The 47,845-nt window shown below is 70.3% G+C and carries 42 protein-coding genes and 2 pseudogenes (1 of these 44 cut by a window edge); 24 read left to right on the top strand and 20 right to left on the bottom strand.

What is annotated here, in order from left to right; all coding sequences use genetic code 11:
* Together J7E87_RS03750 and J7E87_RS03745 are read right to left on the bottom strand one after the other, a co-directional pair.
* The coding region (locus J7E87_RS03750) for an ATP-binding protein (protein ID WP_308312833.1) at nt 1-1,351 on the bottom strand (1,351 nt) is incomplete at its 3' end.
* Nucleotides 1,352-1,542: 191 nt separating this feature from the next.
* On the bottom strand, nt 1,543-3,339 hold the full coding sequence (locus tag J7E87_RS03745; RefSeq protein ID WP_215089794.1) for a S8 family serine peptidase: 1,797 nt from the start codon (nt 3,337-3,339) through the stop codon (nt 1,543-1,545).
* 529 nt (nt 3,340-3,868) lie between these two features.
* Between J7E87_RS03745 and J7E87_RS03740 the strand changes: the two genes are divergently transcribed.
* Nucleotides 3,869-4,654, top strand: a complete 786-nt coding sequence (locus J7E87_RS03740; protein ID WP_215089792.1) for a VOC family protein — start codon at nt 3,869-3,871, stop codon at nt 4,652-4,654.
* 133 nt (nt 4,655-4,787) lie between these two features.
* On the opposite strand, the gene J7E87_RS03735 is transcribed toward J7E87_RS03740, so the two are convergent.
* From J7E87_RS03735 to J7E87_RS03725, 3 genes are all read right to left on the bottom strand, one after another.
* Nucleotides 4,788-6,044, bottom strand: a complete 1,257-nt coding sequence (locus J7E87_RS03735; RefSeq protein WP_215089837.1) for an RNA polymerase sigma factor — start codon at nt 6,042-6,044, stop codon at nt 4,788-4,790.
* A gap of 6 nt (nt 6,045-6,050) precedes the next feature.
* A complete protein-coding gene (locus J7E87_RS03730) occupies nt 6,051-6,452 on the bottom strand; it encodes a YciI family protein (protein WP_215089790.1) in 402 nt (133 codons plus the stop codon).
* A gap of 198 nt (nt 6,453-6,650) precedes the next feature.
* On the bottom strand, nt 6,651-7,097 hold the full coding sequence (locus J7E87_RS03725; RefSeq protein ID WP_215089788.1) for an SRPBCC family protein: 447 nt from the start codon (nt 7,095-7,097) through the stop codon (nt 6,651-6,653).
* A gap of 189 nt (nt 7,098-7,286) precedes the next feature.
* On the opposite strand from J7E87_RS03725, the gene J7E87_RS03720 reads away from it, so the two are divergent.
* From J7E87_RS03720 to J7E87_RS03710, 3 genes are all read left to right on the top strand, one after another.
* Nucleotides 7,287-7,487, top strand: a complete 201-nt coding sequence (locus tag J7E87_RS03720) for a hypothetical protein (RefSeq protein WP_215089786.1) — start codon at nt 7,287-7,289, stop codon at nt 7,485-7,487.
* 66 nt (nt 7,488-7,553) lie between these two features.
* Nucleotides 7,554-8,489: a lytic polysaccharide monooxygenase gene (locus tag J7E87_RS03715; RefSeq protein ID WP_215089784.1), complete on the top strand. Its 936-nt coding sequence runs from the start codon at nt 7,554-7,556 to the stop codon at nt 8,487-8,489.
* Between the two features lie 74 nt (nt 8,490-8,563).
* Nucleotides 8,564-10,042 (top strand): AlkA N-terminal domain-containing protein, encoded by a 1,479-nt coding sequence (locus tag J7E87_RS03710; RefSeq protein WP_215089782.1) that lies wholly within the window; start codon nt 8,564-8,566, stop codon nt 10,040-10,042.
* 90 nt (nt 10,043-10,132) lie between these two features.
* On the opposite strand, the gene J7E87_RS03705 is transcribed toward J7E87_RS03710, so the two are convergent.
* Nucleotides 10,133-10,555, bottom strand: coding sequence for a DUF350 domain-containing protein (locus J7E87_RS03705; RefSeq protein ID WP_215089780.1), 423 nt, complete (start codon nt 10,553-10,555; stop codon nt 10,133-10,135).
* 199 nt (nt 10,556-10,754) lie between these two features.
* Here J7E87_RS03705 and J7E87_RS03700 point away from each other — a divergent pair, with 199 nt between their 5' ends.
* Genes J7E87_RS03700 through J7E87_RS03690 form a run of 3 tightly spaced genes read left to right on the top strand, consistent with a single transcriptional unit; the run spans nt 10,755 to nt 12,347 of the window.
* Nucleotides 10,755-11,291, top strand: coding sequence for a DoxX family protein (locus J7E87_RS03700; protein WP_215089778.1), 537 nt, complete (start codon nt 10,755-10,757; stop codon nt 11,289-11,291).
* Between the two features lie 59 nt (nt 11,292-11,350).
* Nucleotides 11,351-11,695: a GNAT family N-acetyltransferase gene (locus tag J7E87_RS03695; protein WP_251016872.1), complete on the top strand. Its 345-nt coding sequence runs from the start codon at nt 11,351-11,353 to the stop codon at nt 11,693-11,695.
* A 22-nt stretch (nt 11,696-11,717) separates the two neighbouring features.
* Nucleotides 11,718-12,347 carry an aspartate/glutamate racemase family protein gene (locus J7E87_RS03690; RefSeq protein ID WP_215089835.1) on the top strand — a complete coding sequence of 210 codons (630 nt, stop codon included), beginning with the start codon at nt 11,718-11,720 and terminating at the stop codon, nt 12,345-12,347.
* A gap of 285 nt (nt 12,348-12,632) precedes the next feature.
* Here the strand turns inward: J7E87_RS03690 and gndA are convergent, their stop codons facing one another.
* Complete coding sequence (gene gndA, locus J7E87_RS03685) at nt 12,633-14,075, bottom strand: NADP-dependent phosphogluconate dehydrogenase (protein ID WP_215089774.1); 1,443 nt, start codon at nt 14,073-14,075, stop codon at nt 12,633-12,635.
* Nucleotides 14,076-14,477: 402 nt separating this feature from the next.
* Here gndA and J7E87_RS03680 point away from each other — a divergent pair, with 402 nt between their 5' ends.
* The 6 genes and pseudogenes from J7E87_RS03680 to J7E87_RS03655 all read left to right on the top strand — a co-directional run bounded on the left by J7E87_RS03680 (nt 14,478) and on the right by J7E87_RS03655 (nt 20,508).
* The gene (locus J7E87_RS03680; RefSeq protein WP_215089772.1) at nt 14,478-15,239 is read left to right on the top strand and encodes a DeoR/GlpR family DNA-binding transcription regulator; all 762 of its coding nucleotides are present in this window, start codon (nt 14,478-14,480) and stop codon (nt 15,237-15,239) included.
* A 137-nt stretch (nt 15,240-15,376) separates the two neighbouring features.
* Nucleotides 15,377-16,735: a sugar ABC transporter substrate-binding protein gene (locus tag J7E87_RS03675; RefSeq protein ID WP_215089770.1), complete on the top strand. Its 1,359-nt coding sequence runs from the start codon at nt 15,377-15,379 to the stop codon at nt 16,733-16,735.
* Nucleotides 16,732-17,706 (top strand): annotated as a pseudogene (locus J7E87_RS03670) (carbohydrate ABC transporter permease). Before J7E87_RS03675 ends, J7E87_RS03670 begins: the two are co-directional and overlap by 4 nt.
* Nucleotides 17,703-18,611, top strand: coding sequence for a carbohydrate ABC transporter permease (locus J7E87_RS03665; RefSeq protein WP_215089768.1), 909 nt, complete (start codon nt 17,703-17,705; stop codon nt 18,609-18,611). The pseudogene J7E87_RS03670 and the gene J7E87_RS03665 overlap by 4 nt, the downstream one beginning before the upstream one ends.
* Nucleotides 18,608-19,600 carry a zinc-dependent alcohol dehydrogenase family protein gene (locus J7E87_RS03660; protein WP_215089766.1) on the top strand — a complete coding sequence of 331 codons (993 nt, stop codon included), beginning with the start codon at nt 18,608-18,610 and terminating at the stop codon, nt 19,598-19,600. The genes J7E87_RS03665 and J7E87_RS03660 overlap by 4 nt, the downstream gene beginning before the upstream one ends.
* Nucleotides 19,597-20,508 (top strand): carbohydrate kinase, encoded by a 912-nt coding sequence (locus J7E87_RS03655; RefSeq protein ID WP_215089764.1) that lies wholly within the window; start codon nt 19,597-19,599, stop codon nt 20,506-20,508. Before J7E87_RS03660 ends, J7E87_RS03655 begins: the two co-directional genes overlap by 4 nt.
* Nucleotides 20,509-20,609: 101 nt before the next feature.
* Here the strand turns inward: J7E87_RS03655 and J7E87_RS03650 are convergent, their stop codons facing one another.
* Nucleotides 20,610-21,194 (bottom strand): cysteine hydrolase family protein, encoded by a 585-nt coding sequence (locus tag J7E87_RS03650; RefSeq protein WP_215089762.1) that lies wholly within the window; start codon nt 21,192-21,194, stop codon nt 20,610-20,612.
* Between the two features lie 74 nt (nt 21,195-21,268).
* Between J7E87_RS03650 and J7E87_RS03645 the strand changes: the two genes are divergently transcribed.
* The 4 genes from J7E87_RS03645 (at nt 21,269) to J7E87_RS03630 (ending at nt 25,189) form a co-directional block, all read left to right on the top strand.
* Nucleotides 21,269-22,285, top strand: a complete 1,017-nt coding sequence (locus J7E87_RS03645; protein ID WP_215089760.1) for a GlxA family transcriptional regulator — start codon at nt 21,269-21,271, stop codon at nt 22,283-22,285.
* A 226-nt stretch (nt 22,286-22,511) separates the two neighbouring features.
* Nucleotides 22,512-23,525: an NADP-dependent oxidoreductase gene (locus J7E87_RS03640; protein ID WP_215089758.1), complete on the top strand. Its 1,014-nt coding sequence runs from the start codon at nt 22,512-22,514 to the stop codon at nt 23,523-23,525.
* Nucleotides 23,526-23,530: 5 nt separating this feature from the next.
* Nucleotides 23,531-24,319 carry an SDR family oxidoreductase gene (locus J7E87_RS03635; protein WP_215089756.1) on the top strand — a complete coding sequence of 263 codons (789 nt, stop codon included), beginning with the start codon at nt 23,531-23,533 and terminating at the stop codon, nt 24,317-24,319.
* A 303-nt stretch (nt 24,320-24,622) separates the two neighbouring features.
* Nucleotides 24,623-25,189 (top strand): GNAT family N-acetyltransferase, encoded by a 567-nt coding sequence (locus J7E87_RS03630; RefSeq protein ID WP_215089754.1) that lies wholly within the window; start codon nt 24,623-24,625, stop codon nt 25,187-25,189.
* A gap of 270 nt (nt 25,190-25,459) precedes the next feature.
* Here J7E87_RS03630 and J7E87_RS03625 read toward each other — a convergent pair whose 3' ends face one another.
* The 4 genes from J7E87_RS03625 to J7E87_RS03610 all read right to left on the bottom strand — a co-directional run bounded on the left by J7E87_RS03625 (nt 25,460) and on the right by J7E87_RS03610 (nt 30,094).
* Nucleotides 25,460-26,815: a GH1 family beta-glucosidase gene (locus J7E87_RS03625; protein WP_215089752.1), complete on the bottom strand. Its 1,356-nt coding sequence runs from the start codon at nt 26,813-26,815 to the stop codon at nt 25,460-25,462.
* Nucleotides 26,816-26,906: 91 nt separating this feature from the next.
* The gene (locus J7E87_RS03620) at nt 26,907-27,770 is read right to left on the bottom strand and encodes a carbohydrate ABC transporter permease (RefSeq protein ID WP_215089750.1); all 864 of its coding nucleotides are present in this window, start codon (nt 27,768-27,770) and stop codon (nt 26,907-26,909) included.
* Nucleotides 27,763-28,770: a carbohydrate ABC transporter permease gene (locus tag J7E87_RS03615; RefSeq protein ID WP_215089748.1), complete on the bottom strand. Its 1,008-nt coding sequence runs from the start codon at nt 28,768-28,770 to the stop codon at nt 27,763-27,765. The genes J7E87_RS03620 and J7E87_RS03615 overlap by 8 nt, the downstream gene beginning before the upstream one ends.
* A 10-nt stretch (nt 28,771-28,780) precedes the next feature.
* Entirely contained in the window at nt 28,781-30,094 is a 1,314-nt protein-coding gene (locus J7E87_RS03610) for an extracellular solute-binding protein (protein WP_215089746.1), read from the bottom strand.
* A 142-nt stretch (nt 30,095-30,236) separates the two neighbouring features.
* Between J7E87_RS03610 and J7E87_RS03605 the strand changes: the two genes are divergently transcribed.
* Nucleotides 30,237-31,547 carry an ROK family transcriptional regulator gene (locus J7E87_RS03605; RefSeq protein WP_215089744.1) on the top strand — a complete coding sequence of 437 codons (1,311 nt, stop codon included), beginning with the start codon at nt 30,237-30,239 and terminating at the stop codon, nt 31,545-31,547.
* A 76-nt stretch (nt 31,548-31,623) separates the two neighbouring features.
* On the top strand, nt 31,624-32,850 hold the full coding sequence (locus tag J7E87_RS03600; protein WP_215089742.1) for a transglycosylase family protein: 1,227 nt from the start codon (nt 31,624-31,626) through the stop codon (nt 32,848-32,850).
* On the opposite strand, the gene J7E87_RS03595 is transcribed toward J7E87_RS03600, so the two are convergent.
* Nucleotides 32,752-33,783: a DMT family transporter gene (locus tag J7E87_RS03595; protein ID WP_215089740.1), complete on the bottom strand. Its 1,032-nt coding sequence runs from the start codon at nt 33,781-33,783 to the stop codon at nt 32,752-32,754. The two genes, J7E87_RS03600 and J7E87_RS03595, sit on opposite strands and share 99 nt — an antisense overlap.
* 214 nt (nt 33,784-33,997) lie before the next feature.
* Here J7E87_RS03595 and J7E87_RS03590 point away from each other — a divergent pair, with 214 nt between their 5' ends.
* The 3 genes and pseudogenes from J7E87_RS03590 (at nt 33,998) to glgC (ending at nt 37,233) form a co-directional block, all read left to right on the top strand.
* A complete protein-coding gene (locus tag J7E87_RS03590; protein WP_215089833.1) occupies nt 33,998-34,687 on the top strand; it encodes a (2Fe-2S)-binding protein in 690 nt (229 codons plus the stop codon).
* Nucleotides 34,688-34,816: 129 nt separating this feature from the next.
* Nucleotides 34,817-35,980, top strand: coding sequence for a glycogen synthase (glgA, locus tag J7E87_RS03585; protein WP_215089738.1), 1,164 nt, complete (start codon nt 34,817-34,819; stop codon nt 35,978-35,980).
* 36 nt (nt 35,981-36,016) lie between these two features.
* Nucleotides 36,017-37,233: pseudogene (glgC, locus tag J7E87_RS03580) on the top strand (glucose-1-phosphate adenylyltransferase).
* A 40-nt stretch (nt 37,234-37,273) separates the two neighbouring features.
* Here glgC and J7E87_RS03575 read toward each other — a convergent pair.
* The 5 genes from J7E87_RS03575 to J7E87_RS03555 all read right to left on the bottom strand — a co-directional run bounded on the left by J7E87_RS03575 (nt 37,274) and on the right by J7E87_RS03555 (nt 42,999).
* Nucleotides 37,274-38,284: an ABC transporter permease gene (locus tag J7E87_RS03575; protein ID WP_374195129.1), complete on the bottom strand. Its 1,011-nt coding sequence runs from the start codon at nt 38,282-38,284 to the stop codon at nt 37,274-37,276.
* Between the two features lie 5 nt (nt 38,285-38,289).
* Nucleotides 38,290-39,252: an ABC transporter permease gene (locus J7E87_RS03570; RefSeq protein ID WP_215089734.1), complete on the bottom strand. Its 963-nt coding sequence runs from the start codon at nt 39,250-39,252 to the stop codon at nt 38,290-38,292.
* Nucleotides 39,245-40,756, bottom strand: coding sequence for a sugar ABC transporter ATP-binding protein (locus tag J7E87_RS03565; protein WP_215089732.1), 1,512 nt, complete (start codon nt 40,754-40,756; stop codon nt 39,245-39,247). The genes J7E87_RS03570 and J7E87_RS03565 overlap by 8 nt, the downstream gene beginning before the upstream one ends.
* Before the next feature lies 1 nt (nt 40,757).
* Nucleotides 40,758-41,849 carry an ABC transporter substrate-binding protein gene (locus tag J7E87_RS03560; RefSeq protein WP_215089730.1) on the bottom strand — a complete coding sequence of 364 codons (1,092 nt, stop codon included), beginning with the start codon at nt 41,847-41,849 and terminating at the stop codon, nt 40,758-40,760.
* Between the two features lie 124 nt (nt 41,850-41,973).
* On the bottom strand, nt 41,974-42,999 hold the full coding sequence (locus J7E87_RS03555; protein ID WP_215089728.1) for a LacI family DNA-binding transcriptional regulator: 1,026 nt from the start codon (nt 42,997-42,999) through the stop codon (nt 41,974-41,976).
* A 101-nt stretch (nt 43,000-43,100) separates the two neighbouring features.
* Between J7E87_RS03555 and J7E87_RS03550 the strand changes: the two genes are divergently transcribed.
* Both J7E87_RS03550 and J7E87_RS03545 read left to right on the top strand, forming a co-directional pair.
* Nucleotides 43,101-45,800, top strand: coding sequence for a PA14 domain-containing protein (locus J7E87_RS03550; RefSeq protein WP_215089726.1), 2,700 nt, complete (start codon nt 43,101-43,103; stop codon nt 45,798-45,800).
* 189 nt (nt 45,801-45,989) lie between these two features.
* The gene (locus J7E87_RS03545; protein ID WP_215089724.1) at nt 45,990-46,406 is read left to right on the top strand and encodes an ATP-binding protein; all 417 of its coding nucleotides are present in this window, start codon (nt 45,990-45,992) and stop codon (nt 46,404-46,406) included.
* A gap of 68 nt (nt 46,407-46,474) precedes the next feature.
* On the opposite strand, the gene J7E87_RS03540 is transcribed toward J7E87_RS03545, so the two are convergent.
* The gene (locus J7E87_RS03540; RefSeq protein ID WP_215089722.1) at nt 46,475-47,272 is read right to left on the bottom strand and encodes an endo alpha-1,4 polygalactosaminidase; all 798 of its coding nucleotides are present in this window, start codon (nt 47,270-47,272) and stop codon (nt 46,475-46,477) included.
* Nucleotides 47,269-47,845, bottom strand: the 3' portion of a protein-coding gene (locus tag J7E87_RS03535; protein ID WP_215089720.1) for a spherulation-specific family 4 protein. It continues 83 nt past the right edge of the window; 577 of the gene's 660 nt are visible here — the last part of the coding sequence; its start codon lies beyond the right edge, outside the window; it ends in the stop codon at nt 47,269-47,271. The genes J7E87_RS03540 and J7E87_RS03535 overlap by 4 nt, the downstream gene beginning before the upstream one ends.

Raw genomic sequence — 47,845 nt, 5'->3', positions numbered from 1 at the left:
GGGTGAGCCGCCGCGCGCCGTGCTGCACGGGCGTCGACTCGGCGGCGAGCAGGGCGAGTTCGGCGGCCAGCGCGCTGTTGCCGCGGCGCCGCGCGGTGTCGGCGGCCGCCGCGACCTGAGCGGCGAGCAGCTCGTCGGGAACGTCCGTGGCCAGCGCCCGGTGCCGTACTGCCTCGACGGGATCGTCCACGACAAGGGCGAGCGCCGCGTGACCGTCGCTGCGCTCGGCCCAGCAGGCGTCGTGCACCAGCGTGGAGGGCAGCACACCGGCGGTGAACGCGACCGTCCCGTCCTCCTTCAGGGAGATCAGATTCGCCCGCTCGGCGGCGGCGAGGTCGGCCTCGGCGGTGCGGCGGCCGGCGCGGCGGATCAGCGATGCCGTGGGGCGCAGCGCCAGCGCGGCCAGCAGCAGCGTGCCGCGAACGACGGGGGACGCGGCGCCGAGCAGCTGGCGGGCGAGATCGCGGGCGCGCCCGGAGAGGGACAGCGCCTCGGCGTGGTGCACGGGCGTCCGCGCGTCGGCGAGGGACCGGCCGACGGCGAGCGCGAGGCGCGGATTGCCGCCGCTGGCCTTGTGGATGCGGCCGGCCATCCGGGACGGCAGCCGGTGGTGAATGAGGAGTTCGGCGATCTCGTCGGCGTGCAGCGGCGGCACGAACAGGACATCGGCCTCGGACGGCACCCACAGTGGCTCGGGCCCCGCCGCGTCCGGCCGGGACCCGCTGGTGCGGGGTGCGTCGGGGCCGTACGCCGCCGGCGTCTCGACGGCGACCACCCGCAGCGCGGACGGGGCCAGATGCAGAGCGAAACGCAGCAGGTCGGCGCTGTCGGCGTCGATGCGCTGGACGCCGTCGACGACGAGCAGGACGGGACCACGCGCGGCGAGGGTCCGCAGGATCTGGGCGAGGGCCAGCCGCAGGGCGATCGGGTCCCAGCCGTGCTCGGGGATCGGCGCCTCACGGCACAGCATGGCGACGGCGGTCCGCTGCGGACCGGGCAGCCCTTCGAGAATGTCGAACCCGCCCGGAGCTCCGGCGCCGTCCGGGCCGGGGGGAGTTCCCGGGCCGCCGTGGGCTCCCGGCACGGGCCAGGACACGCTCGCCGACACGGACGCGACGAGGGCCGCGGCGGCAGCGCCGGGTATGTCGCGGTCCGCGGGGAGTGTGGGGAGCCAGAGCACCCTCTCGCCGCTGGACTCGGCGCGCGCGGCGACGGCCAGCGCGACCTCCGTCTTGCCGACCCCGGCAGGGCCGGTGAGCAGAGCGCGCCCACGGGTGTGCAGGACGCTGTCCAGCCGCGCGAGGAGCTCCCCTCGCCCGACCGTCGCGGGGCGGTACACCGCCGGTGTCACGTGCCCACCACCCCCTTCCGGACACGTCCGGGCCCCCTGCCCTGGGAGCAGAGCATACGAATCCGGCCGCCGCAGTCCAGGCCTTGTGTCCGGCATACGGACGCACGCTTACGTACAGGCGGCGGGGCGCGCCCCCGGCATATGCCGGGGACGCGCCCCTGACCAGCGATGACGCAGTTGTGCGGGGTGTTTTAGAAGGTGAGGCTCCAGTTGTCGATGTAGCCGGTGTCACCCGATGCCACATCGCGGACCTGAAGCTTCCAGGTGCCGTTGGCGACCTCGCTGGACGCGTCGACGGTGTACGTCGCGAGGACGTTGTCGGCGCTGTCCGAGCCGGAGGAGGTCTTCAGGTTGCGCACCGTCCCGTCCGGGGCGATCAGGTCGATGACCAGGTCGCCGCGCCAGGTGTGCTTGATGTCCACGTCGACCTTGAGGGCGGCGGGGGCGTTGCCGGTGCGGCCGGTGACGGCGATCGAGGAGGTCACGGTCGACAGGTCCGCGATCGTCACGTTCGTCGCGTTGCTGAACGTCGTGCCGCCGGGGGTGCCGGTGACGGCGTTCACGGTCTTCGTGGCGTCGGCGATACCGGTGCCGCAGCCGCCGGTGCAGGTGCCGGGCAGCGGCCGGGCGTTGGTCTTGATCGCGGACTCGATGTCGGCCGGGGTCAGCGCGGGCTTGGCCGATTCGAGCAGCGCGGCGAGCCCTGCGATGTGCGGGGCGGCCATCGAAGTGCCCTGGTAGGGCTTGTAGTTCTCCGCCGACTGGGTGGTGGCGCCGGAGTTCAGCGTGGAGAGGATGCCGTTCTCGGGGGTGGTGACGGTGCCGGGCGTGTCGGTGGCGCGGCGGGTCTCGCCGCCGGGCGCGGCGACATCGACGATGCTGCCGAAGTTCGAGTAGAACGAACGGTTGCCCTCACGGCTGGTGGACGCCACGTTGATGACGCTCGCGCAGTTGGCGGGCGTGAATCCGGAGGCGTTGGCGTTGCTGTTGCCGGCCGCGACGACGACGGTCGTACCGCGCGACACCGCGCCGTTGATGGCGTTCTGGTAGACGCTCGGGCAGGTGGAACTGGCGCCGCCGAGGCTCATGTTGATGACCTTGGCCGGATTCGGGTTCGCGGGAATGCCCGGGACGGTGCCGCCGGACGCCCAGGTGATGGCGTCGGCGATGTCGGCCGATGAGCCGCCGCACTTGCCGAGCACGCGGACCGGCTGGATCTTCGCGTTGTACGCGATGCCCGCAACGCCCTTGCTGTTGTGCGTCGTCGCCGCGATGGTGCCCGCGACATGCGTGCCGTGCCAGGAGGAGTTGCCGGCCTTGGAGCCGGCGCCGCACTCGCCGTCGGTGGCGTTCCAGTCGCCCTCGTCCTTGGCGTCGCTGTCGCGGCCGTTGCCGTCGCGGGCGTCCGCGGAGGTGGAGATGAAGTCGTAGCCGGAGACGACGCCTGCGGCCAGGTCCGTGTGGGCGGCGTAGCCGGTGTCGATGACGGCGACGGTGACGCCGCTGCCGGTGCTCTTGTCCCAGGCTCCGGGCACGTTCATACCGCCGGTGGCCTCGAACAGGTCCCACTGCTTGGTGTACTCGGTGTCGTTCGGGGTGACCGCCATCGCGTAGGCGCGGATGTCGGGCTCCACGGACGCGACCGAGGGGTCGGCCCGGAAGGCGTCCATGACCTCGGTGAGGTCCTTCTTGGACGCGTCGCCACCCAGGTCGACCAGGGCGGCGCCACCGGCGAGCCGGCGTTCGAACGACAGGCTCTCGCCGGTCTCGGCGCCCTTGGCCGTGGCGTCGCCGGCGGCGGCCTTGTTGGAACTGGCCTCGGCCGCCTTGGACTTGTAGGTGACGATGACCTTGTCGACCGGCGCGGTCGGCAGTGTGGTCATGGACTGCGAAGCCGGAGCGGGCTTCGGCGAGGGGTTTTGCGGGGTGGCGGCGAGTGCCACGGATGACGTGGCGGCGACTGCGGCGATCGTGGCGCTGGCGGCCACGACGGATATGAGTCTCCGTCTGGAACCGTTCAAGGTGTTCCCTTTCCACTGACGGCGCGGAGCGCGGGCGGCGGCGCGGCAATCGCGGTTCGCTGTGGGGGTGCGATCCGCGGTTCCCTGGGCTGGGTAGGCCCGCGCGCCGCCGCCGGCGCGACGGCCCCTGGTCAAGGGCCGTCACCGGCGGAGCCCACGATTTACATGCACCTGACACTGAAGTCAGAGGATGGAATCCGCCGGTGCGGCAGACAGTAGGGAACGCCGAGATGAACCCGATACGGGGAAAACCCTTGTCACCCCCGTGCGGGCTCCCGGCCGGGAGGCGGGGTGCGTGAGTCACGGGAGGCGGCGCGGGCCACCGGGAACTGACTGCCCATCGGTCAACTGGGTTGAAACCGGCACACTTCGCTCACCATCGGGTGCGGCCGGGTGTCGCGGCGCGCGAAACGGCGGATGTCAGTGGGGGCTGGCATGCTGAAGGGCGACTGACCACATCCGTCATCCACCGCGTACTCGCGGGAGGAGAGTTGCGATGCTGACCACCACATATGTCCCGAGCGCGCCGAACTGGCTCGACCTGGGAAGCCCGGACGTGGACACGGCCGCCGCCTTCTACGGCGACCTGTTCGGCTGGGAGCTGCAGACCATGGGACCTGAGGCCGGGGGGTACGGCTTCTTCCAGCTGGACGGGAAGACCGTGGCCGCGATCGGCCCGCTCACCGAGGAGGGCGCGACCTCCGCGTGGACGCCGTATTTCCTGACCGCCGACGCCGACGCCACCACCAAAGCCGTCGAGCAGGCGGGCGGCACGGTCCGCGCCCAGCCGATGGATGTCTTCACCGCGGGACGGCTGGCGGCGTACACCGATCCGACCGGCGCCGAATTCGCCGTCTGGCAGCCCGGCGACACCAAGGGCCTGGGCGCGGTCACCGATGTGAACACACTGTCCTGGACCGAGCTTTACACCACGGACGCGGCCGCCGCGAAGGACTTCTACCGCTCCGTGTTCTCGTGGGACTACGAGGACATGCCGTTCGCGGGGGCCACCTACACCGTCGTCTCCCCTTCGGGCGGCGGCCAGGACGCCACGCAGGGCGGCATCATGCAGCTCCCGCAGGAGAACCTGGACGCGGGCTCCCGCTCGGAGTGGCATCCGTACTTCGAAGTGGCCGACGTCGACGCCACCTTCGCCAAGGCGGCCGAGCGTGGTGCCACCACGCTCATCCCGCCGATGGAGGCGGAGGGCGTGGGCCGCATCGCGATGTTCCTGGACCCCTTCGGCGCCCCCCTGGCCATCATCCGAGGCAGCGGCGGCTGAGCTCCGCCAGCCCCGGCTGCCGCCGCCCGCGCCGGCTGACCGGTCACCCGGCGCGGGCCGACGGGTCCTGCGCGGGCTGACGCGTCGGCCTGCGCACGGCTGACGCGCCGGTCCGGCGGCGCCGTCCTGCGGCTCACCCGCCCGGCATGCCCAGCCGGGCGGCGCGCAGGGTGAGGTAGTGCCGCTCGGGGAGGCTCGTCGTACGGCTCGCGGCGATACGGAAGTTCTCAGCGGCGGCCTCCCGGTCACCGGCCATGTCGAGGAGATGGGCGCGTACGACATACAGCCGGTGGTGCCCCGCCAGCCGGCCGTCGCCCTCCAGTTCCTGAAGGATCCGCAGACCCGCCGCGGGTCCCTCGACCATCGCGGCGGCGACGGCGCGGTTGAGGGAGACGACGGGGCTGGCGGAAAGGCGCTCGAGCACGCCGTACAGCGCGAGGATCTGCGGCCAGTCGGTCTCCTCGACCGTCTTCGCTTCGTCGTGGCAGGCGGCCACCGCCGCCTGCACCTGGTACGGGCCGAGTGGACCCCTGGGCAGCGCCTCGGTGACGAGCGCGATGCCCTCGGCGATCGCTTCGGCGTCCCACAGGCTGCGGTCCTGCTCGGCGAGGGGGATCAGCTCACCGCCCGGACCGGACCGCGCCCTGCTCCGGGCGTGGTTGAGCAGCATCAGCGCCAGCAGCCCGGCCACCTCACTGTCCTTGGGGAGCTGTGCGTGCAGCGCCCTGGCCAGCCGGATCGCCTCCCGGGACAGCTCGACGCGCTGCAACTGCGGGCCGGAGCTGCTCGTATGACCCTCGTTGAAGATGAGATAGAGGACGTGCAGGACGGCGGCCAGGCGGCGCGGCCAGTCCTCTTCGCCCGGCATCCGGAAGGGCACTCCCGAGGACTTGATGCGCTGCTTGGCCCGGCTGATCCGCTGCGCCATCGTGGCGTCCGGCACCATGAAGGCGCTGGCGATCTCGGTGGTGCTGAGCCCGCCGACCGACCGCAGCGTGAGCGCGATGGCCGCACTCGGCGTCAGAGCGGGATGGCAGCACATGAACAGCAGGGTCAGGGTGTCGTCCTGCTCCACCGCGTCATCGTTGTCCGCCGGCGGCGCCGACTGCCGGTCGGCCGGCTCGCGCCGTGCCGCGAGGTCCTCGCGGCGCCGCCGAGCCTGCTCGCTGCGTACCTGCTCGGTCATCCGCCGGCTCGCGACCTGGATCAGCCAGCCCCGCGGATTGTGCGGCAGCCCTTCCTCCGTCCACTGCGTCGCCGCCGCCAGCAAAGCCTCCTGCACCGCGTCCTCGGCGGCGTCGAAGTCCCTGAAGCGCCGGGTGAGCACGCCGACGACCTGCGGCGCGAGTTCGCGCAGCAGGTCCGCGGCGGGTTCCCCGGGTCCGCTCAGAGCTCGCTACTCCTCAGTCGGCGCCGACATCACCTGGCGTACCTCGATCGGCATGTTCAGCGGGGCTCCGCCGGGGCCGGGGGCCGCCGACACGGACGCCGCGAGTTCGATCGCCCGCTCGGGGCTGTCACAGTCGACGATCCAGTACCCGGCGAGAAACTCCTTGGTCTCAGGGTAGGGGCCCTCGGTGACCACCGGGGCGGCCGATTCGGCTCCGGCCCGCACGATCTTGGCGGTCTCCGGACCGGCCAGACCCTGGCCGTCCACGAACTCCCCGTTGTCCACCAGTTTCTTGTTCGTGTCCCGCATGAACGCGATGTGCGCCTGGATCTCCTCGGGAGTCCAGGTGTCGATCGTCGGGAAGTCCGCGGTCCGCTCGCTGAACTGCATCAGCAGCATGTACTTCATGATCTGCTCCTTCGTCCTCCGTGGCGCCCTCGTCGGCGCTCTCACGGGTAGGTAGAAGCACGCACCGCGATTTCGACATCCTGCGCCAAGATTTTTTTCTCACCCGTGTTCCGGGCGTCGCACACCTCCAGGGTGCGCCGGGCGTACGTACACCCCGACGACGGTGAGGCAGGTGGGTCCACGGCTGCCGTGGGTCCCTCAGGATGCCTCGACTGCCGCCTTGATCCGTCGGCCGAACGCGTCGGCGTCCTTGCGTGCCGCGCTCAGGGCGAGGCCGACGAGCAGCTTGCCGACGCCGTGGCCTTCGAGCCGGTTGAAGATGCGGACACGGGTCTTGCCGCCGGGGGTCGACTCCAGGTCGTATCCGCCCTCGTCGGCCGTCACGAGGTTCTTCGAGATCTCCGTCCAGCGGATCTTGGTGGGCGGCACGAGTTCGGCGATCCGGAACTGCCGTTTGGTTTTCATTCCGGCGTCCTTGACCGTGCTCGTGAAGACGGTGCCGACCGCGGTCGGGCCCTCTGGTGTCTTCGCGATCTCCTGCACTCTGGGGCTGAACTTGGGATCGTTCTTTCCGTCGGCGAGGAAGGCGAAGACCTCCTCGACGGGGCGGTCGATCTCCACCGTTGCCTCGAACTGACCGGCCATGATTCCTCCAGTGATCTCGCGCCTGGCTGCGGCGTTCGCGCATCATCCCAGACAAGTCGGAAGAGTCCGGGCAGACCCGCGAACCGGTCAGGGGCCGTGCCGGCGCCCCCAGCGCCGCGTCGCTGGGAACCGGGCATTGCATGCGTCCGTCCGCGATCCGACAACGCGGTGAGGACGCCGCGTCGGACAATGTTCTCCGCGATCCCCGCCTGCTCACGGGCGGATCCGTACGCGGAGGAAGTGCTGTACGAACGTCGCGCCACGAACCACCACACGGTGGCCAGGATCAGCACCGCGAGCAGGGCGATCGAAGCGCTGCGCACGCTCCACGGCGGCGCGGCCCAGTGGAGATCACCGTCTGCTGAGGCGTCGTCGGTCGGCCCGCGGTGAACGCTCGGGCGGGCGAAGCCGTAATACACGGCAGGCTGTTGAGCCCATCAAGGAGGTCTGCTGCGGATGACTGCCCATCGAACTGCCGCCGCCGCTGCGCTGGCCGGTGTCGTACCGCTGCTGCTCACGGCCGTGACTGCCGGGACCGCGCAGGCGCACGGGGCGCCGACCGATCCCGTCAGCCGGGTGGCCGCATGCGGTCCCGAGGGTGCCCAGCGGGCGTCGGCCGCCTGCCGGGCCGCCGTTGCCGCGAACGGGGGATCGGCGTTCGACCAGTGGGACAATCTGCGTGTGGCCGACGTACGGGGCAGAGACCGCGAGGTCGTCCCGGACGGCCGGCTGTGCAGCGCGGGTCTCGAGGCGTACAGGGGCCTGGACATCGCCCGCGCGGACTGGCCGGCGACGACCCTGAAGGCCGGCGCGCGGTTCACCCTCGCCTACCGGACGACGATCCCGCACGAGGGAACGTTCGACCTGTATCTCACCAAGGAGGGCTACGACCCGGCCGCGCCGCTGCGGTGGGCCGATCTGTCGGCGAAGCCCTTCGCCACGGCCACCGATCCGGAGGTCGCGGGCGGTGCGTACCGGATCTCCGGTCGGCTCCCGGCCGGACTGACGGGCCGTCATGTGCTCTACACGGTGTGGCGGAACTCGAGCACGCCGGACACCTACTATTCGTGCTCCGACGTGGTGCTTGCGGGCGACAAGGAGCGGGGCGGCGAGCCTGTCGCGGAGCAGCCGGGCTCTGAACCCTCTGCCGAGCCACCCTCTGACCCGGTCACCGCGCCGACCTCGCAGCCTGCCTCCGATCCTGCCGTTGAGCCCGCGACCTCTCAGCCGCCCGCCGCACCGGGTTCCGCGCCTGCCGATGAGCCGGCCGGGCAGCCGGCCGCGGCGTCGGCGGACGGCGCCGGCGGTCATACGGCGGTACTGCTGGGTGGGGCGGCTGCCGTGCTCGCACTTCTCGCACTGGGCGTCTCCGCGTTCTTCCGCCGCCGATAGCCGAACGCGAGGGCGGAAACACGACGTCCGATTTCCGCCAGCCGAGCGCCCGGCGCGGTGCCCATACTGGCCGTATGACCATCGAGGACAGCAGCGAGGACAGCAGATACGAGGCGGTGAGCAGCAGGGACGCCCGGTTCGACGGGGTGTTCTTCTTCGCCGTGTCCACCACCGGGATCTACTGCCGGCCGAGCTGTCCCGCGATCACGCCCAAGCGCCGGAACGTATCGTTCTACCGGACGGCCGCGGCGGCCCAGGGCGCCGGCTTCCGGGCCTGCCGCCGCTGCCGCCCAGACGCCGTGCCCGGCTCCGCGGAGTGGAATGCCCGCGCCGACGTCGTCGGCCGCGCCATGCGGCTCATCGGCGACGGCGTCGTGGACCGCGAGGGTGTCGCGGGCCTCGCCGGCCGGCTGGGCTACAGCGCCCGCCAGGTGCAGCGCCAGCTGAACGCGGAGCTCGGCGCCGGCCCCATCGCCCTGGCGCGGGCCCAGCGCGGCCACACCGCGCGGGTACTGCTGCAGACAACCACCATGCAGGCGGCGGAGATCGCGTTTGCGGCAGGGTTCGCGAGCGTACGGCAGTTCAACGACACCATCCGGGAGATCTACGCGGCCACCCCCAGCGAACTGCGCTCCGCCCGGCCCGGCCGCAGCTCACGCTTCGGCCCGGTCGCCCCCGAGAACGGCGCCGCCGCCGGAGTGCCCCTGCGACTCGCCCACCGCGGTCCCTACGCCGCCGTCGAGGTCTTCGACTACCTGGGCCGCCGGGCCGTACCCGGCATCGAGGAACTCGTCGGCGAGCGCGGCTCCCGCATCTACCGGCGAACCCTGCGGCTGCCCGGCGGGTCCGGCGTTGCCGAAATCAGCGAACAGCCGGGCCAGGGAGGCTGGTTGGAGTGCCGGCTGCACCTCGCGGACCTGCGCGACCTGACGACGGCCACACAGCGCATGCGCCGCCTGTTCGACCTGGACGCCGACCCGTGCGCCGTCGCCGAACGCCTCGGCACGGACCCGGCGTTGGCCCCGCTGGTCGCCGCGCGCCCCGGCCTGCGCGCGCCAGGCACGGCCGACCCGCACGAACTCGCGGTACGGGCGGTGCTGGGTGAGGGGGTCTCGGTCGCGGCGGGCCGGCGACTCGGTGGCGCGCTGGTGGCCGCGTACGGAGAGCCGTTGTGCGAGCCGAGCGGCGGGCTCACGCATCTTTTCCCGCGCGTGGAGGCGCTTGCGGCGGCCGCGCTGACCGAAGTCGACATACCCGGCGCGCGGCGTGCCACGCTGCGTACGCTGACGGCCGCGCTCGCGCGGGGCGCGCCGGTTCTGGACCCGGGCGCGGACCGGGACGAGACCGAGCTTCAGCTGCTGGCCCTGCCTGGCATCGGCCCCTGGACGGCGGGCTACATCCGGATGCGCGCCCTCGGCGACCCGGACGTGCTGCTGACGGGGGACGCGTCGATCCGGGCGGGGATGCGGCGGGTGGGCGCGTCGACGGCGGATGCGCAGGAGTGGCGGCCCTGGAGTTCGTACGCCATGCACCACTTCTGGAACCTGCCATGAGCCGGGGGTGATCGGTGGGCGGTGGGCCTGCGCACCCCCTGGCCCGGCGCGGCAAGAGAACCCCCCAGCTCGCGATGGAGCTCCCTGTGCTCAGGCGATGGACGCCGAGACGATCGCCGAGACCGCCAGGTTGCAGGACGCGGTCACCCACACCGCCGGATGCGGCTCCGGCTCGACCAGCGTCGCGCCCAGCTTGCCCGGCGTGACCAGGTCCACCACCAGGAACGCCACCCCCATCATCACCAGGCCCAGCAGACCGAACGCGGCGGTGGAGGCAAGGCCCTTGCCGAAGTCGTCGTACGTCGTCCAGATCGAGGTGAAGACGATCCCGCCGATGCCCAGCAGCGCGGAGCTCAGCAGCAGCGCGGCATTGCGGTTTCGGTCCTCCCATATCTGCCGGCCCAGCTTTCCGGGCGTCAGCAGGTCGATCAGGACCATGCCGAGGATCAGAAGGACCACGCCGAGAGCGCCGTACGCGCTCGCGCGGCCAAGTCCGTTGATGATGTCGCTCATTGAGTGCCCGGTCTCCATGTCGATGAGTTGATGCCGGTCAAGGGCGCGCAAAATCTACCGCACGGTTCCGGCCAGTGGATCACGCGGCCCGTGTCACCCGTATGGCGCAGTACCGCAGAGGCCCGCGGCCCGACCCGTACGAGAGTGGTTCCCGTACGTCCGTACGTCCCCTGACCGCACTCCGCACCGGGAGACACTCATGGCTTGCCTCAACCGACGTGACCTCGGCCTGCTCGTCCTGCGGGTCGGCACGGGCGCGGTCCTCGCCGCGCACGGTTCGCAGAAGCTGTTCGGCTGGTTCGGGGGCGGCGGTCTCGAAGCGACCGCGACGGGCATGGAGGCCATGGGATTTCGCCCCGCCCGGCCGAGCGCAGTCGCCGCCGGGCTCAGCGAGGCGGGCGGCGGGGCGCTGCTCGCACTGGGCCTCGCCACCCCCGTGGCCGGTGCCGCCGCCGCGGGCGCGATGGCCGGGGCGGTGGCGGTGCACGCGCCCGCCGGGTTCTTCAACCAGGCCGGCGGCTTCGAGTACCCGGCTTTCCTCGGCTTCACGGCGGCCTCCATCGGCATCACCGGGGCCGGCCGCTACTCGCTCGATCACGTGACCTGGCACCGCCTCGATCAGCCGTGGGTGGTGGCCGTCGCCTTCCTCGGCGGTGCGCTCGCCGCTGCCGCGGTGGTCGGCAGGAGGGCGAAGGGGCAGGTCGATGAGCAGCCCGCGGAGGCGGCAGGAGAGTAGCCCGTACGCTGTCGGTGTCGCCGTCCGACCTGTCCGAAAGCATGAAGGAGACAGCCGTCATGGCAGAACCCGACATCCGTGACAGTCGGCAGAAGGGGCTTCTGGAGGCGGTCGAGGACGGTCAAGTCGTCGGCCGCATCGCCTACTTCACCCTCGACGCAACCCCGGCCGCCCTGGTGGCCGTGCACACCGTGGTGGAACCGGAGCACGAGGGCAAGGGCATCGCGAGCGCCCTGGTGCGCGAGTTCTACGCGATGGCCGCGCGCGAGGGCGTGCCCGTCGTGCCGCTGTGCCCGTACGCCGCCCAGTGGGCCCACCGCCACCCCGACGAGGCCCCCAAGCCACCGGTCGAACTGGTGCGCACCGCGGAGGAGCAGCTGATTGACCAACCGCAGCTCTGGTGACCGGGCAGCTAATATCCGGCCCATGCTGGCGCTGCTGCACACCTCCCCGGTCCACGTCCCGGTCTTCGACGCCCTGCGGGACGAAGATCACCCGGGTCTCGCGCTGCGTCATCTCGTCGAGGAGGATCTCCTCGCCCGGGCCCGGGAGGAGGGGCCCGAGGCGATCGCGCCCGCCGTCGCCACCGCGCTCGCCGGAGCCGCCGAGGGTGCGGCCGCGGTCCTCGTCACCTGCTCCACGATCGGCGGCGTTGCCGAGGCATGCGCCGCGGACCTCGGCGTTCCGGTGCTGCGGGGCGACCGGCCGATGGCCGCCGCGGCCGCCGCGGCGGACCGGATCGTGGTGGTCGCCGCCCTGCGCAGCACCCTGGAGCCGACACTCGCGCTGATCCGGGAAGAGGCCGCGGGCCGCGCGATCGACCTGCGCACGCTGCTCGTCGACGGCGCCTGGGAGCTCTTCGAGGCGGGCGACCGCGACGGCTATCTGGACGCCGTGGCCGCCGCGGTCGACGGGGCGCCCGCCACGGATGTCATCGTGCTGGCCCAGGCGTCGATGGCCGACGCGGCGGACCGTACGACGACCGCCGTCCCCGTCCTGTCCAGCCCGCGGCCCGGGCTGCGGGCCGCCGCCCTTGCCATCACACACGGATCATGACGAGTGGACCCGGCGCGCGAGGCCACGCGCACCGGGAGACATTGGGAACGCACGACTTTGAACCGCTGGAGGTCTGGCATGACCCACCCACCCGTACCGCCTTCGCCGATCCCGCCCGGACCTGATCCCGGACCGCTGCCGGGGCCGGGGCCGGTGCCGACGCCTCCGCCGGGACCCGCGCCCGACCCCATTCCGCAGCCGCCGGGCCCCGGCCCCGAACCCGTACCGCCGCCGGAGCCGGAACCTCAGCCCGGTCCGGCGAGCTGAATCGGCCCGTAGCGCTGATCAGTCGGTGCGCACCTCCGAGCGGTCGCCGCCCCACAGGGTGTGGAACGAACCCTCGCGGTCGGTCCGCCGGTAGGTGTGCGCACCGAAGAAGTCACGCTGGGCCTGGGTGAGCGCAGCGGGCAGCCGCTCGGCGCGCAGGGCGTCGTAGTACGCGAGTGCCGCCGAGAAACCGGGCGTCGGGACGCCGTGCCGGGCGGCTGCCGAGATCACTTCGCGCCAGTCGTCCTGCGCCGCGCCGATCTCCTCCGCGAACTGCTTGTCCGACAGCAGGCTCGGCAGGTCGCGCTGCGCGTCGTACGCCTCGCGGATGCGGTCCAGGAACGCCGCCCTGATGATGCAGCCGGCCCGCCAGATCGCGGCCACCGAACCGAGGTCGATGCCCCAGTCGTAGGCGTCGCCGCCCGCCTGGATCTGGTGGAAGCCCTGCGTGTACGACACGATCTTGGACGCGTACAGCGCCTGCTCGACCTGGTCGGCGAAGCGCCCGGCATCGTCCTCGCCCAGCGGCCGGGCCGCCGGCCCGGGCAGCGAGCGGGAGGCCTCGCGCAGGTGCGCGTGGCCGGAGAGCGAACGGGCGAAGACCGCCTCCGCGATGCCGGATACCGGCACCCCCAGGTCGAGGGCGATCTGCACCGTCCAGCGGCCCGTGCCCTTCTGCTCCGCCTGGTCGGCGACGACATCGACGAAGGGCTTTGCGGTCGCGGCGTCCGTGTGCGCCAGCACCTCCGCCGTGATCTCGATCAGATACGAGTCGAGCCGCCCGGTGTTCCAGGTGCGGAAGGTCTCGGCGATCTGCGCGGGGGAGTAGCCCGCTACCGCGCGCAGCAAGTGGTACGCCTCGGCGATCAGCTGCATGTCGGCGTACTCGATGCCGTTGTGGACCATCTTCACGAAGTGGCCCGCGCCGTCCGGGCCGACATGGGTGACACAGGGGGTGCCGTCAGGGGCCTTCGCGGCGATCTTCTCGAACATCGGGCCGAGCGAGGCGTACGACTCGGCCGAGCCGCCCGGCATGATGCTCGGGCCGTGCAGCGCACCCTCCTCGCCGCCCGAGATGCCCGTACCCACGAAGTGGATGCCGCGCTCCCGCAGTTCCTTCTCGCGGCGCCGGGTGTCGGCGAAGTGGGCGTTGCCGCCGTCGATGATGACATCGCCCTCCTCCAGCAGCGGCGCGAACTCCTGGATCACGGCGTCGGTCGGGTCGCCCGCCTTGACCATGATCACCAGTCGGCGCGGGCGCTCCAGGGCCGCGACGAACTCCTCGGCCGACTCGGCGGGTACAAAGGTGCCCTCGCTGCCGAACTCCTCGACCAGCGCGCGCGTCTTGGCCGCCGTGCGGTTGTGGACGGCAACGGTGAAGCCGTTGCGGGCGAAGTTACGGGCGAGATTGCGGCCCATCACCGCGAGCCCCGTGACGCCGATCTGGGCTGTTCCACTCATCAGTGTGCTCCTGGATGTCCGTCGGAAAATCCATGTCCGCCCCTACGCATACGTACAGGCGGAGCCAGCCATTCATCGTTCCTCAAGCCCCCCGCACGCATGCGCATTCCGGGACGGCCGAATCAAGTTGTCGCTCCAGTGTCCGCCCGCGGGCACCGTTCGGACGCCCTCTTGGTGTCAAGCGGGCAGCGCGCCGCGCCGCGGTGTGCGCCCCGGACCGCACCACCAGCGCCGAAGGCCTCGCCGAAACGGGCATGAACGGGCACAGTGAATCACGCGAAGAGCCTGGTCGAACGGGAGTGCCTGCTTGTACAAACGACGCATGGGCCCGAACGGACGCCGGGACCCCAAGCACCGACAGCGCATGGACAGCGCTGCAGGCCAGAAGCAGGGAAGTGTGTCGTGGACACCGAGGAACGCCGACGGGGAATTCTCGAGACGGCCCGGCTGGACGGGTCGGTCGATGTCAACCGGCTGGCCGCCCGGTTCCAGGTGGCCAAAGAGACCATCAGGCGGGATCTGCACGCCTTGGAGGAACACGGTCTGGTGCGGCGTACGCACGGAGGGGCCTACCCCGTCGAGTCCGCCGGCTTCGAGACGACGCTCGCGGTGCGCACCACCCGGCATGTGCCGCAGAAGTCACGGATCGCGGCGGCCGCCGCCGATCTGCTCGGTGACGCCGAGACGGTCTTCGTGGACGAGGGCTTCACCCCACAGCTTGTCGCCGAAGCGCTGCCGCGGGACCGGCCGCTGACCGTCGTCACCGCGTCCCTGGCGGTGGCGACCGTCCTCGCGGACGCCGAGAAGATCTCCGTGCTGCTGCTCGGCGGGCGCGTCCGCGGCGGCACCATGGCCACGGTCGATCACTGGGCCACCCGGATGCTCGCCGACTTCGTCATCGACCTGGCGTACGTCGGCGCGAACGGCATCTCCCGTGAGTACGGACTGACCACACCGGACCCCGCGGTGAGCGAGGTCAAGTCACAGGCAATGCGCAGCGCACGCCGCCGCGTGTTCGCCGGTATCCATACGAAGTTCGGCGCGGTGAGCTTTTGCCGCTTCGCCGACGTCGGCGACTTCGAGGCCATCGTCACCGACGCGGGCCTGCCCTCTGCGGAGGCGCAGCGCTACTCCCTCCTCGGCCCCCACGTGATCCGCGTCTGAACACCCCCCTGCGGCGCCCCGCCGCTCAACTTCCGTACCCCATAAGGCCATTGATCCCGGGACGCAAACACCGGGGCGGGTCCCGTCACGTCTTGAACCACCGATCACCGAGCCGCTACGAACGATCAGGAGAAATCATGCCCCTCCAGCGACGACGACGTGGAATCCGCCTGAGTGCGGGGGCCGGCACGGCCGCCATGGCACTTCTCGCGGGGTGCAGCGGAGCAGGCGCCTCCTCCTCCACCGGGAGCGAGGCAGTGAACGTCCTCATGGTGAACAACCCGCAGATGGTCGAACTGCAGAAGCTGACCGCGGCCAACTTCACCAAGGAGACCGGCATCAAGGTCAACTTCACCGTGCTCCCGGAGAACGACGTCCGCGACAAGATCAGTCAGGACTTCTCCAACCAGGCGGGTCAGTACGACGTCGCCACCATCAGCAACTTCGAGGTGCCGTTCTACGCCAAGAACGGCTGGCTGCACGGGCTGGACGAGTACGCGAAGAAGGACACCGCCTTCGACCAGAACGACATACTCGAGCCGCTGCGGGAATCGCTCACAGCGAAGGACGGAAAGCTCTACGCCGAGCCTTTCTACGGCGAGTCGTCCTTCCTCATGTACCGAAAGGACGTCTTCGCCGCCAAGGGGCTGAAGATGCCGGCGAAGCCCACCTGGGCGCAGGTTGCCGATCTCGCGGCGAAGGCGGACGGCGCCGAGAGCGGGATGAAGGGCATCTGCCTGCGCGGACTGCCCGGCTGGGGCGAGGTCATCGCCCCGCTCACGACCGTCGTCAACACCATGGGCGGCACCTGGTTCACCGCGGACTGGCAGGCGAAGCTCACCTCCCCGGAGTTCAAGAAGGCCACCCAGTTCTACGTCGACCTGGTGCGGGGCCACGGTGAAGCGGGCGCGGCCCAGTCCGGCTACGCCGAGTGCCTCAACAACATGACACAGGGCAAAACCGCGATGTGGTACGACGCCACGGCCGGAGCGGGCTCCCTGGAGGCGGCAGGCTCCCCGGTGAAGGGCAAGATCGGCTACGTACCGGCGCCGGTGGAGAAGACGGAGAGCTCCGGCTGGCTCTACACCTGGGCCTGGGGCATGCAGAAGGCGTCCAAGAAGTCCGACAGCGCCTGGAAGTTCATCTCCTGGGCGTCCAGCAAGAAGTACGAGGCGCTGGTCGGCGAGAAGAGCGGCTGGGCCAATGTGCCCGCGGGAAAGCGGGCCTCCACCTACGCCAATCCGGAGTACCGCAAGGCGGCGGGCGCCTTCGCGGACATCACCGAGAAGGCCATCGCGAGCGCCGACCCGCAGAACCCCGGCACCCAGCCGCGTCCCGCGCCCGGCATCCAGTTCGTCGGCATCCCCGAGTTCACCGACCTGGGCACCAAGGTCTCGCAGGAGATCAGCGCGGCCATCGCCGGCCGCCAGACCGTCGACCAGGCCCTGGCAGCCTCCCAGAAGCTGGCCGAGAAGGTCGGCAAGGAGTACCAGTGAGCACATCCCTCACCACACAGCCGCCGTCCCTCGCGGTCCGGTCGAAGCAGCCGAGGCCGACGAAGCAGCGAAAGGGGGGAGTGCGGGCCTGGGCCACCCGGGCTCCGCTCCTGCCGGCCCTGGTCTTCCTGATCGCGGTCACCCAACTGCCTTTCGTCGCGACGCTGGTGATCTCGCTCTTCGACTGGAACTCACTGAGTCCCGACGAGCGCAAGTTCGCCGGACTGTCCAACTACACCTCCGTGTTCACCGACCCGGAGCTGCGCGACTCGGTCCTCACCACCGTCCTGCTCACCGCGAGCGTCGTCATCGCGACCGTGGTGCTCGGTCTGCTGCTCGCCCTGCTCCTGGACCGCACGTTCTTCGGACGCGGCATGGTGCGCACCCTGCTCATCACGCCCTTCCTGATCGTCCCGGTCTCGGCCGCGCTGCTGTGGAAGCACGCGCTCTACAACCCGGAGTACGGGCTCCTCAACGGCGCCTGGACCTGGATCGCCGGGCTCTTCGGCGACGACAGCCCCGCCCAGCCGGACTGGATATCCGGCATGCCGCTGATCGCGGTCGAGGCAGCCCTGGTGTGGCAGTGGACGCCGTTCATGATGCTGATCCTGCTCGCGGGGCTGCAGAGCCGGCCCGCCGACATGATGGAGGCCGCGCACCTCGACGGAGCGAGCGGCTGGCAGTCCTTCCGCTATCTCACCCTGCCGCATCTGCGCCGCTACCTCGAACTGGGCGTCCTGCTCGGCTCCGTGTACATCGTCCAGAACTTCGACGCCGTGTTCACGATCACCTCCGGAGGCCTCGGCACCGCCAACCTCCCGTACACGATCTACCAGACCTTCTAACAAGCTCACGAGTACGGACTGGCGTCCGCCGCGGGAGTCGTCGTCGTGATCGGCACGATGATCATCGCGACGTTCGCGCTCCGGGTGGTCTCGTCCCTCTTCCGTGAGGAGGCGAACCGCGCATGACCGCTCACACCACGCCGGCTCCGGCCCCCGCACCCACGACGAAAGCAGCCCGCCCTCGGACACTTCCGCCCGCCGCGCGCCGGGCCAGGCGCCGCTCCACGGCGCTGGGCCTGCTGGCCTGGGTGGCAGGCATCGGGTTCTGTCTGCCGGCCATGTGGATGCTGCTGACCTCACTGCACTCGGAGGCGGACGCGGCCACCAATCCGCCCTCCCTCGCCGCGCCGCTGACCCTCGCCGGGTACCGGGAGTTCTTCGGGGCCGGCGGCGGGCCGAGCCCCTGGCCGTCCCTGATCAACTCCCTCACGGCGTCCGCGTTCTCCACGCTGCTGGTGCTCGTGCTCGCCCTCCCCGCGGCGTACGCGCTCTCCATCCGGCGCGTACGCAAGTGGACGGACGTGATGTTCTTCTTCCTCTCCACCAAGATGCTGCCGGTGGTCGCGGGTCTGCTGCCCATCTACCTCTTCGCGAAGAACGCCGGGATGCTGGACAACATCTGGCTCCTCGTCCTCCTCTACACCTCGATGAATCTGCCGATCGCGGTGTGGATGATGCAGTCCTTCCTCGCGGACGTGCCGGTCTCGATCATCGAAGCCGCTCAGGTGGACGGTGCGCGGCTGCCCACGGTCCTGACCCGGGTGGTCGCGCCGGTGGCCGCCCCGGGGATCGCCGCAACAGCCCTGATCTGCTTCATCTTCAGCTGGAACGAGCTGCTCTTCGCCCGGGTGCTCACCGGAGTCGTCGCCCAGACCGCCCCCGTGTATCTGACCGGATTCGTCACCAGCCAGGGCCTCTTCCTCGCTCAGCTGTGCGCCGCGTCCGTCGTTGTGTCCCTGCCGGTACTCGCCGCCGGCTACGCCGCCCAGGACAAGCTCGTCCAGGGCCTGTCCCTTGGAGCCGTCAAATGAGGGCAGTGATCGTCGAAGCCCCCGGCAAGGTCTCCGTCACGACGGTTCCCGACCCCGCACCGGGACCGCGGGAGGTCGTCGTCTCCGTGGCCTCGTGCGGTCTGTGCGGCACCGATCTGCACATCCTGCAGGGCGAGTTCGCGCCCACCCTGCCGATCCTGCCCGGCCATGAGTTCGCCGGCGAGGTCGTGGGCATCGGAAGGGACGTCACCGAACTGGCCGTCGGCGACCGGGTCGCCGTCGACCCGTCCCTGCACTGCCACGAGTGCCGCTACTGCCGGGCGGGACGCGGCAACCTCTGCGACCGCTGGGCCGCCATCGGGGTCACCGTGCCCGGCGGTGCCGCCGAGTACGCCGTCGCGCCCGTCGCGAACTGCGTACGGCTGCCCGATCACATCGACGTCAAGGACGCGGCGCTGATCGAGCCGCTGTCCTGCGCGCTCCGCGGATACGACGTGCTGAACAGCAGCACCCTCGGCGCCAACGTGCTGATCTACGGCTCGGGCACAATGGGCCTGATGATGCTGGAACTCGCCAAGCGCACCGGCGCCGCGGGCGTTGACGTACTCGACATCAATCCGGACCGCCTCGCCACGGCCTCGGTGCTCGGCTGCTCCCGCTCGGCAGCCACCGCCGAGGAGCTGGACCAGCCGGGCGGCTGGGATTTCGTCATCGACGCGACCGGCAATGCCGGTGCCATCCAGGACGGACTGGGACGGGTCGCCAAGGGAGGCACCTTCCTGCAGTTCGGGGTCGCCGACTACGCGACGACCGCGGTCATCGAGCCGTACCGGATCTACAACCAGGAGATCACCATCACGGGCTCCATGGCGGTGCTGCACAGCTACGAGCGGGCCGCCGCGCTCTTCGCCACCGGGGTGCTCGATCCGTCCGTCTTCATCAGCGACCGGCTGCCGCTGGAGCAGTACCCCGAGGCCATCGACCGGTTCAAGGCCGGCCAGGGACGCAAGATCGTGGTGGAGCCGTGAGCGGGTCTGAAGCCGTACTGGTGCTGGGCGAGGCGCTGATCGATCTCGTCCCCGTGGCGGGCGAGCCTGAGGTCCGGCGCGCACAGCCGGGCGGCGCGCCCGCCAATGTCGCGGTCGGTCTCGCCCGCCTCGGCAGGCCGGTCGCTTTCGCCGGGGCGCTCGGCGGCGACGGCTTCGCACGGCGCATCGAGCGGCGGCTGGTGGACGCGGGCGTGGATCTCGGCCTCTGCGCGCGGTCCGAACTGCCCACGGCGCTGGCGGTCGCCGATCCGGGCGAGTCGGGGACCGGCTACCACTTCCACCTCGAGTCCACCGCGACCTTCCGGTTCCCGGACCGGGCGGCCGACCTCGGCCGCTTCGGCGCGGTGTACGCGGGAGGCCTGGCCGCGGTCGTCGAACCGGCCGCGGGGGCGGTCGCCGCGACCGCGCGGGCGGCCGCCCGGCACTCCCTGCTGGTGGTGGACCCCAATGTGCGCGAGGACCGAACGCTCGACGGCGACCGCAGTCTCGGACTGCTGCGCGAGCTGTGCGCGCTGGCCCATGTCGTCAAGGCGAGCGACGAGGATCTGGTAGGGCTCTGGCCGGACACCGACCCGGACGAGAGCTGCCGGCGGCTGGCCGCGGAGGGACGACTGGTAGTGCTGACCCGCGGCGCGCGGGGTGCGACCGCCTACACCCCGGACGGCCCGCAGGTGTCCGTTGCCGCCGTACCGGTCGAGGTGGTCAACACGATCGGCGCCGGGGACGCGTTCATGGCGGGAGTCCTGGCCTGGCTCGGCACGGCGGGCGGTTGGGATCGCGCCCTGTCCCCGGAACGGGCCGAGCACATGCTGACCTTCGCCTCACAGGTGGCCGCGTCCGTGGTCGCGCAGACAGGCACGGAGCCCACGTCGCCCGCGCACGCCTGACCGCGCCTGCCCTGCCGGGCTGGATCCGGCAGGGCAGGCGCGGGGAGTCTCTGTCTCTGTCTCGGTCTCGGCGATGCGTCCGTGTGCGAGGCCGGGCGCATTCAGGCCGCCGCGGCCACCACGTCCTTGGTCGTCACCACTGCCGCGAAGCCTCCACCGTGCAGTGTCACGGCCGACGCCTGCGCCAGTTCGTCCGCGGACCGCCGCCAGCCGAACGGCCCCTCAAGATCGAATGTGTACGTCGCGTCCAGCGCGAAGAGCACCTCGTACCCAAGGTTTCCACCCATCCGCGCCGTGGTCTCGGCACACATATTGGTCTGGATCCCGGCCACCACGAACTGCGAGATGCCCTCAGCCCTGAACCACGCGTCCAGGTCCGGCGTCCCGTAGAAGGCCGAGTTCACGGTCTTCGTCACGAACAGCTCCGCCGCGGCCCCCTTTCCTCGCCGCTGCTCCACGTACTCCTTGAACCCGTTCCCCTCATGCCCCTGCCGCAGCGGCGAGTCCGGCCTCGACGAGTCGTGCCGGACGAAGACGACCGGCCGCCCCGTGGTCTGCCATGTGTCGATGAGTGAGGCGATGTTCTCGTCGGCCTCCGGATTGTTCCGCCGACCCCAGAAGTCCAGCTCATCGAAGCCCTTCTGTACGTCCACCACGACCAGTGCTGCGTTCTCCGCGATCTCCATACCTACGATGCTGCCGCCCCGGTCGACCCGGCCCCAGAGGGGTGTAAGTCAGCGATCGATGATTTACTGCCAGAGTGGCCACCGACCCCGACCCGTACCGTGTCGCCCTTGTCAGCTTTCCGGGCATCCGAGCCTTCGACGTCTCCGTCATCACCGAGGTCTGGGGCACGGATCGCACCGACCGGGGCGTCCCCGCCTTCGACCTGCGCCGCGTCGCCGCCGACGCCACGCCCGTCCCCATGCGCGGGGGGCTCAGCCTCACTCCCGACCGCCCCCTCGCCTGGCTCGCCCGCGCCGACCTGATCCTGATCCCGGGCCTGGACGACCACCTGACCCCCGCACCGCAGCCGGTACTCGATGCCCTGCGCCGGGCGCACGGCCGCGGCACCACCATCGCCGCCCTGTGCGGCGGCGCCTTCACGCTCGCGCAGGCCGGGCTGCTCGACGGCCGCCGCGCGGTCACACACTGGAACCTCGTCGATCTGCTCCGCGCCGAGCACCCCTGCGTCACCGTCGAACCTGACGCGCTCTTCATCGAGGACGGCAATATCTGGACCGCCGCCGGTACGGCCGCCGGCATCGACCTGTGCCTGCACCTGATCCGCACGGCCCACGGCGCGGAGGTGGCGGCGACGATCGCCCGCTCGATGGTCACGGCCCCCTTCCGCACCGGAACCCAGGCTCAGTTCATCGAGCACCCCACCCCGCGCACCGACCGCGACGCCGACGCTCTCGCATCCGTACGCGAATACGCCCTCCATCACCTCCACGAACCGCTCGCCGTCGCCGACCTCGCCGCCCGGGCGGGCATGTCGGCCCGTTCCTTCGCCCGGCACTTCGCCGCGGCCACCGGCGCGACGCCGCTGCGCTGGGTCCTGGACCAGCGCGTCGCCGCCGCCCAGAAGCTCCTCGAACACACCGACCTGTCGATGCCCGAGGTCGCCCGCCGTACGGGCTTCGGCAGCGAGATCACGATGCGCCAGCACTTCGCCGCCCGCCTCGCCACCAGCCCACGCGCCTACCGCGCCTCCTTCGCCGCCCACGCGTCACGCAGACCGGGCACCGAACCCCCGGCGCCGGCGCACGCCTGACGGCTCGCCGCGCGGGCACTGCCGTCCCGCTCCCGCGGTCTCACCGCATCGGCGACGTGATGGGAACCCCTCGCGCTGCTGCTGGGGTCACTTGCTTCCCGGCGCGGCAGCATCTAGCCTCACGAACTACCTACCGACCAGTTGGTATGCAACAGCCACCCGGGCACTTCGCAGCTGCCTCGCGCCGCGTGCCGGATTCGCCCACCTCAGCCAAGGAGCCGCGGAGATGAGCCGCACGAACCATCAATTGCGCCTGGCCGCACGTCCTGTGGGGCAGCCCCGCCCGACCGACTGGGGGCACGTCGAGGAGCAGGTTGGCGAGCCGGGCGACGGCGAGCTGCTGGTGCAGGTGCTCTACCTGTCGATCGACCCGGCCATGCGCGGCTGGATGAATGCGGGCAAGTCGTACATACGACCCGTCGAAATCGGTGAGGTGATGCGTGCCGGCGCGGTGGGCCGGGTCATCGCCTCCCGGCACCCCGACTTCGCGGTGGGGGACCACGTGTCCGGCACGTTCGGCGTCCAGGAGTACTGCGTCTCGGACGGTCGCGGGGTCATCAAGGTCGACCCGGCGCTGGCGCCGCTGCCCGTCTACCTCGGCACTCTCGGCATGACCGGCATCACGGCCTACTTCGGCCTGCTCGACATCGGACGTCCGCTGGCCGGGCAGACCGTCGTGGTCTCCGGTGCGGCCGGCGCGGTCGGCAGTGTGGTCGGCCAGATCGCGAAGATCCTGGGCTGCCGGGTCATCGGCATCGCCGGAGGTGAGCGCAAGTGCCGTTCGGTGGTGGAGGAGTTCGGGTTCGACGCCGCGATCGACTACCAGGCCGAGGACGTACGCAAGGCGCTGCGCCAACACGCCCCCGACGGTGTGGACGTCTACTTCGACAACGTCGGCGGCGACATCCTGGACGCGGTGCTGACCCGGCTGGCGCGCGGTGCCCGCATCGTCATCTGCGGCGCGGTCTCCCAGTACAACAACACCGAGCCGGTCAAGGGACCGAGCAACTACATGTCGCTGCTCGTCAATCGCGCCTCCATGACCGGAATGGTGGTCTTCGACTACGCCGACCGGTACTCCGAGGCCACCACGCAGCTGGCCGAGTGGCTGGCGGACGGCCGGCTGAAGTCGATGGAGGACGTGGTGTCCGGCGGCGTCGCGGCGTTCCCCGAGACCCTGATGCGGCTGTTCCGCGGTGAGAACCTCGGCAAGCTCGTGCTCAAGATCGCGGACGAGTGAGACGGATGGCATCCATGGATCTCAAAGACGCGGGTGTGGTCGTCACGGGTGCGGGATCGGGCATAGGAGCGGCGCTCGCCCGCCGGTTTGCCGCCGAGGGCGCCCGCCTCGTGGTCAACGATCTCGACGGTGAGGCGGCCGCCCGGGTCGCCGCCGAGGTCGGCGGACTCGCCGTGCCGGGCGACGCAGGCGCCGAGGAGAGCGTGGCCGCCCTGGTGGCCGCGGCGCGCGCCCACCTCGGCGACATCGACCTGTTCTGCGCGAATGCAGGCATCGAGCCCGGCGGTGGGGCGCACACCCCGGAGGAGGTGTGGGAACAGGTCTGGCAGGTGAACGTCATGGGACACGTGCGGGTGGCCCGTCATCTGATCGAGCCGTGGCTGGAACGGGGGCGCGGTCACTTCCTGGCCACGGTCTCCGCCGCGGGCCTGCTCACCCACCTCGAATCGGCGTCGTACTCGGTGTCCAAGCACGGCGCGCTGGCCTTCGCCGAGTGGCTCTCGGCGACGTACGGCGACCGGGGTCTGACGGTCCAGGTCGTATGTCCGCTGGGCGTTCGCACCGAGATGTACGAGAAGACCGACGCGGCCGCCAAGGCGGTACTCGGCGGCAACGTCCTCACACCCGAGCAAGTGGCCGACGAGGTCATGGACGGGCTCGCGGACGGGCGCTTCCTGATCCTGCCCCACCCGGAAGTACGGGAGCACTACGCGTTCCGGGCGACCGACACGGACAGGTGGCTGCGAGGGATGCGGCGCCTTAGGCGGCGCATCGACGAGGCCGCCAACGGCTGAGCCGGGCCTCGGAGGGGTCAACCCGCGACGAGTGATCCCGAGGCGTCCGGGCTCAAACCGGGCTCGCCGTTTGAGAAGAGCTGCTCGAGGACGCAGGCCGCGCCGTCCTCTTCATTGGACGCCGTGTGCTGCTGCACCGAGGAGAGCCAACGGCTGGTCTGCGCCAGAGAGTCTGGCGCCGGTGTTCGAGTGGTCCGTCCAGGCTCCGCGTGACCGGGTGCGGCGATAGTGGGCCGGTCGCGAGGCGGAGTGGGGCAGGCATGGCCGGCGTCAGGTGAGAGCCCCGCCGCATATGATCGGTTGGTGATTGCCGCCGTCATACTGCAGGCGGGCGCGACGCAGTCCGCTCCCGCTCTCGTTCTTCGACCCTGGTGTGTGGCGGACGTTGCCGCACTGGTTGAGGTCTGCCAGGATCCCGCTTCGCGCCACTGGACCGGCTCTTCCGTGGAGAACGATGCTGACGGGGCGCGATGGGTCCAGGCTCACCAACAGGGTTGGGCAGCAGGAGACCGGTTCGGCTTCGCAGTCCTTGAAGCACAACCCAACTCTGCTCACCAACAGTTGGTCGGCAGCGTAGTCCTCAAGGACGTCGCGACCGGCGAACCGTCGGCGGAGGTGGGCTATTGGACAGCGGCGCACGCTCGCGGGCGGGGTGTGGCCCCCCGCGCTCTGGAGATTCTCACCAGCTGGGCCTTCGACACCTTCGGGGCCGATGACCTGGAACGTCTCGAACTTCTTCATCAGGTGGACAACCTGGCATCGTGCCGGGTTGCGCAGAAGAGCCGGTACGAGTTCGACAGAGTCCTGCCTGCAGCGCCGCCATCGTACCCTCTCGATGGCCATCTGCACATACGGCGCCCGGATGCCTGAGGTCCACTCTTCGTGGTGGCAGCGATTCTGACGACACCAACTCTTTGGTCACCGGCGCGAGTACGCGGCACCGCGAGGTCCTCGACGGCTTCTCATCTCGTCGCCCCCGCCCACGTCGAGCAGGACGACCGAACGCCACCGTGCAGCAGGCATTGCAGCTCCTCAAGGACGAGGGCCTGGTCATCGGACGGGCAGGCGGCGGCCGTCACGGTCCGCCGAGTAGCGGTCATACGGCCGGAAGGGGGAAGCCGGGGTGGCGTGGGCCCCAGCTCACGCCGCCCTGCGCGCCCTCCTCGACGCCGCACGGATGATGTTCGCGTACCGGTGCCCGCTGCCCTTGATCGTGCGGCGCTGCGTCGGATAGTCCACATGCACCAGGCCGAACCGCTTGTCGTAGCCGTACGCCCACTCGAAGTTGTCCATCAGCGACCACGCGAAGTACCCGGCGACCGGGGCGCCCCGGCGCGCGGCCCGTCCGCACGCCGCCAGATGCTCCTCCAGGTACCGCACCCGTTCCGGGTCGTCGACGGTGCCGTCCGCGCCGACGACGTCCGGATAGGCCGAGCCGTTCTCGGTGACGTAGATGCGCCGGGCGCCGTACTCCTCGGTCAGCCGTAGCAGCAGCTGCTCCAGGCCGTCCGCGTGCACCTCCCAGTCCATCGCGGTGTGCCGGGCGCCCGGCAGGTAGATCTGCTGGGCGTACGGGACCGAGCCCGTCGGGTCGGCGGTGACGATCTGGCGGAAGTAGTAGTTGAGCCCCAGCCAGTCCAGCGGGGCCGCGATGGTCGCCAAGTCCCCGGCGTGCTCGGGCAGTTCGACGCCGTACAGCTCCAGCATGTCCTGCGGATAGCCGCGCCCGTGGATCGGGTCGAGCCACCAGCGGTTGGTGTGGCCGTCGGCCCGTAGCGCGGCCGCTATGTCCTCCTCGCGCTCGCTCGCCGGCTCGATCGGGCTGAGGTTGTTGACGATCCCGACGCGGGCGTCCGAGGAGGCCGCGCGGATCGCCTGTACGGCGAGACCGTGGCCGAGGTGCAGATGGTACGAGGCGTGCACGGCGGCCCCGAGGTCGGTCAGGCCCGGAGCCATCTTCCCTTCCAGATGGCCGATCCACGCGGAGCACAGCGGCTCGTTGAGGGTCGCCCAGTCCTTGACCCGGTCGCCGAGCCGCTGGGTGACGGCGGAGGCGTACGCGGCGAAGTGCTCCGCGGTCTCACGGGACGGCCAGCCGCCGCGGTCCTGGAGCGCCTGCGGGAGGTCCCAGTGGTACAGCGTCGCGAACGGCGTGATGCCCGCGTCGAGCAGGCCGTCCACCAGACGGTCGTAGAAGGAGAGTCCCGCCTCGTTCACCGGCCCGTCGCCGCCCGGCACGATCCGCGGCCAGGCGATCGAGAACCGGTAGGCCCCGACGCCGAGTTGCTTCATCAGCGCAATGTCCTCCGGCCACCGGTGGTAGTGGTCGCACGCCACGTCGCCGGTGTCACCGCCCGCGACCGCTCCCGGGGTGTGGGAGAAGGTGTCCCAGATCGACGGGGAGCGGCCGTCCTCGGCAACGGCCCCCTCGATTTGGTACGCGGCGGTGGCGGTGCCCCAGGTGAAGTCGGCCGGGAGGGCGTTGAGGTCGTTCACGGACTGCCTTTCTGCAGGGGTCGGTGGGCGGTTCACTCGAGGGCGCCCGGGCGGTTCACTTGACGGCGCCCGCGCTCAGGCGGTGGGCGGTTCACTTGACGGCGCCCGCGGTCAGGCCGGCCACGAGATAGCGCTGGAGGAGCAGGAACCCGGCGACGACGGGCACGCTGACGACGAGCGAGGCGGCCATGACCTGGTTCCAGTACACGTCGTTCTGGGTGGCGTAGCCCTGGAGCCCGACGGAGAGCGTTCGGGTGGTGTCGTTCGTCATGACCGAGGCGAACAGGACCTCTCCCCAGGCCGTCATGAACGCGTAGACGGCCACGGCGACGATGCCGGGGACCGCGGCCGGCACGACGATCCGGAAGAGCGCGCCGAGCGCCCCGCAGCCGTCCACCATCGCGGCCTCGTCCAGATCCCGCGGGATGGAGTCGAAGTAGCCGATCAGCATCCAGATGGAGAAGGGGAGCGAGAACGTCAGATAGGTGAGGATCAGCCCGCCGCGCGAGCCGTACAGGGCGATGCCGGTGGTGTTGCCGATATTGACGAAGATCAGGAACAGCGGGAGAAGGAAAAGGATGCCGGGGAACATCTGGGTGGAGAGCACCGTGACGGTGAACACCCGCCGCCCGCGGAACCGGTAGCGGCTCACGGCGTACGCCGCGAACACCGCGATCACCACGGACAGTACGGTCGCCGCGCCCGCCACGACCAGCGAGTTGAGGAAGTAGCGCGCCAGCGGCACGGTGTCCCAGATGTCGATGTACGGGCGGATGGTGAACCCGGACGGGATCCACTGGAACTTCCCCGACACATCCTGGAGCGGCTTGAGGGAGCTGCTGAGCATCACATAGACGGGCAGCAGCGCGAAGGCCGAAAGGAAGGTGAGGACGATGCGGCGCGTCCAGCGGAAGGACCGCGGCGGTGCGGTCGGCGAGCTCGGCGGCCTAGGCATCGGCGGTCTTCCTTCCCCGTGAGGTGAGCAGCAGATAGACGGCCGTGACCAGCAGCAGGAAGAGCAGCAGCAGGACCGACATCGCGGAGCCCGAGCCGAAGTTCCAGGTGACGAACGACGACTGGTAGATATGGATGGAGATCAGGTCGGCGGCCTCCGGGGCGGCCCTGCCGAACAGCACGTACGGCGTGTTGAAGTCGTTGAACGTCCACAGGAACAGGACCAGCACCAGCACCTGGTTGACCGGGCGAAGTGACGGCAGGGTGATCTTGCGGATCTGCTGCCAGACGCCCGCGCCGTCGATGGCCGCGGCTTCGTACAGCTCGCGCGGGATGTTCTGCAGCCCCGCCATGAGGATGAGGAACGCGAAGGGCCAGGACTTCCAGACCGCCACCACGACCAGCGCGACGAAGCTGTTGTCGCCGATCAGCCAGAAGGACGGCTGGTCGGTGAGGCCGAGCTGGTCGTGCAGGACGTGATTGATCAGGCCGTTGTCGCGCTGGAACATGAAGGCCCAGGTGATGACCGCGGCGTACACCGGCAGCGCGTACGGAGTGAGGAAGACGGCCCGCAGAAGGCCCCGGCCGCGGAAGTTCTCCTGCATCATGATCGCCGCGGCGACCCCGAACAGCCAGGACAGGCCCACGGCGAGCACGCTGAACAGGCAGGTGACATAGAAGGAGTGGAGCAGCGCCCGGCCGATCGGTGCGTCGAAGTCGACGGCGACCCGGTAGTTGTCGAACGCCGCCCACGGCGCCTGGCCCCAGTTGCGGATGTAGAACTGGGTGAGCTGACGGAAGCTCATCGCGATGCCGATGACCATCGGGATCAGATGGACGAGCAGTTCGAGCACGACGGCGGGCAGCAGCAGGAGATAGGGCAGGCCGCCGTGGCGGATCCGGTCCGGGATGCGCGGCAGCCTTCCGCGCGCATCCTTCGTGCCCACGCTCTCACCGCTGCCCGCCCGGTCGGTGCGGCCGGGAGTCACGGTGGTGGTCATCGCGCCGGCCTCACTGCTGCATCTGCTGCTGGGCCTTGGCCAGACGGTCCTTGACGGACTCGGTGGTCACCGGGCGTCCGGCCGCGGCATCGGCCCACAGCTCCTTGACGGCGGTGCCGACTGCCGTCTCGAACTGCGACTCGGTGGGCACCTGCGGGAGGGGCGCCGCGCTGGTGGCGAGCGTGTCGCGCAGGACCTTCAGATCGGGCGCGGAGAACGCCGGGTCCTGCTGCGCGGCCTTGACCGGCGGGATCGATCCGTACGTCTTGTTGAGCAGTTTCTGCTCGGCGTCGCTCGTCATGAACTTCACGAACTTCTTGGCGCCGTCGGCGTTCTTGGTGTTCTTGAAGACGGCCATATTGATGCCGGCCACCATGGAGTTGGTGTTCTGTCCGGTGCCGGGAGTGCCGGCCGGGACCGGTACGGGAGCGACCCCCCAGTCCGCGGGCTTCATGCCCTGCGCGGCGAAGGTCGAGGCGGCGGCCTGCCACAGCACCATGGCGGTCTTGCCGCGCGCGAAGTCCTGGAGGGACTGGTTCTGGGCGTACTCCGCGTTGCCCGGCGCGACGATCTTGTCCTTGGCCATGAAGTCGACGTACTGCTTCACCGCGGCGACCGCGCCGTCCGAGGTGAAGGTTGGCTTGCCGGAGGAGTCGAAGAAGTCCGCGCCGTGCTGCTTGCCGAGGACGAAGACCTGGTGGATGTTGTTGGCGAGGTTGCCGCCCTCGGCGCCCAGCGCCCACTTGCCGTCCTTGGAGATCTTCTTGCCGTCGGCCACCAGCTGGTCCCAGGTGGTCGGCGGCTGCGAGATCCCCGCGTCGGCGAACATCTTCTTGTTGTAGTAGAGCGCGTACGCCAGCGAGTACAGCGGCACGGCCGCGGGGTCCTTGCCCTCGGCCCCGGCCGAGGCCACCGCGGACGCGACGAAGCGGTCCCGGCCGCCGATCGCGTCGAAGCTCTTCTGGTCCCAGGGCAGCAGCGCACCGGTCGCCTGGAGTGAGGCGGACCAGGTGTTGCCTATGTTGAGGACGTCGGGGCCCTGCCCCGACGTCGTGGCGGCCAGGATCCGGTTGAGCAGATCGGACCAGGGGATCACCTCGAGCTTGACCTTGATGCCCGTCTGCTCCTCGAACTTCTTGAGTTCGGGCGTGAGGATCTTCTTGTCGGCCTCGACGCTCGGACCCTGATTGGAGGCCCAGTACGTGAGCGTCTTGGGCGACTCGTTGCTGCCGCCTCCATCTGTGGAGGTGCCGCCGCCACAGGCGGTGACGGCGGCGAGCGCGGTGACGACGGTGACAGCGAGTGCGGCTCTGCTGGTGCGCATGAGAGGTGACCCCTTCCCGGGGATGGCTGCGTTCGGTTCCCGAACGGCCTCCAGGGCTTAATTTATGCCGTGATTTAAGAGGTGAGGGAAGGTCGCGTCAAGGTCTGTGACCGGGGTATGTTGCGTCAAGGGAAGGAGCACCATGGCGGAGCGCGACAGACGGACAGTGCGTGACCTGCGGCGCGGCAACCGCGCAAGGGTTCTGCAACGGTTGTATTTCGACGGCCCGTTGAGCCGCCAGGAGCTCGGACCGGCCACCGGGCTGAGTTCAGGTTCTATCAGCAACGTCGTCTCGGAACTCGTCACCGAGGGCGTACTCGAAGAAGCCGGAATGGTCGACTCCGAGGGCGGCCGCCCACGCACTCTGCTGCGCGTCTCGCCCACCAGCGGCCTGCTGATCGGCATCGACATCGGCGAGACCCGGGTACGCGTCGAGCTCTTCGACCTCTCGCTCACCGAACTCGGCCGCACCGAACACCTCCTGGCCCAGCACGGCTACGACGTCGAGCGCGTCGTCGCCCATGTCCGTACCGGCGTCGCCGACGTACTGCGGGACGCGGACGCCGACGCCGCGAGCCTGCTCGGCATCGGGATCGGCGTCCCCGGCATCGTCGAGCAGGAAACCAGTAACGGAGCGAACGGAGCGACCGGCGCGACCGGAGCGATCGTGCACGGCCAGACGATCGGCTGGAGCGCCGTGCCGTTCGAGAAGCTGCTCCGCGACGCGGTCGAACTTCCTCCGGAAGTCCCGCTGTTCATCGACAACGGTGCCAAGACGCTCGGCCAGGCCGAGATGTGGTTCGGGGGCGGCCGCGGCGCCCGCGAGGCCGCCGTCGCCCTGATCGGCTCGGGAGTCGGCGCCTGCGTCGTGCATGCCTCCACCCCAGACGAGAACGCCCGCAGCAGCGCTCTGGAATGGGGACATACGACGGTACGGATCCGGGGCCGCCGCTGCCGTTGCGGCTCGCTGGGCTGTCTTGAGGCGTACGCCGGTGCGGAAGCGCTGCGCGAGCGCTGGCAGGAGGCGGGCGGACCGCTTCCCGCCGACGCCGACGACGAAACTGCGCTGGCCGCCCTGCTGGCGGCGGCCTTTCCGGGCCCGGAAGGACCCGAGCCCGACCCCGTCGCGCTCTCCCTCCTCGACGACACAGCCGAGTATCTGGGCGCGGCCGTCGCCGACCTGATCAACCTCTTCCACCCCGAACGCATCCTCATCGGCGGCTGGGCCGGACTGCTCATCGGGCCCCGCCTGCTCCCCGAAGTGCGCCGGTACGCGGGGGAGTACGCCCTGCGTCACGCCGCCGCCCGTACTGCCATCGAGATGGGGCAGCTCGGCCCGGACGCGGTCACCGTCGGCGCGGCGACCCTGCCGCTGGCCGACTTCCTGGCCCGCGGCGGCAGTCGGCCCCCGGTCGCCCCGGTGCGCCCTGCCGCCTCCGCGCGCCGCGCCTGAACCCTTGTCATAGTCCGTTCGGAGCACCTAAGTTGACCGCTTGCGACGTGACCTATGTCAATGGGGGAGTTTCACCATGGCCGCAACCGGTCGGCACCGCAGATACCAGCCGAGCCGCATCAACCGGGCTTCTCTCACTGTGACCGCCGGCGGCGCCGGCATGGCCCTGCCGCTCATCGGCGCAGGCACGGCCCATGCGGCTTCCGTGGACGTCTGGGAGAAGGTCGCGGCCTGCGAGTCCACCGGCCACTGGAAGATCAACACCGGCAACGGCTACTACGGTGGGCTCCAGTTCAGCCAGTCCACCTGGGAGGCCTACGGCGGCAGACGGTTCGCCGCTCGCGCGGACCTTGCCGACAAGGACGAGCAGATTGCCGTCGCCGAGAAGGTCCTCGAAGGGCAGGGGCCCCATGCCTGGCCCACCTGCTCCAGCCGGGCGGGCCTCACCCGCGGCGGTGACGCCCCCGAGGCCGTGCCCGCCGGGCGATTAGCCCCGAAGAGCGAGCGCAGGGCCGCGCCGATGAAGGCGACGCCGACCACCGTGCCCACGCATCGCGAGGGCTACACCGTGGCCCGCGGCGACTCACTCTCGAAGATCGCGGACGCCGAGGAGGTCAGCGGCGGCTGGCAGCGGCTGTACGCACAGAACCGCGTGGTCATCGGCGGCGACCCCGACCTGATCCACCCCGGCCAGAAGCTGATCCTGCGCGTCGAGGCTCCGGCCGCACCGGCCCCGCAGAAGCCGAAGACGGTCCAGCCAGGGCCCAAGACGCCGCCGAAGCAGCAGGCTCCCAAGGAGCGGGCGCCGAAACCGCAGGCGCCGAAACAGCAGGCACCGAAGCAGCAGAGCCCCAAGAAGCAGGCGAAACCGGTACAGGCCAACAAGCCCGCCCACCGGGCCGGATTCAGCGCCCCCGTCGACGCGAGCACCGGCACCCCCTACCGCAAGGCCGGTTCCGCCTGGTCCAGCGGTTACCACACCGGCGTGGACTTCCCGGTCCCCACCGGCACCTCCGTGAAGGCAGTCGCCTCCGGACGCGTCGTCTCAGCCGGCTGGGGCGGCGCGTACGGCTATCAGGTCGTCATCCGCCACGCGGACGGCAAGTACAGCCAGTACGCGCATCTGTCGGCGCTCACCGTGCGCTCCGGCCAGCAGGTCAGCAGCGGGCAGCGGATCGCACGGTCGGGATCCACCGGCAACAGCTCAGGGCCGCATCTCCATTTCGAGGTGCGTACAGGGCCGGGGTACGGCTCCGACATCGACCCCCTCGCCTACCTCAGGTCGGGTGGCGTCCCGGTCTGAGGGGAGCACCTGCGCATCGGCGTGAAGCATGCGGGTTTCTGAGCGGCGCGCCGGCTGTTGCGCGGGCGGCGGCGATGCCTCCGCCGGCGCACATGCCTCCGCGCGCGCCGCCTTCAGCCGCTCCGTCGTCAGCATGATCAGCCCACCCGCCGCCACGACGCCGAAGCCGAGCGCGAAGACGGTTCCCGGCACGCCGTACCGGAAGGTCTCGCCGAACATCGTGATGCCGACCGCTGCCGCCACCACCGGGTTGACGACAGTGACCGTGGCCAGCGGGGCCGCGAGGCCCGCGCCGCGGTAGGACGCCTGGGAGAGCAGCAGACCGCCTATCGCGAGGACCGAGATCGCCAGCAGGCTCGGCCACTGGGTGAGCGGCGCCGACCATGCCCAGTCCACCGCGACGGTCTTGGTGAACACCGAGGCGATGCCGAAGGCAACGCCCGCCGCCGCGGCGAGCCCCACGCTGCGAAGGATGGGCCGGTGCACGGTCTGGGCGGCCAGGAAGATCAACGCCACGCTGCCGAAGGTCACGCCGGCCAGCACCGCGCGCTGCCCGCCGTCCAGTGAGTGCGTGTCGGCCTCGCCGGTCAGCGCCAGCAGCCCCGCGAGGCCTGCCGTCGCCATGATCGCGCCGCGCCAGGCGGCGGCGCCGGCCCTGCGCCGTACGAAGAGCGCGGCCATCGGCAGGGCGAAGACGATCGTCAGTGCGCCGAGCGGCTGGACCAGGCTGAGCGGCCCGTACGCCAGAGCCATCACATGGAGGACTGCGCCGAGGCTGTTGAGAGCGACGGCGACCCACCACGCGGCGTGGTGCAGCGGGGCGTAGGGCCTGGCCGAGGTGGAGGCAGCCACATGCTCCTGCATGATCGCCCCGGCCGCATAGGCGACCGCGGAGACCAGGGACAGCACCACGGCCGGCGCGAGGGAACTCATAGAGACCACGATCTCCCTCTGGAGCGTATCCGTCGTCGTCCTTGAGCAGGCATTTGGACGTACTGCCGACGTAGTACGAGCGTAGGCCAAAAGTCCCCCTCACGGCGGGTGAGCAGGCCGGCGGGGATGTAAGGGGACGACGTCGTCGATACGGTGAGCGAGTGCCCACACGGACGGTGACAGGGGAACGGTGACAGGGGAGGGGAGCGTGGGCGTGGACCTCGACGAGCTGGCGTCCGTGGGAGGGTTCTTCGCCCTGCGCACCGGGACGCCGGGCGACGGGCACGCCCCGCTCGCGCGGCTGTACGCGGGCGACACCGGCCCGCTCGTGGCACGCGTCGACACGGTCGCCGCCCGGCTGCGCGCCCCCGAGCGAAGGGTCGCCGCCTCCATCGCGCACCAGGGGCTCGCGGCCCGCCTCTGGTCCATCACGCTCGGCTGTGCCGCGCTGCACGCCGAGATCCCCGACCTCGGCCCCGCGCGGCTGCACTGGGATCCGGAGCGCGGCTCGCCCGACGACCTGTGCCTGACCGAGCCCCGTCCGCTGGCCGCCGACGCGTCCACGATCCGCGAGACGGTGCAGTACGGCCATCTCGTCCCGCTCGCCGCCGCGCTGCGGGACGGCACACGGATCTCGCCGCAGCTGCTGTGGGGCAACGCGGGCTCCGCGCTCGCCGGTGCCGTACGTGCACTGCACACCTGGGCCCGGCGTGGCGGCCGGCCCGAGGTGGCCGAGCGGGCCTCGGCGCTCGCCGCCGGGCTCTTCGCCCATCCCGATCTGGCCGGCACCGTGCACGGACCTGCGATGCGGCGGCGCAGTTGCTGTCTTTACTACCGCTGCCCGGGAGGCGGGCTCTGCGGCGACTGCGTTTTCGACGTGCCGCCGCAGCGGCCCGCCGGCTGAAGCGGACTGAAGCAGCCTGATGCCGACTGAAGCAGACTGATGCCGGCGAAGGCCCACCGGCGCCGAATGGTGCCGGGTGATCCTGACCGCGCTCTTCCCCGTACGCCGTATCTGCGTGACCATCATGGGGTGAAGGTCGGACTGCTCACACGCGAGTATCCGCCGGACGTCTACGGGGGCGCCGGTGTCCATGTGGAGTTCCTTGCCCGGGAGTTACGGGCACTGACCGACCTCGAAGTGCACTGCTGGGGCGAGGGTGCGGCCGAAGGGGTCCTGCGCCACAAGGCGCTCGCCGGACTCGAGAGCGCCAACGAAGCGCTGCGCACCTTCTCCGTGGACCTGGCGATGGCCGCCGAGCTGCAGGGCCGCGAGCTGGTCCACTCCCACACCTGGTACGCCAACCTCGCCGGCCATTTCGCCAAACTGCTCTACGGCGTCCCGCATGTGATGACAGCGCACTCCCTGGAGCCGCTGCGCCCCTGGAAGGCCGAACAACTGGGCGGCGGCTACGCCCTGTCCAGCTGGGCCGAGCGCACCGCTATCGAGGCCGCGGACGCCGTGATCGCCGTCTCCCGCGGTATGCGCGCCGACATCCTCGCCTGCTACCCCGCCCTCGACCCGGACCGGGTGCGCGTCGTCCACAACGGCATCGACACCCGGATGTACCGCCCCGACCACGAGACGGACGCTCTTGAGCGGATCGGCGTCGACCCGCACCGCCCTTTTGCCCTGTTCGTCGGCCGCATCACCCGCCAGAAGGGCGTCCCCCATCTGCTGCGCGCGGCCCGCTCCTTCGACCCTGACATTCAGCTGGTGCTGTGTGCGGGAGCCCCGGACACTCCCGAGATCGACCGTGAATTCCGCGAACTGGTCGAGGAGTTGGAGCGGGTACGTGACGGGGTGTACTGGATCCCCGAGATGCTGCCGCGGCCCCAGGTCATCCAACTGCTCAGTCACGCGGCGGTGTTCGTCTGCCCCTCGGTGTACGAGCCGCTGGGCATCGTCAATCTGGAGGCAATGGCCTGCGGTACGGCTGTCGTGGCGTCCGCGGTCGGCGGCATCCCCGAGGTCGTGGAGGACGGACTCACCGGACTGCTCGTGCCCTACGACGCCCGTCACCCGGAGGCCTTCGAGTCGGGCCTCACCCAGTCGGTGAACCGGGTCGTCGACGACGCCGTGGAGGCCGCCAGGATGGGCGCCGCCGGCCGGGAGCGGGCGGTCCGTGACTTCGGCTGGGACCAGGTGGCCCGGCGGACGCACGAGGTGTACGAGGAGTTGCTCAAGCAGGCGTAGCAGGGCAGGGCAGTCGGCGGAGTGGAAGGGGCGGCGATGCGCGGTGGACCTTCGGTGCTCGGGATCGTACTGGCCGGCGGGAGGGCAAGCGGCTGATGCCGCTCACCGCCGACCGCGCCAAACCGGCGGTGACCTTCGGCGGCATGTACCGCCTCGTCGACTTCGTGCTCTCCAGCCTGGTCAACGGCGACATCCTGCGTATCTGCGTGCTCACGCAGTACAAGTCGCACTCGCTGGACCGCCATGTCACCACCACCTGGCGGATGTCGAGCCTGCTCGGCAACTACGTCACCCCCGTCCCGGCCCAGCAGCGGCTCGGTCCGCGCTGGTATCTGGGCAGCGCGGACGCGATCCTGCAGTCCCTCAACCTCGTGAACGACGAACAGCCCGACTACATCGCGGTGTTCGGCGCCGACCATGTGTACCGGATGGACCCGCGGCAGATGCTGCGGGACCACATCGAGAACGACGCGGGCGTCACCGTCGCGGGGATCAAGGTGCCGCGCGCCGAAGCGTCGTCGTTCGGGATCATCACCCCGGCCTCCGACGGCACCCGGGTCGAGCAGTTCCTGGAGAAGCCCACCGACCCCCCCGGACTGCCCGGCGAGCCCGACCGGGTCTTCGCCTCCATGGGCAACTACCTCTTCACCACCAAGGTGCTCGTCGACGCACTCCACCGGGACGCCGAGGACAAGCACTCCCTCCATGACATGGGTGGCTCGATCCTGCCGATGCTCACCGAACGGGGTGTGGCGCAGCTCTACGACTTCAATCAGAACCATGTGCCCGGCGAGAGCGCGCGGCAGCACGGCTACTGGCGTGATGTGGGCACCCTCGACACGTACTACGAAGCCCATATGGATCTGATCCCGGACCGGCCGGTCTTCGATCTCGACAACCGCCGCTGGCCCATCTACACCCACTCGGGCCAGCTGCCGCCGGCCCGCTTCATCGGCGCGGGAATCGCGAGCGAGTCCATCATCAGCCCCGGCTGCGTCGTGCGCGGTCAGGTCACCCGGTCCGTCCTCTCGCCCGGCGTGAGTGTCGAGGAGGGCGCTGTCGTGCAGGGCTCGGTCCTCCACGACAACGTGCGCATAGGCCGCGGCGCGGTGGTGCGCGGCTCGATCCTCGACAAGAACGTGGACGTCCCGCCCGGCGCGACGATCGGCGTCAACCCCGGGCGGGACCAGGAGCTCTACACCGTGTCCAAGAACGGCGTCATCGCCCTGGGCAAGGGGCAGCCGGTGCTGTGAGGCACCGGGCGCGGCCGCGTTGGACGGGGGTTGCCCGGGCTCACAGCATGCGCCGCCGCCTCCCGAGCCAGGTCTGGGCGATCACCACGACGGCCAGGAACGACCCGCTGACGACCTGTTGGTACGCCGAGTCGAGCGAACCGATCTGGTTGATGACGTTCTGAATGACCTTCAGCAGCAGCACTCCGACCAGCGAACCGCTGATGAAGCCGAAGCCGCCGGTGAGCAGTGTGCCGCCGATGACGACGGCGGAGATCGCTTCAAGCTCCATACCGGTGCCGAGGATGGTGACTCCGGAGACCAGCCAGGCGGCGTTGAGCGCTCCGGCGAGCCCGGCGCAGAGCCCGGACAGCGTGTACACGGCGATCTTCGTACGGGCGACGGGGGCGCCCATCAGGGCCGCCGCGTCCTCGTTCCCGCCGACCGCGTACACATACTGGCCGAACCGGCTGCGGCGCAGCACGATCGCGCCCAGCACGAACAGCGCCACCGTGATCCACACCGGCACGCCGACGCCCAGCAGTTTGTCCTGTCCCAGCCGGGCGAAGAAGGACTTCTCGTCCACCAGATAGGTCGTGGAGCCCTCGTCGGTGATGGAGAGCAGGATGCCGCGGGCGGCGAGCATCGCGGCGAGCGTCACAATGAACGGCGCAAGCCGGGCCCGTGCGATCAGCAGCCCGTTGACCAGGCCGATCAGCCCGCACACAGCGAGCGGCAGAAGCAGTGCGACCGGTGTGCCGTACTGCGAGCCCCAGGCGGCCAGCACCCCGCCCAGCGCGAACAGCGAGCCGACCGACAGGTCGATCCCGCCGGTGACGATGACGAAGGTCATGCCGAGGGCGACCACGGCGAGAAACGCCGATGAGACGGCCATGTTCTCCAGGTTGTCGCCGGTCAGAAACGTGTCGAAGCCGAAGGAGGCGACAGCGACCACCAGCATCAGCGTGACGAGCGCGCCGTGCTGCTGGGCGAGCGCGCTCAGCCGCTCTGCCCGGGCCGCGCCGTGCGGCTCCTCCTCGGCCGGCGAGGACGTGTTCTCCCTGGCCTGCACGGTGGTCACCGCTTCCCCCGTTCACGTGCCGCGTAGACCGCGAGGACGATCACCACGGCCTGGGCGATCTGCGTCCAGGACGGCGGCAGATCGTGCTTGATGAGCGTGGCGGTCAGCAGCTGGATGAGGACCGCGCCCGCCACGGTGCCGCCGACGCGGATCCGGCCGCCGCTCAGCGGAGTGCCGCCGACCACCACCGCGGTGATCGCGGAGAGTTCCATCAGATTGCCGAGCGACGTGGGGTCGCTGGCCTGGAGCCTGGCCGTGGCCAGTACGCCGGCGATCGCGGCGAGCACCCCGGAGCAGATGTAGACGAGGATCAGCACCCGGCGCACAGGCAGACCCGCCAGCTGCGCCGCCGGCCGGCTGTCGCCGATCGCCAGGAGCTGCCGGCCGAAGGTCGTACGCCGCACGGTGAAACCGACGAGGAGCGCCAGCGCCGCCGCGATCAGCACCAGATAGGGGATGCCGAGCAGATCCCCGGAGCCGAGAGTCGCCATGCCAGGATCCCGTACGTCTTTGAGCTGAGGGAGCATCACGAGCGCGATGCCGCGCACGGCGACCATCAGCGCGAGTGTGGCCACGATGGGCTGGACCCCGATATGGGCGATGAGCGAGCCGCTTGCCAGACCCACCGCCGCTCCGCCGAGCATCGCCACGATGAGCGCGATCCACGGCCCGTACCCGAGGTAGAGGGAGACCAGTGAGGTGGCCAGCGCCATCACGGAGCCGACCGACAGATCGACGCCCTCGCTGCCGATGGCGAGCGCCATGCCGAGCGCCACGATCAGGACGGGTGCGACCTGAACGGCCTGGGTGCGGAAGTTCTCGGCGGAGACGAAGTGCGGGGTGAAGGCGATATTGGCCAGGATCAGGACGGTGACGCCGGCGTAGACGCCGTAGTCCTGAAGGAGTCCCAGCATCCGCTCGCGGTCGGCGGGCGCGCGTCGCAGCGCCAGGTCAGTCATGGTCTCCGCCTTCCGCGGCGATCGCGTGCAGCAGCCGGTCCTCGGTGACGTCGTCGCCGGTCAGCTCGGCGACGACCGCCCCGTCCTTGAGCACCACCACCCGGTCCGACCCCTCGATCAGCTCCTCCATGTCGGAGGAGATCAGCAGAACGCCGAGCCCCTCGTCGGCGAGTTCGTCGATGAGCCGCTGCACCTCGGCCTTGGCGCCGACGTCGATGCCGCGGGTCGGTTCGTCAAGGAGCAGCACCTTGGGCCGCATGGCGAGCCAGCGGGCCAGCAGCACCTTCTGCTGGTTGCCGCCGGAGAGTTCGCCGACCTTCTGGTACGGGCCCGATGTCTTGATCCGCAGCCGCTTGATGAAGGTGTCCACGATCCGGTCGACGCGAGCGTCGTCGACGAGGCCGAACCGGGAGAGCCCGGGCAGCGCGGCGAGCGCGATGTTCTCCCGGACGGACAGGCCGGGCACGATGCCCTCGGCCTTGCGGTCCTCCGGGAGGAGGCTGATGCCGGCCCGGATCGCGGCGGGCGTGGAGCCGGTACGTACGGCGGCGCCCGCCACCACCACCGTGCCGGAGTCCGGCGGCAGCGCGCCGGCGATCGCCTTCGCGGTCTCGCTGCGGCCCGAGCCCAGCAGACCGCCGAGTCCCACGACCTCACCGGGCCGTAGCTGCACCGACACTTCATGCAGTACATGACGTACGGTCAATTCCCGTGCGTCCAGGACGGGTTCACCGCCCGCTTCGTGGTCTCCGGAGAACTTGGTCAGCCCTTCGCTGCGTACCTCGCTCATCTCGCGGCCGAGCATCAGCGAGACGAGGCGCAGCCGGTCGAGGTCGGCGATCCTTCCGGTGTGCACCAGCTTGCCGTCCCGCAGCACTGTGACCGTGTCGCACACCTCGTACAGCTCATCGAGCCGGTGGCTGACATAGACCACCGCTATTCCGCGCTCCTTCAGCATCCTGATCACGCCGAACAGCGTGCGCACCTCGCGCGGTTCGAGCGAGGAGGTGGGTTCGTCCATGACGACGACCCGCGCGTCTACAGACACGGCGCGGGCGAGGGCCACCATCTGCTGTGCGCCGACGCCCAGTTCGCGCAGCGGACGGCGTACGTCGATGCGCAGACCGAGCGAGCGCAGCGCCGCGTCCGCCTCCCGGTGCATGCGCCGGAAGTCGATGAGGCCGAGACGGCCGCGCGGCTCGCGGCCCAGGAAGAGATTGCGCGCCACGCTCATCAGCGGGACGAGGTTGACCTCCTGGTAGATGGTGGAGATCCCGGCGTGCTGCGCGGCCAGCGGTGTGGCGAAGCGCACCGGCTCGCCGCCGAAGACGATCTCGCCCTCATCGGGCTGGTACACCCCGGTGAGAACCTTGATCAGGGTCGACTTGCCGGCGCCGTTCTCCCCGATGAGAGCGTGGACCTCGCCCGGGCGGGCGGCGAAGTCCACGCCGTCCAGCGCCCGGGCGCCGGGGAAGGTCTTGGTCAGTGAGCTCACCGACAGCACGTCAGTAGGCCTTGCCCAGACCGGACTTGGCGTTCTTTCCGGTGTAGGCGCTGTCCTGGATGACGATGTTCTGGGAGACCTTCTCGCCCTTGGTGAAGGTGTCCAGGGTCTGGAAGGCGAGCGGCCCGAAGCGCGGATTGGACTCGATGACTCCGTCGATCCAGCCGTCAACGATGCCCTGGACGGCGTTGCGCGTTCCGTCGATGGTCACGATCTTCACATCGCCGGCCTTCTTGCCCGCGCCCTTGAGGGCGTTGACCGCGCCGAGCCCCATCTCGTCGTTCTCGGCGTAGATCCCGGTGATGCCCGGGTTCGACTGGATGAGCTGCTCGGTGACCTGCTGGCCCTTCTCCCTGGCGAACTCGCCGGTCTGCTCGAAGACGACCTGGAGGCCGGGGGCCTTCGCCTTGATCTGGTCCTTGAAGCCCTTGGTGCGCTCGGTGGTGACGTTGTTGCCGGCCGCGCCGAGGAGGATGGCGACCTTGCCCTTGCCGCCGGTCGCCTCGATCATCTGATCGGCCGCGCGCTTGCCCTGCTCGACGAAGTCCGAGCCGATGAAGCTCACATAGTCCTTGCACGCCGTGGCGTTGATCTTGCGGTCGATGGTGACGATCGGGATGTGCTTGGCCGCGGCGCCGCGCAGCACGGGACCCCAGCCGTCGGAGTTGAGCGGCGCGATGACCAGCAGGTCCGCGCCCTTGGCTATCAGGTCCTGGACATCGCTGATCTGCTTGGAGAACTGTGACTGGGCGTTGGCGGTGAGGAGTTTGACGCCGCGATTGCCGGCCTCGGCCTTGATGGAGGCCGTCTCGGCGATCCGGAAGGGGTTGGCTTCCTTCTCGGACTGGGAGAAGCCGACTGTGGCGCTCTTCAGGTCGAGCTTCTTGCCGCCGAACTTCTCGACGGTGCAGGTCTCGGCATTCCCCGCGGCGGGGGTGGCGACCACCTGGCCAGAATCGCCCGTGGACCCGGTGTTCTTGTCGTTCGCGCCGTCGTCCTCGGACTTGGCACAGCCGGTCAGGGCGATCGAGGCCACGAGTGTGGTGGCGAGGAGGGTGCGAGTGGCGGTACGGCGGACAGCGGACGACGTCATGGCGTTACCCCATCTTGGCGCGGCCCCGGGGCGCAGGGCGCTCACGGGAGGGCGGCTCGGACTTGCTGCGCAGTCGTTCGGAGGAGTTTTTACATCGTTGTACGAATCCTGTAAACCCTTCGCGTCAGACGCTGCCCCGCGTGCTCTCACGTTCAACCAGGCTGAAATCAGGGCGGATTTGGCGTGCTTCACCTGCCTGGGCCGAATCCGCCGTGCCCAGCAGCCGCCCCACGACCGACTGCACGGCGAGCCGCGCGATCGTCTGCTTGTCCGGCGAGATCGTGGTCAGGGTGACGGCCCCGTACCGCCCCTCGCTGATGTCGTCGAAGCCCACCACAGCGACGTCCTCGGGCACGCGTAGCCCCTGCTCGGACAGCACGCGCATCGCGCCGATGGCGATGAGGTCGTTGTACGCGAAGACCGCGTCGGGCCGCACCCCGGACTCCAGCAGTCCGGCCATCGCCGCAGCCCCGTGCGCGTGGTCCCAACCGGTCGTCGGTGCGACCAGCGAGTCCGGGGCCGCCAGCCCCGCCGCCGTCAGCTCCGCGCGCCAGCCGTGCAGCCGCAGTTGGGCGGGCTGGTTGACCCGGTCGGTGCGTGCGCCGAGGAACGCGATACGGGTGCGGCCGAGGTCCAGCAGATGCCGCACCGCCGTCCGGGCCGCGGCCACGTTGTCGATCGCGATGTGGTCGTACGGCAGGTCGTACTCACGCTCGCCGAGCAGCACCAGCGGGGCGTCGTCGCTGCGCTCGCGCAGGTCCTCGTGCTCGAGCTCGATGGGGCTGAGAATCAGGCCGTCGATGACCCGCGCCCGGAAGCCCTGGCTGACCAGCACCTCCTGTTCGCGCCGGCCTCCGGTGTGGTCGAGCAGCACGGTGTACTCGTGCTCGGCGGCCACGTCGATCACCGCGCCGGCCAGCTCGGCGAAGTACGGATTGCCCAGCTCCGGCACGGCGAGCGCGATGATGCCGGTGCGCCCCTTGCGTAGATGGCGGGCTGTCAAATTGGGGCGGTAGCCCAGTTCGTCGATGGCCTGCTGGACTCGGGCGCGCATGGCCGGAGTGACGTGCTGGTAGTTGTTCACCACGTTCGAGACGGTCTTGATCGAGACTCCCGCATGCTCTGCGACGTCCTTGAGACTCACCTTCACGCCTGTTTCCCTCCGGCCCTGGCCCGTTTGTACAACGATGTATAAGCCCTCCGGCCCCGGCTTGTCATGACCCTGGACGCCAAGCGGAACCCTGTGCTCTTATGCCAACTGCCGTTCCTTCCAACGTTGTACAGAGCGTCGCAGCGAGCCGCCGCCCTCACTGGCAAGGAGGATTTGTGCGTATTCAAAGAAAGCTGGCCCTGCTTCTCGCAGCCGCCCTGGGGATTGCCGGACTCACCGTGGTACCGGCTGTGTCCGCCCCTTCGGCGCCGGCGTCCAGCACCGCGGACGACCCGGTCGAGGCACATGGCCTTAAGGGTGAGTACTACACCCAGTCCGCCCCCGGGGCCTTCGACTTCGCCGAGCTCAAGGCCACCGGCTTCGATCCGTCCATCGACTTCGGCAACCTCGAACCCCGCCTCGGCGCCGCCACCGGACGTGCCGACGACGTCAGCGTCCGCTGGACCGGGAAGGTCGTTCCCACCAGCTCCGGCGCACACACCTTCTCGATGATCGGCGACAACGGATTCAGGCTGTGGGTCGACGGCCGGCTCACCATCGACCACTGGGTCGACGACTGGGACAGGGAACAGACCGCGCCGCCCGTCGACCTCACCGCGGGCCGCGCGTACGACATCAAGGTGGAGTACTTCGAGCACTTCGGCGGCTCGAACCTGCACCTCAACTGGACCGAGCCCGGCGGCGCCAAGAAGCCGGTGCCCTCATCGGTATTCCGGCTGCCCGACGGTTACGCGTACGACGGAGCGATCGGCGCCACCGTCCTCGCCGACGGCCGCAGCCTGCGGCTGGACTTCGTACAGAGGCTCGCCGAGCCGCCCGCCGGCCTCGCCGCGCACTTCGAGGCGGTCATCGGCGGCGCGAAATGGCCGCTCGGCGACGTCACACGCGATCCGGCCGACCCACGTCGCCTCCTCGTCGCACTCAAGGAGCCCGTCGTCGGCAAGAAGGGCGGCAACGGCGGCGGCATCGCCGACCTGCGCTACGACGGTAAGGGCGGCCTGAGCGCCGAGAACGGCACGGCGGTCGGCGCGTTCTGGACCAGCGGGCCCAACAGGTCCGAGTACGAGCTGCGTACGCCGTGGGCCAAGGAGGTCGGTCCGGGCAACGCCCACCCCGAATACCCGCGCCCGCAGCTGACTCGCGACGCCTGGCGCAATCTCAACGGGCGGTGGCAGTTCGCCGCGGCCGAAGCGGGGGAGCGGCCGCCGCTCGGCAAGACCCTCGGCGAGCGGATCCTCGTTCCCTACCCGGTGGAGTCGCAGCTCTCCGGCCTCGAACGGCACGAGGACCGCATGTGGTACCGCCGCACCTTCACCGTCCCGGACAGCTGGCGGGTGGGCGAGAGTAAGCGCCTCAAGCTCAACTTCGACGCCGTCGACTGGCAGTCCGAGGTGTACGTCAACGGCGTCAAGGTCACCGAGCACAGAGGCGGCTACGACCGGTTCAGCGCGGATGTCACCGACGCGCTGAAGCCCGGCCGCACCCAGGAGCTGATCGTCGGCGTCTACGATCCGACGGACTCCAGGGACGGCGAGAACCCGCCCATCGGCAAGCAGCGCCTCGACCCGAGCGGCATCTGGTACACCCCTTCGTCGGGCATCTGGCAGACCGTCTGGATGGAGCCGGTCGCGGCCGATCACGCGGACTCGCTGAAGCTCACCCCCGATGTCGCGGGCGAAAAGCTCGCCGTGGAGGTCCGCGGGGCGCGGGCGGGTGTGCCGGTCACGGCCACCGCGTACGACGGCAGTCGCAAAGTGGGCACCGCCACCGGCAGCACCGGCTCACCGCTTTCGGTACCCGTCCCGGACCCGCATCTGTGGTCCGCCGGTGATCCGCATCTGTACCGGCTCGAGGTGAAGACCGGCTCCGACCGGGTCAGCAGCTACTTCGGGATGCGCACCATCGCCGTCGAGAAGGTGAACGGTGTGCCGCGCACCGTGCTCAACGGCAAGCCGACCTTCCTGATGGCCACCCTCGACCAGGGTTTCTGGCCGGACGGGCTGCACACGGCGCCGACCGACGAGGCCCTGGCGTACGACCTCAAGATGCACAAGAAGCTCGGCTTCAACTCCGTGCGCAAGCACATCAAGGTCGAGCCCGACCGCTGGTTCTACTGGGCCGACCGGCTCGGTCTGCTGGTCTGGCAGGACATGCCGGCGATGAACACCATCAATCCGAACGCCGCCTCGCGCGCCCAGTACGAACGCGAGCTGAAGGAGATGATCGACCAGCATTCGAGCAGCCCGTCGGTGGTCATGTGGGTCACCTTCAACGAGGGCTGGGGCCAGTACGACCAAGCCAGGATCGCTGATCAGGCCAAGGCCTGGGACCCGACCCGGCTGGTCAACAACATGAGCGGCGTCAACTGCTGCGGAGCCGTCGACGGAGGCAACGGCGACATCGCCGACGCGCACGGCTATCCGAGCCCGCAGATCCCCGCGGCGGACGGCACAAGGGCGCTGGTCAGCGGTGAGTACGGCGGGCTCGGACTCGCCGTGCCGGGCCACGCCTGGCCGGTCCAGCACACCTACGTCGGCGTCGACCAGACCAAGTACACGGACGAGTACCTGGTCCAGCTCGGCAACGTACGCAAGCTGGCATGCCAGGGGAGCAACGGCGCCGTCTACACCCAGATCACCGATGTGGAGGGCGAGTTGAACGGCCTGCTCACCTACGACCGCAAGATCATGAAGCCCGACGTCAAGCGGATCAAGGCGGCGCACGACGCCCTGATCCGTGACGCCTCGGACCCGGCCTCGATGGAGTGCGCGAGCTCCTGACCGGCCGGCCGCTCCGGTCCGCCGCTGCGCAGGCGGACCGGAGCACCCTTGGCCGATTGCCGATCACGCCCTGCGGGCATCAGACAGGGGTAAGAGGCTTGTCATTGCGTCTGGACCGCCGGGAGCCGCCCCGATCGGCTTTCCCGGCCGTTGCCTGGCTGTTTCCAGTGCCGGAACGGAGTGATGCACATGCGTGCGCACAGGCGCTCGCGTCGGCGTGCCGTGTGCGCGACGTATGTCCTGCCGCAGGCGGAGACGTCCGCCCGCTGGGCACGGCACCTGACAACCGCCTTCCTCACCCGGGGCTGCGGCGAGAAGGTCTCCGGCGACCAGGTCGAGGATGCCATCCTGGTCGTCTCCGAGCTGGTCACCAATGCCACCCGGCACGGCCACAGCAGCTGCCGGCTGCGGCTGCACGTCGATCCCGGGCTGGTCACTGTCGAGGTGGAGGACCTCAGCCCGATTCCGCCGCGGATGCGCGTGCCGCGGGAGACGGACGAGAGCGGGCGGGGCATGGTCATGGTGCGTGAGCTCGCGCAGACCTACGCCGTACGGGGAGGACCCGGCGGCGGTAAGACCGTACAGGCGGTGCTCGCCGCGTCCTGAGGGAGTCAGGCGTCAGGGCGTGAGCGGGGGCAGGGCGTCAGGCCCTCAGGGTCGCGAGCCGGCCCGGCTCAGCACGGCTGCCGCCACACCCCCAGGTCGAGCTTCTTGCGCATGGAGCTGAGCCCCAGTGCGCGCGCCGGCTCGCAGAACTCGTCGACCTCAAGAGCGTATTCGACATGGAAGACCGCCTTCCCGGCCTGCACGAACGGCCTCAGCGCCGCGCATTCCCCGAACTCCGCGCACTCCTCGTTCACCGCGAAGTCGAAGTCCCCCACCAGCTGCCCGACTTGGGGCAGATCGTTCTTCAGCCCCACCGCCATGCCACGGTCCTGGGCGAGGCGCGCGATCATGCGGTTGTACGCGAGCTGGTGGGCGGCGGTCAGCCGGAACCCGGTGTCGTTGAGATAGCCGTCCAGCAGATCGGGCTCCACCGCGTCGAAGCCACGGTCGCGGCAGAGGTCCATGCGCTTCGCCATCAGCGGGCGCAGCAGGTCCAGACGCCGGATGTCCAGCCATCGTTCGCCCTTCCACCCGTTGGCTCTGCCCAGTACGGAGGCGGGGAAGTCCCCGTGGTCGGGGCGGAAGGACTCCCACGCTCCCGCGTTGAGATAGCAGATGACCTTGCGGCCGTCCCGGTGAAGCCGGCGTACGGTCGCGGCGTCGTTCTCGAATCCGTCGATGTCGTAGACGGGCACGTCGACGCGGGCGTCGACCCGGCCGTCGAGCTGCCACTGCCAGGCGGTGCCGGGCTTCGGCTGCCACCGCCGCGGGTGGGGGGACGGGTCCGGCGGCGGCCCGGAGCAGGCGGCGAGCAGCGCGAGGGTGAGAGCGAGGATCGCGGTCCGCAGGCACGTCGCGCGGTTCATGAGTCCTTCCGTAGGGCAGGTGGCAGTGCCGACCAGGGATTGGGATTGTGGCCGGGCACGGCACAGTGCACCTCGGCCCCGCGCAGTTCCGCGGTACGGCCCGCGAGCCGGCACAGCCCGCGGGGCACCCCGTGCACCAGATGGCAGAACCGGCCCGGCGGAAGGTCCCTGGTCCACTTCGGGGCGGCCGGGGCGGCGCGATAGCTGTCCCAGTCGCCCTCGAAGGTGATCAGCAGATCCCCGAGCGAGGCATAGCCGGGGGCGGGGTGGACGCCCGGATTGAGAACGACGGTCCGCCCACCGCGCGACCGGGCGGCTCGGGTGAGCCGCCGGTAGTGACGCAGCCCCGCCGCGTCGGGGGCGACCTGGTCGAGGAAGAACCCGTCCGTGCTGTACCAGTCGCGATGCCGCTCGAAGTCCCGTGCGACCTCGCGGGCCGGCCGCCGCCCGTAATCGGTGTCCGTGTACCCGAGCACCGGCACGCCGGCCGCCCGCAGTTCGCGGGCGGCGGCGACGAACGCGGGGTCCGGGGCGGCGCCGGGACCGTCGTCGACGTTGAGAACCACGCCGTAC

It is taken from the genome of Streptomyces sp. ISL-1, assembly GCF_018614585.1.
GTDB lineage: Bacteria > Actinomycetota > Actinomycetes > Streptomycetales > Streptomycetaceae > Streptomyces > Streptomyces maoxianensis.
The sequence above is the reverse complement of the archived record's forward strand: the minus strand, read 5'-3'. Positions and strand labels throughout refer to the sequence as shown.

Coding starts and splice junctions, on each gene's coding strand:
- J7E87_RS03675 (WP_215089770.1), top strand. CDS start 15,377: ATGCCCCTCCAGCGACGACGACGTGGAATCCGCCTGAGTGCGGGGGCC.
- J7E87_RS03540 (WP_215089722.1), bottom strand. CDS start 47,272: ATGAACCGCGCGACGTGCCTGCGGACCGCGATCCTCGCTCTCACCCTC.
- J7E87_RS03700 (WP_215089778.1), top strand. CDS start 10,755: ATGGCTTGCCTCAACCGACGTGACCTCGGCCTGCTCGTCCTGCGGGTC.
- J7E87_RS03690 (WP_215089835.1), top strand. CDS start 11,718: ATGCTGGCGCTGCTGCACACCTCCCCGGTCCACGTCCCGGTCTTCGAC.
- J7E87_RS03715 (WP_215089784.1), top strand. CDS start 7,554: ATGACTGCCCATCGAACTGCCGCCGCCGCTGCGCTGGCCGGTGTCGTA.
- J7E87_RS03620 (WP_215089750.1), bottom strand. CDS start 27,770: ATGCCTAGGCCGCCGAGCTCGCCGACCGCACCGCCGCGGTCCTTCCGC.
- J7E87_RS03695 (WP_251016872.1), top strand. CDS start 11,351: ATGGCAGAACCCGACATCCGTGACAGTCGGCAGAAGGGGCTTCTGGAG.
- J7E87_RS03635 (WP_215089756.1), top strand. CDS start 23,531: ATGGCATCCATGGATCTCAAAGACGCGGGTGTGGTCGTCACGGGTGCG.
- J7E87_RS03550 (WP_215089726.1), top strand. CDS start 43,101: ATGCCAACTGCCGTTCCTTCCAACGTTGTACAGAGCGTCGCAGCGAGC.
- J7E87_RS03650 (WP_215089762.1), bottom strand. CDS start 21,194: ATGGAGATCGCGGAGAACGCAGCACTGGTCGTGGTGGACGTACAGAAG.
- J7E87_RS03740 (WP_215089792.1), top strand. CDS start 3,869: ATGCTGACCACCACATATGTCCCGAGCGCGCCGAACTGGCTCGACCTG.
- J7E87_RS03710 (WP_215089782.1), top strand. CDS start 8,564: ATGACCATCGAGGACAGCAGCGAGGACAGCAGATACGAGGCGGTGAGC.
- J7E87_RS03595 (WP_215089740.1), bottom strand. CDS start 33,783: ATGAGTTCCCTCGCGCCGGCCGTGGTGCTGTCCCTGGTCTCCGCGGTC.
- J7E87_RS03730 (WP_215089790.1), bottom strand. CDS start 6,452: ATGAAGTACATGCTGCTGATGCAGTTCAGCGAGCGGACCGCGGACTTC.
- J7E87_RS03665 (WP_215089768.1), top strand. CDS start 17,703: ATGACCGCTCACACCACGCCGGCTCCGGCCCCCGCACCCACGACGAAA.
- J7E87_RS03615 (WP_215089748.1), bottom strand. CDS start 28,770: ATGACCACCACCGTGACTCCCGGCCGCACCGACCGGGCGGGCAGCGGT.
- J7E87_RS03640 (WP_215089758.1), top strand. CDS start 22,512: ATGAGCCGCACGAACCATCAATTGCGCCTGGCCGCACGTCCTGTGGGG.
- J7E87_RS03725 (WP_215089788.1), bottom strand. CDS start 7,097: ATGGCCGGTCAGTTCGAGGCAACGGTGGAGATCGACCGCCCCGTCGAG.
- J7E87_RS03660 (WP_215089766.1), top strand. CDS start 18,608: ATGAGGGCAGTGATCGTCGAAGCCCCCGGCAAGGTCTCCGTCACGACG.
- gndA (WP_215089774.1), bottom strand. CDS start 14,075: ATGAGTGGAACAGCCCAGATCGGCGTCACGGGGCTCGCGGTGATGGGC.
- J7E87_RS03570 (WP_215089734.1), bottom strand. CDS start 39,252: ATGACTGACCTGGCGCTGCGACGCGCGCCCGCCGACCGCGAGCGGATG.
- J7E87_RS03545 (WP_215089724.1), top strand. CDS start 45,990: ATGCGTGCGCACAGGCGCTCGCGTCGGCGTGCCGTGTGCGCGACGTAT.
- J7E87_RS03560 (WP_215089730.1), bottom strand. CDS start 41,849: ATGACGTCGTCCGCTGTCCGCCGTACCGCCACTCGCACCCTCCTCGCC.
- J7E87_RS03705 (WP_215089780.1), bottom strand. CDS start 10,555: ATGAGCGACATCATCAACGGACTTGGCCGCGCGAGCGCGTACGGCGCT.
- J7E87_RS03600 (WP_215089742.1), top strand. CDS start 31,624: ATGGCCGCAACCGGTCGGCACCGCAGATACCAGCCGAGCCGCATCAAC.
- J7E87_RS03720 (WP_215089786.1), top strand. CDS start 7,287: ATGTTCTCCGCGATCCCCGCCTGCTCACGGGCGGATCCGTACGCGGAG.
- J7E87_RS03605 (WP_215089744.1), top strand. CDS start 30,237: ATGGCGGAGCGCGACAGACGGACAGTGCGTGACCTGCGGCGCGGCAAC.
- J7E87_RS03610 (WP_215089746.1), bottom strand. CDS start 30,094: ATGCGCACCAGCAGAGCCGCACTCGCTGTCACCGTCGTCACCGCGCTC.